Source organism: Candidatus Avoscillospira sp. LCP25S3_F1, assembly GCF_052117125.1.
In the GTDB taxonomy this organism is placed as follows: domain Bacteria; phylum Bacillota; class Clostridia; order Oscillospirales; family Oscillospiraceae; genus Avoscillospira_A.
In genome coordinates this window covers 1-45,105 of record NZ_JBQKJT010000020.1, presented here as the reverse complement: position 1 = coordinate 45,105, position 45,105 = coordinate 1, and the positions used below count along the sequence as shown (strand labels likewise).

At 50.0% G+C, this 45,105-nt stretch carries 39 protein-coding genes and 8 pseudogenes; 12 read left to right on the top strand and 35 right to left on the bottom strand.

Annotated features, from left to right (window positions below; all coding sequences use genetic code 11):
- Window positions 1-108: 108 nt before the first annotated feature.
- Window positions 109-423 (bottom strand): annotated as a pseudogene (locus ACTQ33_RS14550) (recombinase family protein); the annotation flags it as partial.
- Between the two features lie 172 nt (window positions 424-595).
- Here ACTQ33_RS14550 and ACTQ33_RS14545 point away from each other — a divergent pair.
- From ACTQ33_RS14545 to ACTQ33_RS14530, 4 genes are all read left to right on the top strand, one after another.
- Window positions 596-1,798, top strand: a complete 1,203-nt coding sequence (locus ACTQ33_RS14545) for a LuxR C-terminal-related transcriptional regulator (RefSeq protein WP_346786312.1) — start codon at window positions 596-598, stop codon at window positions 1,796-1,798.
- 587 nt (window positions 1,799-2,385) lie between these two features.
- Window positions 2,386-2,577, top strand: a complete 192-nt coding sequence (locus ACTQ33_RS14540) for a hypothetical protein (protein WP_441465260.1) — start codon at window positions 2,386-2,388, stop codon at window positions 2,575-2,577.
- Complete coding sequence (locus ACTQ33_RS14535; protein WP_441465259.1) at window positions 2,564-2,719, top strand: hypothetical protein; 156 nt, start codon at window positions 2,564-2,566, stop codon at window positions 2,717-2,719. Before ACTQ33_RS14540 ends, ACTQ33_RS14535 begins: the two co-directional genes overlap by 14 nt.
- On the top strand, window positions 2,716-5,502 hold the full coding sequence (locus ACTQ33_RS14530; RefSeq protein WP_441465258.1) for a hypothetical protein: 2,787 nt from the start codon (window positions 2,716-2,718) through the stop codon (window positions 5,500-5,502). The genes ACTQ33_RS14535 and ACTQ33_RS14530 overlap by 4 nt, the downstream gene beginning before the upstream one ends.
- A 136-nt stretch (window positions 5,503-5,638) precedes the next feature.
- On the opposite strand, the gene mobQ (ACTQ33_RS14525) is transcribed toward ACTQ33_RS14530, so the two are convergent.
- The 7 genes from mobQ (ACTQ33_RS14525) to ACTQ33_RS14495 all read right to left on the bottom strand — a co-directional run bounded on the left by mobQ (ACTQ33_RS14525) (window position 5,639) and on the right by ACTQ33_RS14495 (window position 12,560).
- Entirely contained in the window at window positions 5,639-7,330 is a 1,692-nt protein-coding gene (gene mobQ, locus ACTQ33_RS14525) for a MobQ family relaxase (protein ID WP_441465257.1), read from the bottom strand.
- 423 nt (window positions 7,331-7,753) lie between these two features.
- Window positions 7,754-7,957, bottom strand: coding sequence for a DUF3847 domain-containing protein (locus ACTQ33_RS14520; RefSeq protein WP_216402202.1), 204 nt, complete (start codon window positions 7,955-7,957; stop codon window positions 7,754-7,756).
- A gap of 158 nt (window positions 7,958-8,115) precedes the next feature.
- Window positions 8,116-8,472, bottom strand: coding sequence for a hypothetical protein (locus ACTQ33_RS14515; protein WP_441465256.1), 357 nt, complete (start codon window positions 8,470-8,472; stop codon window positions 8,116-8,118).
- A complete protein-coding gene (locus tag ACTQ33_RS14510) occupies window positions 8,469-9,401 on the bottom strand; it encodes a ParM/StbA family protein (protein ID WP_441465255.1) in 933 nt (310 codons plus the stop codon). The genes ACTQ33_RS14515 and ACTQ33_RS14510 overlap by 4 nt, the downstream gene beginning before the upstream one ends.
- A 320-nt stretch (window positions 9,402-9,721) precedes the next feature.
- A complete protein-coding gene (locus ACTQ33_RS14505) occupies window positions 9,722-11,794 on the bottom strand; it encodes a recombinase family protein (RefSeq protein ID WP_441465254.1) in 2,073 nt (690 codons plus the stop codon).
- Window positions 11,791-12,006, bottom strand: a complete 216-nt coding sequence (locus ACTQ33_RS14500) for a transposon-encoded TnpW family protein (RefSeq protein WP_441465253.1) — start codon at window positions 12,004-12,006, stop codon at window positions 11,791-11,793. The genes ACTQ33_RS14505 and ACTQ33_RS14500 overlap by 4 nt, the downstream gene beginning before the upstream one ends.
- Window positions 12,007-12,194: 188 nt before the next feature.
- Window positions 12,195-12,560, bottom strand: coding sequence for a cysteine-rich VLP protein (locus tag ACTQ33_RS14495; protein ID WP_441465252.1), 366 nt, complete (start codon window positions 12,558-12,560; stop codon window positions 12,195-12,197).
- Window positions 12,561-12,720: 160 nt separating this feature from the next.
- Here ACTQ33_RS14495 and ACTQ33_RS14490 point away from each other — a divergent pair, with 160 nt between their 5' ends.
- From ACTQ33_RS14490 to ACTQ33_RS14480, 3 genes are read left to right on the top strand one after another with little or no spacing between them, the layout of a single operon-like run.
- Window positions 12,721-13,695 (top strand): sigma-70 family RNA polymerase sigma factor, encoded by a 975-nt coding sequence (locus ACTQ33_RS14490; RefSeq protein ID WP_441465251.1) that lies wholly within the window; start codon window positions 12,721-12,723, stop codon window positions 13,693-13,695.
- Between the two features lie 60 nt (window positions 13,696-13,755).
- A complete protein-coding gene (locus ACTQ33_RS14485; protein WP_441465250.1) occupies window positions 13,756-14,658 on the top strand; it encodes a hypothetical protein in 903 nt (300 codons plus the stop codon).
- A 19-nt stretch (window positions 14,659-14,677) separates the two neighbouring features.
- Window positions 14,678-16,147, top strand: coding sequence for an ATP-binding protein (locus ACTQ33_RS14480; RefSeq protein ID WP_441465249.1), 1,470 nt, complete (start codon window positions 14,678-14,680; stop codon window positions 16,145-16,147).
- A 99-nt stretch (window positions 16,148-16,246) separates the two neighbouring features.
- Here ACTQ33_RS14480 and ACTQ33_RS14475 read toward each other — a convergent pair whose 3' ends face one another.
- The 23 genes and pseudogenes from ACTQ33_RS14475 to ACTQ33_RS14365 form a co-directional block, all read right to left on the bottom strand.
- Window positions 16,247-16,618, bottom strand: a complete 372-nt coding sequence (locus ACTQ33_RS14475; protein WP_441465248.1) for a TnpV protein — start codon at window positions 16,616-16,618, stop codon at window positions 16,247-16,249.
- A 307-nt stretch (window positions 16,619-16,925) separates the two neighbouring features.
- Window positions 16,926-17,453: pseudogene (locus tag ACTQ33_RS14470) on the bottom strand (type IV secretory system conjugative DNA transfer family protein); the annotation flags it as partial.
- 46 nt (window positions 17,454-17,499) lie between these two features.
- On the bottom strand, window positions 17,500-17,679 hold the full coding sequence (locus ACTQ33_RS14465; protein WP_161275391.1) for a transposon-encoded TnpW family protein: 180 nt from the start codon (window positions 17,677-17,679) through the stop codon (window positions 17,500-17,502).
- A 252-nt stretch (window positions 17,680-17,931) separates the two neighbouring features.
- Window positions 17,932-18,861: pseudogene (locus tag ACTQ33_RS14460) on the bottom strand (VapE domain-containing protein); the annotation flags it as partial.
- Window positions 18,862-18,960: 99 nt separating this feature from the next.
- Window positions 18,961-20,559, bottom strand: coding sequence for a MobQ family relaxase (mobQ, locus tag ACTQ33_RS14455; protein WP_441465247.1), 1,599 nt, complete (start codon window positions 20,557-20,559; stop codon window positions 18,961-18,963).
- Between the two features lie 282 nt (window positions 20,560-20,841).
- Complete coding sequence (locus tag ACTQ33_RS14450) at window positions 20,842-21,159, bottom strand: DUF3847 domain-containing protein (RefSeq protein ID WP_441465246.1); 318 nt, start codon at window positions 21,157-21,159, stop codon at window positions 20,842-20,844.
- An 86-nt stretch (window positions 21,160-21,245) separates the two neighbouring features.
- Entirely contained in the window at window positions 21,246-21,488 is a 243-nt protein-coding gene (locus ACTQ33_RS14445) for a hypothetical protein (protein ID WP_441465245.1), read from the bottom strand.
- A 68-nt stretch (window positions 21,489-21,556) separates the two neighbouring features.
- Window positions 21,557-21,694 (bottom strand): hypothetical protein, encoded by a 138-nt coding sequence (locus ACTQ33_RS14440; protein WP_262563226.1) that lies wholly within the window; start codon window positions 21,692-21,694, stop codon window positions 21,557-21,559.
- A 197-nt stretch (window positions 21,695-21,891) separates the two neighbouring features.
- A complete protein-coding gene (locus ACTQ33_RS14435; protein WP_441465244.1) occupies window positions 21,892-22,275 on the bottom strand; it encodes a hypothetical protein in 384 nt (127 codons plus the stop codon).
- A 230-nt stretch (window positions 22,276-22,505) separates the two neighbouring features.
- Entirely contained in the window at window positions 22,506-22,958 is a 453-nt protein-coding gene (locus tag ACTQ33_RS14430) for a very short patch repair endonuclease (RefSeq protein ID WP_441465243.1), read from the bottom strand.
- Window positions 22,958-24,136, bottom strand: a complete 1,179-nt coding sequence (locus tag ACTQ33_RS14425; RefSeq protein ID WP_441465242.1) for a type II restriction endonuclease — start codon at window positions 24,134-24,136, stop codon at window positions 22,958-22,960. Before ACTQ33_RS14425 ends, ACTQ33_RS14430 begins: the two co-directional genes overlap by 1 nt.
- Window positions 24,133-25,281 (bottom strand): DNA (cytosine-5-)-methyltransferase, encoded by a 1,149-nt coding sequence (gene dcm / locus ACTQ33_RS14420; RefSeq protein ID WP_441465241.1) that lies wholly within the window; start codon window positions 25,279-25,281, stop codon window positions 24,133-24,135. Before dcm ends, ACTQ33_RS14425 begins: the two co-directional genes overlap by 4 nt.
- A gap of 238 nt (window positions 25,282-25,519) precedes the next feature.
- Window positions 25,520-25,810: a molecular chaperone gene (locus ACTQ33_RS14415; RefSeq protein WP_441465240.1), complete on the bottom strand. Its 291-nt coding sequence runs from the start codon at window positions 25,808-25,810 to the stop codon at window positions 25,520-25,522.
- Entirely contained in the window at window positions 25,803-26,069 is a 267-nt protein-coding gene (locus ACTQ33_RS14410) for a ferredoxin (protein WP_441465239.1), read from the bottom strand. The genes ACTQ33_RS14415 and ACTQ33_RS14410 overlap by 8 nt, the downstream gene beginning before the upstream one ends.
- 107 nt (window positions 26,070-26,176) lie before the next feature.
- Complete coding sequence (locus tag ACTQ33_RS14405) at window positions 26,177-26,476, bottom strand: hypothetical protein (RefSeq protein ID WP_441465238.1); 300 nt, start codon at window positions 26,474-26,476, stop codon at window positions 26,177-26,179.
- A 10-nt stretch (window positions 26,477-26,486) separates the two neighbouring features.
- Entirely contained in the window at window positions 26,487-26,768 is a 282-nt protein-coding gene (locus tag ACTQ33_RS14400; RefSeq protein WP_418470158.1) for a DUF6809 family protein, read from the bottom strand.
- Between the two features lie 17 nt (window positions 26,769-26,785).
- Entirely contained in the window at window positions 26,786-27,133 is a 348-nt protein-coding gene (locus ACTQ33_RS14395; protein WP_441465237.1) for a TnpV protein, read from the bottom strand.
- Window positions 27,134-27,143: 10 nt separating this feature from the next.
- Window positions 27,144-27,308, bottom strand: a complete 165-nt coding sequence (locus tag ACTQ33_RS14390; RefSeq protein WP_441465236.1) for a hypothetical protein — start codon at window positions 27,306-27,308, stop codon at window positions 27,144-27,146.
- Window positions 27,305-29,710, bottom strand: a complete 2,406-nt coding sequence (locus ACTQ33_RS14385) for a recombinase family protein (protein ID WP_441465235.1) — start codon at window positions 29,708-29,710, stop codon at window positions 27,305-27,307. Before ACTQ33_RS14385 ends, ACTQ33_RS14390 begins: the two co-directional genes overlap by 4 nt.
- Before the next feature lie 72 nt (window positions 29,711-29,782).
- Window positions 29,783-30,313 (bottom strand): annotated as a pseudogene (locus tag ACTQ33_RS14380) (type IV secretory system conjugative DNA transfer family protein); the annotation flags it as partial.
- Window positions 30,310-30,810 carry a PcfB family protein gene (locus ACTQ33_RS14375; RefSeq protein WP_087242901.1) on the bottom strand — a complete coding sequence of 167 codons (501 nt, stop codon included), beginning with the start codon at window positions 30,808-30,810 and terminating at the stop codon, window positions 30,310-30,312. The gene ACTQ33_RS14375 and the pseudogene ACTQ33_RS14380, both read right to left, overlap by 4 nt.
- An 87-nt stretch (window positions 30,811-30,897) precedes the next feature.
- A complete protein-coding gene (locus ACTQ33_RS14370; RefSeq protein WP_441364276.1) occupies window positions 30,898-31,644 on the bottom strand; it encodes a BRO family protein in 747 nt (248 codons plus the stop codon).
- 53 nt (window positions 31,645-31,697) lie between these two features.
- Entirely contained in the window at window positions 31,698-32,576 is an 879-nt protein-coding gene (locus ACTQ33_RS14365) for a DUF6017 domain-containing protein (RefSeq protein ID WP_204862993.1), read from the bottom strand.
- 227 nt (window positions 32,577-32,803) lie between these two features.
- Here ACTQ33_RS14365 and ACTQ33_RS14360 point away from each other — a divergent pair.
- The 4 genes and pseudogenes from ACTQ33_RS14360 to ACTQ33_RS14345 form a co-directional block, all read left to right on the top strand.
- Window positions 32,804-32,899 (top strand): annotated as a pseudogene (locus ACTQ33_RS14360) (helix-turn-helix domain-containing protein); the annotation flags it as partial.
- Window positions 32,859-33,236 (top strand): TnpV protein, encoded by a 378-nt coding sequence (locus ACTQ33_RS14355; protein ID WP_441364274.1) that lies wholly within the window; start codon window positions 32,859-32,861, stop codon window positions 33,234-33,236. The pseudogene ACTQ33_RS14360 and the gene ACTQ33_RS14355, both read left to right, overlap by 41 nt.
- Before the next feature lie 51 nt (window positions 33,237-33,287).
- Window positions 33,288-33,458 carry a hypothetical protein gene (locus tag ACTQ33_RS14350; protein WP_154557410.1) on the top strand — a complete coding sequence of 57 codons (171 nt, stop codon included), beginning with the start codon at window positions 33,288-33,290 and terminating at the stop codon, window positions 33,456-33,458.
- A gap of 159 nt (window positions 33,459-33,617) precedes the next feature.
- A complete protein-coding gene (locus ACTQ33_RS14345) occupies window positions 33,618-34,475 on the top strand; it encodes a PrsW family glutamic-type intramembrane protease (protein ID WP_441364273.1) in 858 nt (285 codons plus the stop codon).
- Between the two features lie 216 nt (window positions 34,476-34,691).
- On the opposite strand, the pseudogene ACTQ33_RS14340 reads toward ACTQ33_RS14345, so the two are convergent.
- The 4 genes and pseudogenes from ACTQ33_RS14340 to ACTQ33_RS14325 form a co-directional block, all read right to left on the bottom strand.
- Window positions 34,692-35,195 (bottom strand): annotated as a pseudogene (locus tag ACTQ33_RS14340) (helix-turn-helix domain-containing protein); the annotation flags it as partial.
- A 186-nt stretch (window positions 35,196-35,381) separates the two neighbouring features.
- A pseudogene (locus ACTQ33_RS14335) lies at window positions 35,382-35,684 on the bottom strand (transposase); the annotation flags it as partial.
- Window positions 35,685-36,976: 1,292 nt separating this feature from the next.
- The gene (locus ACTQ33_RS14330; RefSeq protein WP_441465234.1) at window positions 36,977-42,889 is read right to left on the bottom strand and encodes a YDG domain-containing protein; all 5,913 of its coding nucleotides are present in this window, start codon (window positions 42,887-42,889) and stop codon (window positions 36,977-36,979) included.
- 92 nt (window positions 42,890-42,981) lie between these two features.
- Window positions 42,982-43,638: a TetR/AcrR family transcriptional regulator gene (locus ACTQ33_RS14325; protein ID WP_441364192.1), complete on the bottom strand. Its 657-nt coding sequence runs from the start codon at window positions 43,636-43,638 to the stop codon at window positions 42,982-42,984.
- Between the two features lie 811 nt (window positions 43,639-44,449).
- On the opposite strand from ACTQ33_RS14325, the pseudogene ACTQ33_RS14320 reads away from it, so the two are divergent.
- Window positions 44,450-44,620 (top strand): annotated as a pseudogene (locus ACTQ33_RS14320) (recombinase family protein); the annotation flags it as partial.
- Between the last annotated feature and the right edge of the window lie 485 nt (window positions 44,621-45,105).

Below are 45,105 nucleotides of genomic sequence, written 5' to 3'. Positions count from 1 at the left end.
GGCATATACCTGACAACATTCTATAAAAACGGTTTGCGATTGAACCGCATCGCTTTGTCGAAAAAGAGTGATTCAGCAGAACACCCTTCCCAAACAGCTTATGTTCTTCATGATGTTGCGGAAAGGGGTAAAATCATCGTCCCCTCTGGCACTGTCCACGCCGTCATTGATGGCGATAAGGCGAACGCCACGCTGACGCAGGATTTCCATAATCTGACCGACTTTCAGATAGTCACGACCCATGCGGCTCATGTCCTTGATACACAGGTACTCCACATTCCCGGCTTCAACCTCTTTCATCATTGCCAAAAATCCGGGACGGTCAAAGCAAGTGCCGCTAATGCCATCGTCCGTGAAATGGACAATGTTTGTAAAGCCCTGTCGTGCGGCGAACTCCTCCAACATAGCTTTTTGGAAAGCGATTTGTCAAGGGTGTTTTTTCTTTGCCATGTTTGAATCTGTCTTGCAGCAATATTTGTGCCTACATATAGGATGCCAGAGTATCGAAAACATTGAAACTCTACGAGTAATCGTATATAATAAAAATGGTCATACATTTACCAAACACAAACGATTTCCATACAGGAGGTGTGAGATGGAAGGTTATATATCTATCCGGGTGGCGGCTGAAAAATGGGGTGTGTCCGAGCGCCGGATCAACCAATACTGCTCCGAGGGGCGCATCCCCGGTGCGGAACGGTTTGGCACTTCGTGGGCTATCCCGGAAAGTGCGGAGAAACCCGGCGATCCCCGCAAGCAGAAAAAACAGGCGGCTCCCCCAAAGCCGAAAAAAGCGCCGGAGCTGTTCCCCGGCTTTATGCCCCTGATTAACACGCCCTTTGAGCCGGGGCGCTGTATGCAGACGATTCAAAAAATGAAAGCCGGACCGAAAAGGGACATCGCTCTGGCGGAGTATCACTATTTCAGCGGACAGGCGGAAAAAGCCATGCAGGAAACCGAGGTTTATCTTACGGCGGCTGACAGCGGCATCCGTCTTTCTGCCTGCTGGATTTTTGCATATTCCTGCCTGACCATGGGACGGATTGACCATGCCCGATATGCACTGGACGAGATTAAAAGCACATTGGCTGCGGATGGGCAAACCGCCTCGCCGGTTCGTGCTATGGAAGCCTTTGTTGCGTTTGGGGCGGCGGTGCTGCTGCACCTGCCGCTGCCGGAGGAAATGCCTCCCGCAGAAGATTTTCTGCCGCTGCTGCCGCCTGGTGTGCGAGCCTTTGCGCTGTATGTGCAGGCGCACTATCTCTACTTGAAAGAGGAATACAGCCACAGCGCCGGGATCGTCGAGGCTGCCCTTGCCATGGGCGCATCCGCTTATCCCATTTCCGCCATCTACCTGCATCTGGTGGCGGTGATGGACTACATGAGCATGAAGCAGACCGACCGCGCTCAGGCGCATCTTCTGACGGCATGGGAGGTTGCACGCCCGGACGATCTGATCGAGGGCTTTGGGGAACACCACGGACTTTTGGGGGCCATGCTGGAGGCGGCCATCAAACCAAAATGGCCGGAAGATTTCAAAAGAATTATCGACATTACCTATCGTTTCTCTTCCGGCTGGCGTAGAGTTCATAACCCGGTCACCGGGCATGATGTGGCGGACGATTTGACCACCACCGAGTTTGCGATTGCGATGCTGGCAGCCCGTAACTGGACGACCCAGGAAATCGCGGAACACCTTGATATTTCGGCAAATACGGTCAAAAAGCACATCTTTGAAGCCATGCGGAAATTGGGTATCAAGAACCGGAAAGACCTCAAAAAATATATGCTGCAATGATGCCCCGGAGGGAAAAAACCACGGCTTTTTCCCTCCGGGGGGCACCCGTTTTGGGGGGCCAAACGGGTAATAGGCAAACCTGTTTTTTTGTAGTATAAATGAAGCTGTGTTAATTTCCGAACACAATAACATGAAGGCGGCGATGCTTACAGGCAAAGGGCGGGGAGAAAAATGAAAGTTTACAGAAAAGGTCTTGACAAATGGGATTTAACCCCCATAATTAGACAGACAGACAGACAGACAGACAGACAGACAGACAGACAGACAGACAGACAGACAGACAGACAGACAGACAGACAGACAGACAAGGTAAGTCTGTCCGTTTTTCCTGCCCTGAATTTCATATTGCCATACAAAAGGACGTGCTGCGTCCACAGGTTTTCTGTGGGCGTGGTGCGTCCTTTTTTTGTTTGGAAATCCCCGCGATTACCGGGAAGGGGGTGTCCGTAGTTGTGCAGCCATCGGACTTTGTATGGCGGTTATAAAAAACAGATAAAGGCGCAAATGCGCCGCACCCTCACCGGCGTTTTCATTCCAGAGGCTTGATGATACCAAAACACCGAAACCAATGGGAAGGAGGCTGTGTGATGGAGCAGTACAATCGGTATGAATTTGAGGGCGAAGTGGTGGAAGTCCCCGTATTTTGGGACGACCATCTCCAAAGAGAGGTGGAGGACTACGAGGACTACTGCAAACAGCCCGGTCATACCCCGTCAGGCCGTCCTGTTCTTTTGACTTTTGAGGACGCCTGCCCCCTATGCGGACATGGTGGACGATGACCCCGCAAGCGTGGACTGCGGCTCCTGCCGCCATTACCACCAGTTCCCCGGCTCTCTGCTGGGTGTCTGCCACAATGAGAAAATGCGCTCCGGTGCGGCAAAAGCGGAACAGCCCGGAGCCAATGAGGAGGAAATAAGATGAAAAAACGATTTTTAGCCGCGCTGCTCTGCCTGTGCCTGCTGGTGGGGCTGGTGCCGGGCATGGGCACGACGGCTTTTGCCGCAGGCAGCTACAATATCGGCGACACCGTGACCTTTGCCGGGTATGACTGGTACATCATCGGCACCGAAAGCGATGGCGTAAAAGCCCCCTCTGGCTGCTACACCCTATTTGCGAAAAATAATGGCTTTGGCGATACAGCTTTTGGAAATAGTATAGATTACAAGGACAGCACCCTGCAACAAAAGATGGAGGAAATCGCAAACGACACTCTGTCAGCGTACAAAAATAGCATTGTTGCCCGCACCACGCTGGACGGTATTTCGGGCGAATCACCAACTGATCAGCTTTTGTGGCCGCTTAGTAAAGGTGAGGTGGAAATTTTAGATTTTTCCATGCGAAAATTTGGAAGCAATTACCTTACCCGCACTGGTAAAGTCGCTACATATACGACTGGTGTCACAAATTATGTAGTATATTACGTTAATGTGAATCAGACAGTACCTTTCGTAAATAGCGTTGAATTCGATACTGCCAATGGTTCCATCCGCCCTGCCCTGTATGTGAAAGCCGAGGCGCTGCCGGAAAAGGTTGAGGGAATCCAGGTGGCCTTCGGCGGCCAGTGGTGGTATGTGGTGGGCCAGGGGGAAAAGGGCTCTGTGCCCGGCCCGGAGAACACCGTCACCCTGTTTGAAAATCCGCGGGAAGCCATGGGCGCCCAAGTCATCCTGGCGCAAACTAGCTCGTCAAACTATCTTGGCAGCGATTTGCAACAAAAAATGGCAGATTTTAGCTCCAATCTTAATTTGGCCGGCAAAGAAAGTTCCCTCATCGTTCCCCGCACTCTCACTTCTGCGGACGGGATCAGCGGTGAAACGGCGCATGATCAGCCGTTTTGGCCTCTTTCCAAAGACGAAGCGGACAGAACCGACGCCGAGATTCTTAAGAGTGAACTTTATGATGATGTGACATTTGCAAGATTTTATTGGCTGCGTACGACATATGATACTACGAGTTGGACTACTGTCTATGCTGTGCAGGGAGATACTGGCGATGTGACGAGTGATTTCGCCTCGTATTATAATGGTGTGCGCCCAGCCTTCTATCTGGACATTTCCGATGCGTTCTACCTTGCAAAAGATGCCAAAAGGGTAACGATTGGCGGCAACCCCTACCCGTTGGTGCTGGAAGGCTTTGAGGAATATAAATATACCGTTTTTGACGACAGCCTGAAACTGTCCGTGACCGCCGATCCCACACAGGCGGCCCAGACCGGCGAAACCCTCTCCTTTGGCTATGTTGCCAACACCGGCGAAAATCAGTACCTTTCCTGCGTGCTGACCCCGGACGGCAGCACGGACGTTCTCTATTACAACAAGCTGGTCGAACTGAGCGATACCGCCGCCGCCAGCGGCACGGTCAATATTCCTCTGACCGGCGTTTCGGATGGGAACTACACTCTGCGGCTCTATACGGAGCAGGAAAACAATAGAAGCACCGACTTTGCCAGCCGCACGGTGGACGTTAAGATTACTGCGAAAGACGGCACAGCGTCCATCCGTGATCTGGGTAACATTCAGCTGGTGGGCGATTCCGGCGGTCAGGACGGGCGCGAGGTAGAACTGCGGAACAACGGCACACAAATTCAATGGAAATACACAGACGAGCCGGACACCGCCTGGCGTGACCTTGTGGCGCTGGATGCTATCACCGGCGGCGACGGCGCAGACGGTGCCGACGGCAGAGAAGTGGAACTGCAAGTAGCCAATGGCTATATCCAGTGGCGATACACCACCGGCGCAGACACCGATTGGAAAAACCTGATGCCCCTTTCCGACCTGAAAGGCGAGGACGGTGAAGATGGCCGCGAGGTAGAACTGAAAAACGACGGTAGCAGCATCCTTTGGCGCTATGTGGGCGAGGGCGATGACGCATGGCGGCCTTTGGTTGACCTCTCCGATATTACCGGCTCCGACGGTGCCGACGGCAAACAGGTGGAGCTTCGCGTGGAGGGCGGCTACATCCAATGGAAATATGACGCCGACAGCGACTGGCAAAACCTGATTGCCCTGTCTGCCCTGCAAGGTATCAAAGGCGACAAGGGTGACAAGGGCGACCCCGGCGAGGATGGCGATACCCCCTACATAGGCGACAACGGCAACTGGTGGATCGGCGGCGTTGACACCGGCATCAAGGCCGAGGGAAGCGACGGCTCGGACGGTTCCGATGGCTCCGATGGTAAAGACGGTCAGGACGGAAAGGATGGCCTGACCCCGTATATCGGCAGCAACGGCAACTGGTGGATTGGAACCACCGATACCGGCATTAAAGCCGCAGGCGTCAATGGCGCAGACGGCAAAGACGGTAAAGATGGTATCAACGGTAAAGACGGAGCCAACGGCAAGAATGGTGCGAACGGTAAAGACGGCGCGGACGGCGTTGGAATTGCCGACATCAAGCTGAACGAAAATGGTGAGCTGATCGTCACCCTCACCGATGGCACCGAGAAAAATCTCGGCAAGGTAAAGGGCGAGGACGGCGTTGGTATCTCCGGCGTTTCCATCAATGAAAACGGCGAGCTGATCGTTACCCTCACCGACGGGACAGAACTCAACGCCGGTGCTGTTCCCACCGCCGCAGCCGGGGATTCCAACCTAAAAACCATTGTCTATGTTTCGATGGGAACCGCCGGTATTTCTCTGGCTGGATTGATTGGCCTGCTGGCTTTCCTGCTGACAAAGCGCAAAAGCCTGATTGGGAAGTAAGACAACTCCGTTCTTAAATCCAAAAGGCACTTCCAAAAGCTGCATAAATTTACGAAACAGCAAGTTCAGCAGAAGTCACGGCACATTTACCGTTTTACTCCCATGAGGGGCGCAGGTTTTTCCTGCGCCCCTCATTTTATCTTTCCGGCTCATTTTTCTTTCGAGAGGTCTGCTGCCCTTTCTGTGCCTGCTGCATCATTCTCCGTACTGCCTGCCGCTCTATATCTTCATTCAACATCCGGAAAACCACCTTTTTGCTGTCAAACATCAAAAGCGGGCTGTACTTCTCGCCGTAAACCTCCTGCGCCCGGTGCTCCGCTTCCTGCTCCTTGCCGGGGCGGATGGACTGTTTTGTTTCGTAGAGCTGCACCAGGTCAAAGCCCTGGGCCTGCTCCCGAAGCCCAGCATACTCGTTCAGGGCAGCGTCCAGCTCGGCAGAATATTTCTGTTCCTGTTCTTCCAACCGTTTTAGGCTCTGTTCCATAGCTACAATGTCTTTGGGAAATTTATCGGCGGCATCTTCCTCGGTATATGCCAGCGAGGCCAGAAGCAGATTCTTTTCAGAACGCAGTTCCTCCAAATCCTCTGTCAGTGCCGTTATCTTAGTCGCAAGTTCACGGTGCCGGAACACATGGACAGCAGAGAGCGCCTTTTTCTCGGAAAGCAGACTGCGGCGCTCTTTCGCCTTATTCCGGATGTCTTTTGCAAGCTGATTGTACTGTGTGAGGGCAGGACGCAGCGTATTCAGCGAAGCGTTCAGGCGTTCTTTGCCTTTGCGGAGATACCCCATCTGATAGCAGAATAGCAGCAGATTTTTACGCAGGTTCTCCATGGCCTCGGCAAGCGCCGGGATGGTATTTTTAACTGCCTGCGCCAGCTTTTTGACCTGTCCTCTCAGCTCCCGGAGCAGGGCATTGTCTGCCTTGATCTGCCGGTTCAGTTCACATCGGTCAGAGATAATACCCTTTTTCTCCATGGCTCTGGCAACCACACCCTCATGGACCGTGGGCCGCTCCAGCAGGCCACGCTCAGCATGGCTGCGGTGGTCGATGCGTTCTTCGTGCCCGGTGCGCTCCAGATGGCGGTTTGCCACATCTGCCCATGCAGCCCGCCACAGAACAAGCTGCTCGTCGCTGTTCCAGCGTTCCGTGATGGGATTCTGTCTGCCGAATTTGGTGCTTTTGGGGTATTTGGATACCCGTTCATAGCCCTGTGCCTGCGCTGCGGATGGGGCCATATACACCTTCTTTTTGCCCACTTTGTACTGGTACTGTTTCTCCCAACCGTCGGCCTGCGCCTGTTTGAACTCGGCGGCGGTAAAGCCCCGTTCCTCGCCGTCTTTGACGCAGAGATATTCTTTCTCAGTTTTGTACTGCCATTTTCCCTTTTCATCCAGTGGGCGCACCGTCAACAGGATATGGGCATGGGGATTGTGTCCGGGAGGATACGGGTCGTGGATGGCAGCATCGGCGCACATTCCGTCTGCCACGAACTGCTCCTTGATGAAATCTTGCAGGAGCTGGATTTGTTCCTCCCGGCTCAGTTCTATGGGCAGCGCCGCCACAAATTCACGGGCAAGGCGGCTGTCCTTTGCGGTTTCGGTTTCCTCCACGGCGTTCCACAGGGTTTCCCGATTCTGCCACTCTGCGGGGGCGGTGGCTGGCAGAAAAACCTGCCGCCACCCAAGGCCCTGTTTACGGGTGTAGTCGTGCTGCACCCCGTCATACTCATTGAGCATCCGGGAACAGCTCAGATAGGCCGCAGCAGCCACGGCAGAGCGCCCGGCTCCACGGCTGACTATCTTAGCCTCCAAATGATAAATTGCCATAAATTACCTTGTCCTTTCTGAAAGGGGTGCCCCGAAACAGGGCACCCTTGTTTTCGCTCAGTGCGTCGTGAAATACGACGCACCACCAGCAGGGGCGGAACGATTCGTTCCACCCCTGTATCTGTGTCAAGCTGCCGGTGGCAGGTTGACGCAGGCAGGCGGCGGGATGGGGTGGCAATATACCACCCCATGAACAGGGGCTTCCAAAACGGAAACCCCTGCGTCGACTGCATGGGCAAGGCTGGCAGTTTGGCAGAAATGCAGCCTTGTCCAGCGGCTCCCGCAGGAGTCGCAATCCCCCTCGGAGAGCGCACGTGCCCGACCAGCGGGAGGGCTACCACCGCCTGCTTTAGCAGGTGGTGAGTAAGTGCGCCCTTCGGGATAAAAGAAACGGGACGCTCGGTTGCCCGAACGCCCCTCGTCTTAGTTCTGCCGTGCCAAACTGCATAAATAATCCTCCAACTGTTCCAAAGTCATCTGTGTTGTATGAGGTAATGCCTTCTCCAAAATCGCTCCCTCCTGGATCAGCCGTCGTGTCCTCGCTTTTCGCTCCTTATTACGGTCACGCATCTCGGCTTCCTCCAATCTGTGCTTGGCTTGCAGTAATTTCTTCTCGTCTGTGGTCATAAAAAATCCTCCTGTGGTAGTAAAAATAGGGTTGTTTGGTATCAGACAGATACTAAATACCCGTCCGTTTGGTATCACGCTTTTTCTGTAAATCTTCGTAGTAGCAAAAATGCCCCCGTTTGGTATCGCAGTAATACCAAACGAGGGCAATAGTAGTATCAGAAGCTATCCGCAAAGTCCAATGCCGCAGAAATGTTCTCGTCATCCTCAACAGAGGGAGCTTCAACGGCAGCAGGCGGTGTGAACATCGGCATACCGACGGGCGCAAACCGCAAGCCCTGTTCGATGGCTTCCGTTATTCGTCTGAGAAAAGCATCCTCTTTTTCACGAGTTTCCAAGTAGGGATCAGAAGCAAGCCGTGCCTGTCGTTCAAAGTAGTCGTTGATGGCGGCAACAATCGCCTTACTGTAAGAGCGATATTGCTTTTTGTTCATCCTCTGCAAATGCTCGTAGGCTCGGCGGTCATCCTCATCCGCAAGGTTTAGGCGCAGAGTGGTCGTGTAGATCTGCTTCATACGATGCCGCCTTTTCTGTTCTGCTTCTGCTCGGCAAGCAGCTCATATCCCTTTGCGGTAGCGCAAATATCGTCATTGATAATCACACGGTCTTTGTCGTAGCTGCCGAAGTTTTTGAGAATACAGCTCCCACCGCCTACCACATACAGGCGCATCAGTTCGGGATCGTATTCATGCTCACGCAGTCTGCGGAAGATGCCCTCAGCGTACTCCGTTGCGGTATCACGGATGGCGGTCAGATAACGCTGGCTGATGTCTGCCGTGCCGTGACGGATGACACGTTCAAGGACGGTTTCATCCACCGACACGCCAAACTGTTTCATCAGATTTTCACGCACCGCAAGCATACACTGATTGGTGCCGTACTTCTCGGTGAAGCACTTTTTCGCAAGAGGGCGGCACTCATTGATATACATGACGTTCATCGTGCCGTTGCCAATATCGCAGAGCATATTGATACCCTTGAACTCACGGAGCTTGTCTGCAACCGCAGAAAAACCCTGCGGGAAAATATCTGCGCCGACAAAATCAACGTGGTAGTCAACGCCCTTAAAAGTGAAGTCGGCGCTGTCGTTCTGCAGGAGATATGCCTTGAAGCTGTCCTTCTGTTCGCTCACCCAAGTCAGCGGAAGTCCCGCCGCAAGATGGACACGGGCAGAGGTCAGCTTGCGGATGTTCAACTCACGGGCAACGGCGGCAAGGGTGAGAATATAGTAGTCGCTGTCTGTCATTTTGTCGGAGATAAATTCCTTGTGTTCCTCTCCGATGAGATAATATCTGCCCTCATAGACGAGCAGATTGCTTTTGAAGGTCGGCTCTTTGTCGTAGGCGGCAACGCCCGTCTTGAAGCAGCAGTGGGCGGTCTTGATGTTGCCGTAGCCGTGGTCGATACCGATGATGATGGGGTTGGTGTTGTTCATAAAATTCATAGAGATTCCTTTCTGCCGCTTTGCGGCGATACAAAAATATGGTTCTGAGTGAAAGTTGCCAATTTGGCGACTTTCAGTTTAAGCTCGGAGTGAAAAGTGCCAAGCTGGCACTTTTCACTTTTTGAAAACAAATGAAAAGTCCGATTTTGAGACTTTTCACGTTGCGGTGATCGTCTTGGTAAGAGGTCAAAATGACCACTTACCACAAGTGGACGATTTGTCCACTTGCGGTGAAAAGGGCATAAAAAATCAAGTGGACATTTTGCCCACTTGAAAACAGAAGAAGCGGATCGACCTACATCAATCCGCTTCAAATATCGTTATGCTGTTTTTTGTTCGTTTTCCGGCGGTGCCTGTTCGTGCTTTGCTTCTCGCAGAGCTTTCTTTCGTTCGCCCTGCCGCTTGATCTGCGCCGCATACCGGCAATTATCAGAGCAGTATTTAACGCTGTTTCGTGTCGTGGTAAAAACCTTGCCGCAGTGCTCACAGGTAAGCTCACGGCTGCGTTCTTTTGCTGCTTCCTGCCGGTAATACCTCGCTCTGCAATTCGCATCGCAGAACAGCTTTGCCGTTGACCTTGCTTCAAAGGTCTTACCACAGCACTTACAGGTCTGCGTGATGGGAACGCCTACGGTACGTTCGCCGGTTTTCAGCTTTTGGTAGCGTTCACGGCTGCGGGCACGTTCTTTCTTCAAGAACTCCTGCCGCTTGATTTCTTCCTCGGTCAGCTCCGGTGCGGGAAGCTCAAAATGCCCGATGAATTTCAGATAAATCTCAATCTCCTGCACTCTGTCGCCGTCCACCTTTTCGGGAGCATGGACAATGATCTTGTCGATGAACTCGTTAATCATCATCGTGGTCAGCTCGGAAAAGTCGGTGTATTTCCTCGCCAACTCCATAAACTGCTCCACACGGACGGTATCTTCCTCAAAAGAGGATACCCGCTGTTCGGCCTCCATCACGGATGCCTGCAAGGATTTCTGCTCGGTTTCGTACTCGGCAAGCAGGGTATCGAAGCGTTCATCGGTAATTCGTCCGATGGCAAAGGACTCATAGAGCTTTTTTATGATGTTGTCAAGTTCGGCAATCCGCTTCTTGTCCTTGTTCAGCTTACGCTTGGTTTCCTTTGCCGCTTCCTTTTGCTTGATCTGGGAAGCAGCCCGCACCTTTTCGGCAAATTCCTCTTGGTTGGAAATCGCAAAGGTACTGACGGTGCGGATGGTGTTCAGAACAAGCTCCCGAACCGCTTTCGTGCGGATATAGTGACCGCAGCAGGCGTGGGTGCGCTTTTGGTGTGCCAGCGTATAGGTGGAGCAATCGTAGAAGTCAGAGGGATAGGGGCTGCTCTCCGTGCCGCCTTTGGAACGGTGGTTGGTCATCTTCGCTCCGCAGTCGGCGCAGAACAGAAGTCCCGTCAAGGGATTGGCTTCGCCAAGCGTATCGTGGCGTCTCGGTGTCTTGCGGAGCTTCTGTGCAAGCTCCCACGTTTCTTTATCCACGATGGCTTCGTGGGTGTTCTCAAAGATCAGCCAGTCCTCTTTGGGATTCATCACGGGATTTTTATCCTTGTAGGACTGCTTGTGAGAACGGAAGTTGACCGTATGCCCCATATATTCGGGCTTGGAAAGAATGCTTCCGACGATATATCCACTCCAGTTATACGGGTTGGGAAATTCCTCTTTGCTTTTCCAAACGCCTTTCTTCTGCTTACCGAGGTAAACGGCAGGTGTTTCTACCTTATCATCATAGAGGATACGGGCAATGTCATACGGGCCTTTGCCCTCGATGGTCAGACGGAATATCCTGCGGACAACCTCGGCGGCTTCCTCGTCGATATACCAACTGTACTTGTCACCGGGCATTTTCTTGTAGCCATAGATGGCACAGTTGGTGGTAGGCTTGCCCGATTCGCCTTTTACACGGATAGCGGTGCGCTGTTTGCGGCTCAAGTCTCGTAAATACCATTCGTTCATGATATTCAAAAAAGGCGCAAACTCATTGCTGTTCTGGTCATCGCTGTCCACGCTGTTGGCAATCGCAACAAAGTGAACGCCGTGCTGACGGAAGAACACTTCCGTGTAAAAACCCGTTTGCAGGTAGTCACGACCCGCCCTGCTCATATCTTTTACAATGACATGAGCGACCTTGCCCGCTTCAATATCAGCGATCAGCCGCTTCCACGCAGGACGTTCAAAATTACCGCCACTCCAACCGTCATCCGTATAGTGGACGATGTTGGTGTAACCTTTCTGCTCGGCATAGCTTTCGAGGTATTTTTTCTGATTGACAATGCTGTTGCTATCGCCAACCTGGTCATCGTCACGGGAAAGTCTCTCATACAATGCCGTAATTTTATTGGGATCTTGTCCCACAGTCTGTTTCACGCTCATCATGATGCGCTCCTTTCAGACTGTCGGCTCATTTGTGGTGCTTTTATTATATCATACTTTTCGCAATTTGTGTGGACTTCATTGCGAATAATTCGTAAAATTTTATCTTCCATCGTTTCTGTGCTGCTATCATTGAACACGACCTTGACCTTGTAGGTAGTGCTGCCGATGCGGTGGGTGGTATAAGCAAAGTTCTTGTTTTCTTTTTTTACCATAGGCAAATTTCCTCCATAGATTGAAAAATTCATAATTTTGGTGTATAATGATAATAGTTCCGATGACGTGTAACCATTTTGCCGACAAAAACGGCATAGGGCATACAAACACATTACCGGCACAAAAATAGCCCCCGAAAAGCCTTGCAGATCAAGGCTTTTCAGAGGCTAATTCGTTACATAGCGTCTTACTGTCGCTTCTTTTCTCTGTGCTTACGCACTCTTGCCGCCGTTTGCTTGCGTCTTGCTTCTGCGGCGCACTTGTTGGAACAGTAGGCTCGTTTACTGTTCTTCTGAAAATGCTTGCCGCATTCCTTGCAGACGGCAAGAGGCATCGGCTCGAATACGGCTTGCAGTTCTTTATCTTCCGGCAGTACAGCCTTGCGAAAATAACTGCACAGCCCACTGCATGAGTAGCATACCCCGAACATATAGCACTCACAGTCCAGCGGCAGGCAGCCGTATTCCTTGTCGTAGTTGGCGCACTTGGAGACAACCAACTTCTTGATCTGTCTTTTCTCCTTTCCCGTCAGCTCACGATAGGTTTTGGTCATAGGCAGTTTTCTCCTTTCTTTTAGTGTCGGTTGTAATATAAATGCAGATAAATTATATTACTCCCTCACTAATAGGAGAAATACAGGGTGTTTAGCGGAACTGTTTTTTCGGAAAATCAAAGAAAATTTGAAAAATATTTTTGAAGGGAGGTTTCTTACGGTGTACGACAATCCCAAACGATATGAAAATGACAGTCTTTATGAAGATGAAGATACTGATTACGAAGATGAATATGAAGCGGACGATTCCGATTACATAGTGGATGACGAGGACGAAGAAGATGAAAACGCCCTTTGGGATGATGCGGAAGAAGATTCCGCCGATAAGGACGATACCGATGAACCTCCCGAAAAGAAGCGAAGGAAGCGAAAGAAGTCCGTCTTTGCCGACAGCGATACCGATGCAGACGAAGCGGAAGCCGAGGAATACGAAAAGACACGGCGCAGACTTGCAAAGGAACAGCGTATCATTGATGAAATAGAAGCCGATGCCGCAGAAAATCCCATAGAGGATGATAGTGACGATTCCGGGGACGAGCAGCCTGAACGAAAGCTCTTGAAGCGTGAACTTCGGGCGCAGGCTCTAAAGCGGTTAGAAGATTCTGCCCGAACGCTCAAAGATTACGAAAATCTTGTGGCGTGGTATGACCGGCTCGATGCTAACCGCCAACGCAGGGAGCGTTATCACGAACTATTCCGCAGCGGCGACGATGTTCCACTTGATTACGGTGCATCCGAGGATGCTCTGTGTTTCCCCGACACACTGAACGATGTATTAAAGCGGCAGGAGCGCAAGGGCGATTTCATAGATACGATCTTTTACTGTCCTTACGATATACACGAGCTTGTGACGGATGCGGATATGTCCGTCATTCTGCGGGAGCTGAACGAGGATCACAAGTTCCTCTTGTTCCTGTCTGCGCTGCGGCAGTACAGTTCTGTCAAGATCGCCGCTATCCGTGGGCAGTCAGACCGCAACATCCGCAAGGTGCGGAATACGATGCTCAAAAAGATACGAAAAAAGCTGCTTGCCGCACTAACCGAAAAAGTGCAGGCACAGCAGCCGTTGACCTTGCTTGAAAAAGAATTTCTGAAAGAAAATGGTGTGGATATTGAAAAAACCACGAAAAAGTAGTATAATAGTAATATAATTGTGAATTATACGGGTTACAATATATAGTGGAGGGTTTTGACGATGAAAAGCCTTTTTGAACGCACCAGTTCCAACTGGGTGCGATATAGTGAATATGAATGGAAAGCGGCGGAGGATGGCACCCTGTTCCTCACGCCTACAAAAACGGCACATCCGAGCATTTATGACCCACTGAGCGAGTATCAGCGGATTGTCCTGGATGCTGTTAATATCGGGCGGATGGGTATGAGCAAGAAGCCGGATGCCGAGATACAGAAGGCAATTCAGCAGTTTGCGGTGAAATACGGTCTGTTTGGCTTGATGACCGCTTTGCCGACCACACCGAACTTTATGGAATATGAGGCGGTATATCTGCCGAAAAACCATTTCATCCGTGAGGAAACCATGTCCACCGAGGACTATCTGGATTTATTTTTCCCTTTTGAGAAGCCCGATGTGGTCAAGCGTGGCATTGAATCCATGTGGAACATACAGAATGACCGTGTGATGATGGCGCTTGCTATGACGATGAGCGATAAGCCGATGGCGGTCAATATGAGCTTTCAGCGTGAGTATGCTGAACGCTATGAGTGGATGAAACAACAGTTTACCGATTGGGCATTTAACTTTACCACAAGTATGCTGTACTATGAGGATTACGACCATCTGAACGATGAAACACGGATGATGATGCAGCAGAGTATGGCATCCTTCGGCGGCATTGCGCCCACATATCATATCGCTTTGCTTGATAAGCCTACGATTGTATGGGATTTCCACTCCATGCTGCTTGGCGTACAGATGATGTTCAGCTTTATGCTGACCGACAGCGAAAAGCCGATGCGCCTTTGCAGACATTGTACGCAGGCGTTTGTGGCAAGCAGACCGAGTGCTATCTTCTGCAGCCCGCAGTGCAAGAATAAGTATAACGTGTATAAGAGCAGAACGAAGGAAAAGAAGGAATGATGGGAAAGGAAACGATTTTATGATAGACAGATGGATTGCAGAAGCAACGGAATGTGATTTCAAGGTTGCTTTGGAAGTAAAGAAGCCGAAAAGCTGGCTCAAAAGTGTCAGCGCCTTTGCCAACGGTATCGGCGGCACTCTCTTTTTCGGCATAGATAATGACAGAAACGTAATCGGTTTGGATGATGCGCAGACCGATGCGGAGACGATCAGTCGCTTAATCAAGGAGCGCATCACGCCGTACCCGAACTTTATCCTCGCTCCCGAACGGGAGAACGGCAAGGACATTCTTGTGCTGTCCGTTTCCGCAGGACGCTCCACGCCTTATTATTACAAAGCCGATGGTGTGATGGAAGCATATATCCGTATTGGCAACGAAAGTGTGATTGCTCCGTCGTATGTATTGAATCAGCTTCTTCTCAAGGGTATGAACCGCACCTATGATGCGCTGCTCTCAGAGTACGATTTCAAAGACTTTGCTTACTCAAAGATGCGTGAACGCTACAAGGCTTGGACGGGCAATAGTATGGAGGAAAAGCTGTTTGATTCCTTTGAAATGCGGGATGACCACGGCAAGCTGACCAATGCAGGCGCATTGCTTGCGGACGATGCCCCGATCAAGCACTCCCGTCTGTTCTGTACCCGATGGAACGGACTTGATAAAAGCGGTGGTATGGTGGATGCACTCGACAGCGCAGAGTATTCCGGCAGCTTGATTATTCTGCTCAACGAGGGTGTAGGCTTTGTAAAGCGGAATATGAAAACACGTTGGAAGAAAACTGCTAATTCCCGTATTGAAATGCCCGATTACTGTGAGCGAAGCGTTTTTGAAGCCCTTGTCAATGCGCTGATCCATCGTGACTATCTGATTTTGGGCAGCGAAGTCCATATCGACATTTACGATGACCGTCTTACCATTACTTCTCCCGGCGGCATGGCAGACGGCACACGGATACAGGAAAGAGATATATCCAACATTTCCTCCACCCGCCGCAACCCCGTCCTTGCTGACATTTTCGGCAGATTGGGCTATATGGAGCGTCAAGGCAGCGGATTTAAGAAGATCACGGAATCTTACCGTGCAGCCCATAACTACCGTGACGAATTGGAGCCGAAATTTTATTCCGATGCGAGCTCGTTCCAAGTTACGCTGTATAACTTGAATTATGGAACTGATGAAATAGGAGCTGTCGGAGAAGAAAAAGTGGCGCTCGAACAGGAAAAAGTAGCGTTTGAGGCTAAAAAGGTAGCGTTTGAACACTCCATTTCTGAATTAAAGCTCAATAAGCCCACCAAAGATAATATTCTGTCCTTGTTTGAGAATTTTGGATATGATGTTCCTTTCTCCCGCGCAGATGTAATTGAATTATGTGGTTTAGCCCCGTCCTCCGCAGGCAAGATGTTGAGCAAAATAAAAGAATTTGATTTAATTGCGCCTGCAACCGAACAAGGCAGAGGTAAGTACATTTTCATCGAAGTAAAAAAATAATGCTGTTATCAGTCGCCCAAGGTGACTGTAAAGGTGACTGATCGCCCCAGAAAAAGATAATGCCCGTTATCAGCCATAAAGCCGATAACGGGCATTCGATTAAGCATATACAAGTTCGGTCAAGATGATTTCCTCCGCACGGTTGCGGATGCTGTTCATGCGGCGTACCCATTCCATTTGGTCTGCCGCTTTGAGTGCTTCGGTCACGCCCTCCTGTTTCGCCATAGCGGGAACGATGGTTTCCATACGCTCGTTGCAGGCTTGGTCGATCTCGGACAGATGCTTGAACAGCGTACCCTCCATCACATAATTGGTGTAGAGGATTTTTCGGTGTTCTTTCAGATAACAGCGGCGCATACGCCCGTATTTGCCGATCTGATAATCGCCGTCATCCGGCAAAACGATGTTGGGGATGAAATAATCACCCACTTGACGATATGTACCGCCCATTTCCTCAAATAGAGATTTCATAGCAATTCAGCTCCTTTTGTGTTGATTTTCAGCGGTTATAAGGCTTTTTCTGCTCCTTTCTTACAACTGCTTTTCAATTCTCCACAAATGAGCCGCAGTCATATGTATTAGGGTGGAGAAACCACCCTTTACATATTACCACTTGATTGGAAATGGAATTGCTCTCACGCTGCTGGTCATCATCTTTGCCAAAGTCATCACGGCTCAATCGTTCGTACAGAGCTGTGATTTTCTCGTTTTTTCTCATAACTTGCGCTCCTTTCTTCGGTTTTAGGTTGTGTGTTCTAAGAGACTTCCCAACCGCTTGATTAAGAAGTCTTTTAGAGCATACAACACCGGCGGCCAGCTTGTACTTCTTGTACTGCCGGACTGCAAAATGGTTGGGTTTTTCGGCCTCCAGCGCATCAAACATCAGGTCAACGGGGTTTTTGAACTCCTCGTCATCCTCCCGGACCTCCATGGCGTTGATGAACTCGATGAGAGTGGCGAAATTCTGTTCCTCCACCGGGGCCTCGTAGTGGATATACCCGATAAGGGCGCAGTACAAAAGCGTCTCTGCCTTGACCCAAAAATCGTCCCCGGCCTTGCCCTCTCCCTTGGTGTTGGCAATTAAGGTCGTGACCAGCTTCAAAATGTCTTTCTCGCTGTGAATATACGAAAAAGGGTTGTAGTGCATACTTTTTTTGAAGTTGATGGTATTGAGGACTTTTATCTGGTATGGCTCATAGATGACCTTGCCGTGCTTATCCTTCATGGGCTTTCCGTCTTTGCCCAGCTTGGGGGTGCCGCGCTGGAGCATTTTTCCGCACTCCACCAGGATGGTGCCTTTCGGATCGATTTTGTCAAGATAGAAGAAGGAAATGTCACAAACAATTTTCAATTTAGAAATTGTCCGTTTTCACATCATCACGCATCAATCGCTTCATCTTGTCCTCCAAGGTGTCCTTGCTCTCTTTGCTGAAATGAACGCCGATAACATAGGTGGTGTTGCCCATTCTCATATAGAACGAGCCTGTCGGATTGGGTCTTTTGTTTTTTACAGTTGCGGTGTTCTGTGTCATGCGATACCTCCTTGAAATGGAAAAAGCCAGACAGGGTGTGAGGGTCGGCAACGAAGTCCGGCAACGGGCTTCAAAAAACCTCGAACATAGTCCTATCTGGCTCTTATATTATTTTTACTTTTTTCTTTGATTTCTCCGTTGCTTTCGTTGCCGGAGAAGAAAACTCCTTGTAAATAAAGGGGTTTTAAGGGATTAGCCCTGCAACGGGGTCGGCAACGGGATTGCAACTGGCTCGGCAACACGGTCAGTTTTTCAGAATGGAAGTTCCATCTGTCGGGCTTCTTCCTCGGTCAGTTCACGAAAACCGTCCGGCAGATTTGAGCCTGTTGCCGTTAGCTCGTTGCCGGACAGAGGGATGCGTTCCCATCCTCGCTGTCTGCCGTACTTGGCAAAGATACGAGGATTGGAAAACGGTGTCCATCCCTCAATGCTGTTGTTCATGATCTCGTTGATTTCTCGGATTTCCCATTGCTTCGGCTCGTCAAAGGGATGGTTCAGAGCTTCTGCATAAATCAGCTTGGAGCAGACCTGTGTGCCGCCAAAGTTATCAAGGAAAGACTGGATAAGTCCTGCCTTGGTGTCCTCCGGCATGAATTGCTTTTGCAGTTCTCGCAGTTCCTTGTCCATATCCTTTGATAAGGTCAGCTTGACAGGGAAATTATGATAGATGAACATGGCTTCTGCCCACATAAGGTCAATGAAAGCTCTGGATGCAGCTTCATCTTCCAGAATGTGAATAGCAGCCCTTTCGGGGTATACCATGATGGGCAGGAACCTACGGTTGCCGCTTCGGTCAAGAGGCAGAAAGTCCATTGTGTTGGAGCTGCCGCCGAACACACATTGTCGCAGTCTGTCTGCCGGATGGGTTTCATACGGCACTTTATAGGTTTCTTTCGCCCTGCTGATAAAGGACTTGATTTCCTCGATACTCTTGGCATTGGCTGTGGCAATCATTTCCGACATTTCGATTATCCAATGTCCCTGCATTTTGCGGTAAACATTGTCATCGTCAATCTTTTTCAGGTCATCGGAAAACCATTCGTCTTTGACAGCAAGCAGTCGGAAGAAAGTGGACTTTCCTGCACCTTGCCCACCAACAAGGCAGAGCATGACTTCAAATTTACATCCGGGCTTGAACACTCTGCTGATAGCTCCCAACATGAACAGTCGCAAGCATTGATAACGGTCTGCTTAACTGCTTCAAATACATTCATTGCATCATCCTTTCGGGAAACAAAAAAGGCACTCGACATTTTCACAAGAGAAAACGGCAAGTGCCTGTTAGAGTTCCATATTCTGTTTTTTGTGCTGCGGTGCTTTCTGCTCCTGTTTTTGCTTTTCCTGTTCCTGATAGAACTTGATTTGCTCGGTGGGCGAGTGCTTCGGTTCGGACTTTTTCTCAACCTCTGTCTGTTCCGGCGTGAGGACTTTTCCGACCCAGTAGCGAATATCTTTCATCGGCTGTAATTCCTCTTTGACGATAGCAAGCTGTCCGGCAAGCTCGGTGTGGGATGCTTTCAGCGTATCGTATTCAGCTTGCAGGGCATCCAGATTGACATTCAAATCAACACCCTGCTTTTTAAGATAGCGGAACGCCTTATTGAAGCTGTCCAGTTCATCCTTGTGGCTTTCTGCAAAAGCAGCTTGTCTGATTTTCCAACCGATTTTCAGATATTTGTCATGGACAGCCTTGTGGGTCTGGCAATCTGCCACGGCATTTTGTATGCCGGTAATGACTTTCATTCGGGCAGATGCTTTCTTCATATCGGCGTTGATGGCTCCGGCTTTTTCATTCATACCTTGCAAGGTTGTGTCCAAATCTTCCAGAGTGAAAAGCTCATGCTCTTTCAGATAGATCATTGCTCTGGAAACAGCCTTCAAATCATCGCTCGTGCCTTTCTGCTTTCCGTACCTCGACCAGTCGCTGCGCTCCGCTTTTCGCAGATTCAGATAATCACTGAGAAGTACGGAAAGAGCAGGAGAAGCGTTTTTCTTTTCAGCTTCCATTTCCGCAAAGGCTTCTTTTGTGGCAGACACAATATCTGCAATCCAGTCTCGCAGACTTTTGATGGTGCTGCGGATAGCGTTCATCATGCGGTTAGCGGCTTTAATATCTCGGTTGAGATTGCCGATGTTGGTTTCGATGCCCTTACGCTCCAGCGCACAGACAGCAGCTCCCATGTGAACGGTCGGGATAATATCAAGTCCCTGTCTTTCATAGGAGCGCATATCTACTCGTTCTGGACTTCCGGCAAGCTCCAGATATTTATTCTGGATAACTTCCCATCCGTGTCTCCATTCCTCGGCGTGATACTGTTCGTTCCAGTCAACAGTATCTTCCTTGTGGCTTTTCCATCTGCCGGACGGGAGTTTGATACGCTCACCGTTCTCGTCAAGGTCATAAACTTTTCGGGTCTTGGGCATCCACTTTCCGTTTTCGTCAATAGCTCGCATCGTCAGCATGATGTGGCAATGAGGATTGTGCCCCGGAGGATCTGGGTCGTGGATTGCAAAATCACAACACATTCCCTTGGACACAAAATGCTCATTGCAGTATTCCTTCAACATCTGAGGACACATTTCAAGCGGCACTTCTCTGGGCAGGGCAACAACAAATCGCCTTGCAAGCTGTGAGTTCCATTGCTTCTCCACTTCCTCAGCAGAGTTCCAGAGCGTTGCTCGGTCTGCATATTCCGGCGGTGCATGGGATGGGAGCATGATTTCTGTGTAAACAACCTCATGCTGTTTTCGTCGGTGGTCTTTCGATTTCTGGTCATACTCGGAAAACAGTTTTTCTCCGGCTTGGTAGGCTGCTCCGGCAACGGCAGAACTGCCTTTGCTTCGCTGAACAATTCGTATTTCCAGATGGGGTACGGGCATTTTGTTTGAACCTCCTTTCTCGCTGCAATAAAAAATGACCGATACTTTTCAGCAGCGGTCAGACGGGAAAAGTATAAAACTTGCTGACGGTGAATGATTGCTTGCAATCGTTCATCGGCGGCAAGTCCACAAAGGGGTAGCTGGCAAAGCCAGCGCAGGGGAAGTGTAGCTTCCTCTGAGAGATTTACGCAAAGAACCTTTGCGAAAATCATCAAGCTCCCTGCAAGGTGCTTTCGGCAGAACGCAATCACCATCTTTAGGTGGTGTATAATTGCGCCCTTGTTAAAACAAGGGGTTCTCGCTACCGTCCGTTGTCAGCATTTTTCTCCGCTTCTCAATTAGCGTGTCCAGCTTTCTTTGTGCGGCTTCATCGTGAAAGAGGAAGGTCAGCAACTCCATCACATCGTCATCGGCCAGCAGAGTAGGCTCACGCAAAAACTTCTCCAGCATCCCTGCACGAGTGCAAAGCCGGTGGGTTCTCTCGCTCCGTGTCAGGCGTTTCCGCTCATGTTCCAGCTGCTTCTCTCTGTGCTGGGCGGCAGTCAGCTTTTTCTCAGCTGCGGTTTTCTGGTGGTTCAGCCTTTCCAGTTTTTTATTCATGGGATCAGGCTCCTTTCTGAATAATGGGCAAAACAAAAGCGACCAACTTTTTACGGTTGATCGCCTTTGGCTTATACACTATTCAATTATCTTTTTTTATCGGATTGAGACAAAACACTTGCTGCCAAACTCTTTGTAGTATCGGAGTATTTGTCACTGTTGAGAACCTTGGAAGCTTTTGTTTCCATATCTTTTCCAGTAACTTTACCCGGAGTGCTTTGTGACAGGACACTTGCAGCAAGGGACTTTTGAATTTTAGAGCTTCCATTTGAACTCAATATCGCTGATGCATTAGAAGACATTTTAGGACTGCTGGTTTTCTTATTCATGACTATACCTCTCTTTCAAAAGAGAGGATGTGGTCACCTGACATCCTCTGAATTATTGGACTTACAGATTACTTTTTTGTGCTTTCAGTTCGCTTTTTAGGGAAGCAAAACACCTTCTTACCATACTGACGAGCATAGATGCGATGCCCATTTTTCAGTGTAATATAAGGCGTGAATACAAGCTCTACTTCATTGCTTTTTGTCATACAGCAAAACTCCTTTCCAAAAGATTTTTCACAGACGAATCTGCGAAAGTATGGAAAAGAGCAGAGACAAATGCTAAACTTAATTAGTGAACAAGAGATTTAGTAGGTGACCATTTGTCTCTGCTTCTTCTCGAAGAGCTTATATGAGATTGAGCCCTCATATAAGCTCTTTTTTTGGAAACAGGGGTTCAGCGAGCTTAAGCCATCGTAACAGCATCGGAAAAATTAAACAGCATCAATGATGCTTCTGGAACGAGGATGCCGTTAACACGATACGATGCTTTCTTTAGATCCCACTCACAAATCCTTTCAATCGTACTGATTAAGTCTTTGGAGTTTAATCTGACAGACAATACTCCGTTGGCTTTTTCTCTAAAGAATTGCACTGATCTTTCGTCTTTTTCATCACAGACTTGAATCGCCATTTGTTTGCCGTTTTCGTTTATCAGCAATCTGACGTATGCAGGATAGCTCATCTTCATAATAACCGACTTGTTAAATGTAAGTCCATTGTTTGTGATAGACACATAAGGCAATCCTTCGTTGAAATCAAACGCCTTGAAATTCGTCAAATCAATCACTTTGCTCGCCTCCTTTCTGTTCCTTTTTCATTATACCACTACCTTGCGTGTTTTTCAATACTTCTGTCGTACCAAATTCTTTTATTTGCTGATACCTTCTCAAAAATTCATCCCCTATTCATCTCTGGTGCGTCATGATTTATTCATATTATTATGAAAAGGTTTGTTGCTTTGAAAGGCGACCACTCGTTGGAGTTGGTCGCCTTCTTTGCTAAAATGATTTTGCTATGTTATAACTCCAAATATTCCATATCCGAAAGCAAAAAATCTTTCGTTCTTGATAAAATATCGGTCTCAAACTCATCAGATTTCATCATCTGTTTAATGGTACATTCCCAAACAATCAGGCATTTAACTTTTTTCTGCATGAGTTCCTGCCTGACGGTCTGGTCACGAAGAACATTACTGGCAAATTTCTTCTCCCAAAACTCCACCCGACTTTTCGGTGTGTACGCATATTTGCAGCCTTTGTGCCGATGCCAGAAGCAACCATTCACAAAAATCGCAGTATTATATTTTGCAAGGAATATGTCTGGATGCCCAACAACATGAGCCGTATTTTTTCTGTATCGAAAACCAAGAGCAAATAACTTTTTTCTGAAATAAATTTCTGGTTTTGTGTCCTTGCTTTTTATCGCAGACATATTTCTGCTTCGTTCCTGTGTAGAAAGTCTGTCAGCCATTATAACCGTTCCGTTTCTCTTACAAATTGAACGAATTTTCCCACCGTCCAGATACGGTCTTGTCGGTCTTTAGGGTAAGTCTGAATGTACGGCTTTGGTACAACCAAAATAACTCTTTCGGAATCCATCTCGTCCATTTGTGCGGCAGAAATGCCCTGCTGTAATGTGCAAAGGAATTTATTTCTTCCACGCAGACGGTCAGCTTCGTTTATAACCTGCCTCCAACGATCCTTGCAGGTCGTTTTTGCTGCTAAAGATATCAATTTGTCGGTTGGGAAAGCTGCGTCATGGTATGCCGCCTGTGATGGGAATAGAAAATCTGGCTTTTTATTTCCTTCTGTAACCGCCTGCGATTGATATGTGATATTATTTCCGTCAAAAATAGCAGCCAAGTGATGCTCCAGACTTTTTCCGGCTCTACTTTTACGCCGGTTAAGCACCTGGTTAGCAGTAGCAATAAAATCTTCAACGGTTGAAAAGCCACGGGTAATCATTTCCCCGTATCGTGCATATTCCAATGCCCGGAACAGTCTGTATTCGACCTCAGTCCAATCTAACAATTTGCGGTCAGGGTTTGTACAGATAAATTCGTGATGATCAAAAACTGTATCTTGAATACGCCTTGCAGCTGCTGACATAATTTCAGAACTTGGAAAGTCCACATCAAGTTCTGATATGAATTTATCCATTTCTATCTTTTCGTGAATTTCAGGTGCAACAAGCCGGGTCTCTATAAGTCTGTTTGTTTCTGTAGGACTAATACCGAATGTATCAAGAAACTGATTGATTTCGTCTTCTGTATTCAAAACGAACCCTTGGTAATCTTCGGCTGTATTTTGAACAAGAACAAACAGCGCACCAGTGTATTCTGGGCGCAGGAAAGGAAATCCTCTTCCAAAATTTGTTATACGGTATTCATTCCGAGTGCCCTGACCGTAATAAATGAATCGTGTATCAGTCTCAAAATCATCCTGCCATTTGACCTTAACCCATTTTTCCTTGTTCTGTCCCTTTTCGCCCGGTTCATCAAATAAAATCGGGATAGATGGTTTTGAGATATAGATGCCTGCCTGGTGTCCGCCTGTAAGTCCTGTATCATTTGCAGACAAAAACTTGCAAAATACTTTTTGCCCATGCAATGCTGCCTGAATAGCCGACATTGAATAATTCTCCATCATATCACCTCCGCTATTTTATTTGTTGTGGCCGATTTTTCCATTTCGTCTATTTTCTGTGCTATCAGCTTTGCTACATTGGCCATCAATGGAACAACAACCGAATTTCCAAATTGCTTATATGCCTGCGTGTCCGAAACAGGTATTTTAAAAGAATCAGGAAAGCCCTGCAATCTTGCACATTCTCTCGGCGTTAATTTTCGTGGGTTTTTCCCATCCTGCTCGATAAGAATTTCGGAACCATCCTTGTAATAACGGGCGCTCAGAGTTCTTGAAACTCCATCAAGCGGTGCAATGCCATATCCAAACCCATTGCCTGCTGCTTTGTGTTTTGCCGCATAGTTCTGAAGGTACTGCCATAGCTTATCAGATAAAGTATATTTTTCATCAACTTCCGACTCAAGAATATCTCTGATAACAGGTTTCGGATAGACCGGCGTAATATCAAAATCGAAATGAATATCTGAACCAAAATGTTTTCTGTCGAAGCCTACTATCAGAATACGCTCACGATGCTGCGGGACAAAATCCTGACCGTCAATAACCTGATAAAAAACCTCATAATCAAGCTCGTCAAGCGATTCTAATATTACCTTAAAGGTACGCCCCCGATCATGACTGCATAGATTTTTTACATTCTCAAGCATAAATGCCTTAGGGCGTTTTTCTTTTAGTATTCTGCACACATCAAAGAACAGCGTTCCCTGTGTCTTATCTTCAAATCCAGTCGCTCTTCCCAAGCTTTGCTTTTTGGACACACCTGCAATCGAAAACGGCTGGCAGGGAAATCCTGCAACAAGAATATCATGGTCTGGAATGCTGCCTGCATCAACTTTGGTAATATCGCCATCCGGCTGTTCCCCAAAATTTGCAAAATATGTCTGCTGACTGTACTTATTCCATTCATTTGAGTAGACGCAATGACCGCCGGCTTTTTCAAACGCAATTCGCATACCGCCAATCCCTGCGAACAAGTCTATGAATGTAAAAGGAGCATCTGGAGCTACAGTTAGACTGTTCTGTTTATTTAGCATTTGCATGACCGCCCCAGAAACACAATCCTGTACCGTCTGTCCTGATGTTTCCGTATATGCGGAAAGGGCTTCATATAGTGTATCCTCTAATCGGATGTGTATCTGTTTTGCCATTTCATTACCTCCGGGAAAAATCTTATACCCATACTAACCCATTATATCATGTAGATGTGAATTTTTCAATTACTCTGGGTAAATAAAGGTATAAAATTATTCCCCAGTACAGCATATGTTCTGAACTGTAATTCAAAATAGTGAGCAGAATGATACTTTGTATTCCCATATGTCATTGCGGTCTAAACATCGGATGCAGACCCGACATTTTGACTGCATATCAACCCTAAACGCTACATTATTGCGTCTGGCTGTTGAAACCATTTTGTCTGGCATTCTCGCTTGCTTTTCGTCTGCGTTCCTCGCTGTACGGCGGTTGCAGACGGATGGACAATCGGGACTTGTTCAGAACATAGGATACACCGCCCTGCTCATAGGTTTTTTCCAGTCGGCAGAGATCGGGGTACTTCTTGGAGAACATCGCCAGTCTGTTCCTCAATCCGGCATTGTAGGTCTGGATGTGGGCAGTATCCTCGCCCTCGTTGAACAGAACGATGGTTTCCTTTTCGTACTTCGTCAGCTTACTCATAAAGGAACTCCTTAATCGGAACAGGGCAACTGTCCGGCAGATACTTGTGATGGGAGAAGTGTTCCACTTCCAATCTCATGTTATAGAAGAAACAGCGATACCACTTGTCGCAGTCCTCGTCACTCAGCTTGACGGACAGCGAATAGAACAGCTTCTTTACCGCAGGATCGGGAGCAAGTGCAGCCGCAAAACGCAAGCGTTCCACGGTAGCTTCACGGTTCGCACAGCCAAAGGCATAAAGAGCTTTCTTCTCGTTCATAGACATTCTCATAGATTTTTTCCTCCTTGAATATTGGTAAAAATAAAAGCGGCAGAGACTTCACAAGGAAATACCTGTCGCTTTGTTGTCGATATAAATTTGTAGGGTCAGGACTTGATAAATTCACGCAGTCCGTAATTGATGGCGGCTATTCTGATAATCAACCATTCAGCGATATGTGGGATGATAAAGACCACAAAGGCAACCGTCAGCATTTGGAGCGTTTCTGCTCCTGTGGCGATGCCAAACATCCATCCGGCAACCGCTATCAGGAACATCAGCCCTGCAAGCATATTAAATATGACGGTCGAGAATTGCGTGAGGAAGATACCGACCCATTGTATCAGGGTGACTGCCGCAATCAGCGGCAGTACCAGCAGCTTTAAAAACATCTTTATCAGAGCCATGTTTTTCTCCTTACTCGGTATGTGGGAAGAATGGACTGTGGAAGATTTCGCACATCAGCAAAACGCCCATTGTGAACCCATACTTGAACTGACACTCATTTGTCATGTTGCCCTCGTCTGCGTAACTGTCGCAGAGCTTTTCAAGCATGGCATAATCCTCCGGGGACAACTTGCCCTCAAAATAGGTCATGGTCTCGGAAATGAGTGTGGCAGTCTGTCGGAACTTGTCAGACTTCGGCACGATATCCTCGCTTGCGTAAATCCCACCATTGAACAATGCTTCTAAAATCATATATCTTCGCTCCTTTCTCAGAAGTAAATTAATTCAGCTTTGATGGTTTCTTCTGCCTGTGCCACACAAGCGTTCATCTGGCGAATCCATTCAAGCTGATTTTCAGCTTTGAGCTGCTCTGTCACGCCGTAGTATTCCATCAGCATGGGAAGAATGATGTTCATGCGGCTTTTGGCAGCGGCTTCAATCTCCGCACAATGCTCGTAGAGTGTTTCAGACAGCACCATATCGGAGAAAATGACAGGGTGTGCCAGCCGCAAATACTCTCTGCGCATCCGTCCCCACTTTCCGAGACGGATATTCGGTTTTTCCAACTTAATGTCAGGGATGTAGTAATCTCCGCATTTGATAAAATTCATTTCCATAGCAACCTCCTTATAAGTCTGCATCATTGATAATTTCGATTCTTTCATACAGTCCAGAATCATCGTTCTGGAACAGATCACGATGGTACTCAGCTTCGCTCTGCGAATGGTAAAAGTATTCTTCATCGGGTTTGCCGTCCTTGCGGACAAATCTGACAATCCATAAGTCGTTCATGCTGGAATATCCTCTTTTTCTGTTTTTTTCTTATGATAATTCTCCCTGCGTTTGGCAAGGGTGGCTTCATATCTGGCAATTGCTTCGGGGTCTCCGGCTTCCGCATCAGCCACCATCTTCTGGCGGCTTCTGAGCGTGGCTTCGCTCTGATACTTCCTCATTTCAGCCAGCTTCCTGGCAGCTTCTTCATCGGTCTTGGCAAGCTCAATGAGAGCTTCACGCTCTGCTTTTCTTCTTGCCGTCCTTGCTCTGGTATATTCAGCCTTGCGTCCTGCCATCATTGCGGCATATTCGGGGTCAGCCGCCATTCTTGCTTCCTCACGCTCCTTTTTGCGCTGTCTGGCTTCGGCTTCCTTGGTTTTCAGAGCTTCCCATTCCTTTGCGGCGACTGGGTCAGTCTTTGCCTTTTCTTTCAGCTCGGCTCGTGTCAGTTTCTTTTTCCGGCTGGCTCGTTCCATTCGCTTGCGCTCGGTTTCAAGCATTTTTTCACGCTTGATGCGTTCCTTTTCTTCCAACTGGCTGAGATATTCCGGGTCGGCTTCTCTGGCTTCTTTAAGTTTCTGGCGGCGTTTCTGGTTTCTCTCACGCTGATTTGCCAGATGCTCCTCATACTTTGAAATAGCTTCGGGATCTCCGGCTTCCGCAGCCATTCGCAGAGCTTCAAGTTTCTGCTTTTTGCGTTCGGCGGCTCGCTTACCTTTTTCCTGCTTCTTTCGCAGCTGATCGGCTTCGATGGCGGCAATGCGTTCTTCCTCGGAAATGGTTTCCTCCGGCGGGTAGTAGTTGCCGATGAAATTGAAATGAATATCAATCTTCTGCTGACGGTAGACAGTTCGCCCGCCTGTGGCTTCGTGAACCTCAATTCTGTCAATGAACGCATAGAGCATGGTATCAGTCAGTTCCTCGCAGTCTCGGTATTTCTTGACCAGAGCGATAAATCGGGAAGTGTCCACTTCCTTGATTTCGTCCTGCTGAACCAGACTTTCCAATTCCTCAATACGCTTTTCAAGCAAAATCTGCTCTTCATCGTATTGCTGAATCATTCGCTGTGCCTGTCGCTCCGGCAGTAAACCGTTTAGGGCACTTTCATAGAGCTTCTGGATTTTGCCGTCCAAATCAGACATTCGCTTCCTGGCTTCGGCAAGCTCCTGCTGTCCGCTGTTCGTTGCCCTCGTCTGATGCTCGTTCCACACGGCTCTGAGCTGGTCGATAAATTCCGCTTCGTTTTCAAGAACATATTTGCTCACGGTCTGGATTGCCTGTAAGACTGCCGCTTCCAGAACCGATGTTTTCACATAATGGGAAACACATTCGGCTGCGGTGCTTCGGTAGTTGCCGCATTGAAAAGCAGAATCTGAATCATAGTGTTTATCGCCATGCCTTGCATCAGGACTGATGAAGCCCATCCTTGCTCCGCAGTCGGCACAATACACTAAGCCCGACAGACGGTGGGAATATGTTCCGTTCGCCACTCTGGGCTTTTTCTTCATACGGATTTTTCTTGCAATATCCCAAGTGTCTTGGTCAATGATGGCTTCGTGTGTGTCGGGGAATATCATCAGCTCGTCTGGCGTTGCGGCTCTACGTTGCTTCGTCTTGAAGTTTTCGCAGATAGATTTGCCCAACACGGTATGACCGAGATATTCCTGCCTGTCAAGGATATAGCCAACTGTGGTTGCGTTCCATCGGTAGGGGTCTGTCACATTTTTGTGTCTGCAATTCTTCGGATTGTGCAGGGCGGCATACGCTGCCGGTATCAACACTTGTTCCGCTGTCAGAACATCCGCAATGGCTGTGGTACTGTTACCTTGGCAAGCCAAACGGAATATTTTACTGACAACCTCTGCGGCAGGCTCGTCCACGATAAGGGTCTGCTTATCGTCCGGCTTCCTCTTATAGCCATAGGGAATAGAGCCGCTGCACCTCATTCCGTCTTTCATTCTGGACTTGAATATCGCCTTGATTTTGTTACTCGTGTCCTTGGCGTACCACTCGTTCATAATATTCAAAAACGGAGTGAAGTCATTGTCCTGCGGAGTAGCACTATCCACATTGTTGTTGATGGCTATGAAACGAACGCCCTTTTTCGGAAAGAGGATTTCCGTGTAATAGCCAACTTGCAAATAATTACGCCCGAAGCGACTGAGGTCTTTAACCACAAGTGTCTCAACTCGTCCGGCTTCAATTTCTTCAAGCAGGGCGGCAAAACCGGGACGGTTAAAATTCGTACCAGAATAGCCGTCGTCATAAAAGTGCCGGATATTTCTCAGCCCTTTCTGTCGGGCATATTCTTCGAGATATTTTTTCTGATTCTGGATGGAATTCGATTCTCCGGCCTGTTCATCGTCTCTCGACAGACGCTCATACAGAGCAGTTATTTTGATTTCTTCTTTCTTTGCCACGGTTTTAACCTCCCTTCTGTATGTAATCTGCGTTTTGTAAAACGCTACCTTTTTCTATCCTCTTATAGTTTAGCCGTTCGGGTCTGTGACCACATAGGAGCTGTGCATCTGCATCAGGTTCGGTTTCAGCCAGAACCGGGTCTTACCGGAGCCGGAGCCGCCGATCACCAACACATTTTTGTTTCTGGCGGTCTTGGGGTCCTTGGGGCGGCTGTTCATGGTCAGGCTCTCGGTTTTGGTCAGAATCACATTGTTCTGGAATACCGGGTCGATGTAGGGCGCGATGTCCTCATGGGTCCCCCAACGGGCGGAACCATATTCTATATTTTTGCGAAATTTCTTGGCATTTTTGCTTTTCATATAAACCGCCAGCCGCAGGCCAGCGCCGCAGCACAGGCCCACCAGCAGGTCCAACGGGTGCAGGCTGGGCCACCAGCTGGCCAGCGCCACCGGCAGCATGGAGAAAAACGAGAGCATTTTGGCCGAAGTGTCCGCACCCACGGCTGTCCGCCACGCTTCTCCGAAGTTGGTGGCGAACAACCCCATCAGGATATAGGGCAGGTTCAGCAAAACGAGCTTTTTGATGTCCAGCTGTTTTTTCATCGCTCCAGCTCCTTTCGCTTGGTACGGTCCACCACGGCGTTTTTGACCAGTTCTTTGAACTGGTTCAGCTTTGCCAGCACGGACGGGCGCTCTGTTTTTTCTGCTTTTTTGACCTTTTTGCCGGTGTACTCGGTAAAGGCGGCGGTCAGGGCATCGGCGTCCCGGCCCTTGAAGAAGATTAGGTACTTGGGCGGGGAGCTGCTGCGGTCCTTCTTCACCGCATAGTCCACGCCGTATTTCCGGGCGATCTTCTCAAACTCCTTGATGGAGGGGTCTGTGATCTCGATGTTGGAAACGCCCTGATTCTGGCCGACCAGCTGCTTTACCGTCTGCTTGCCGTGGGGAATCACGGGAGCATCCCGGCTTCTCTGCTTTTGCAGCTTCTTTTCCTTGCGGTGAGCAAGGTACTTGGTGATGGCGGCTTTCAGCAGCCGCCCGGTGAACTTGGAGCCATTGACAACCAGCGTCAAAGTCCTGTTTTCCACTTCTTCCTGCATTTTTCTCGCCTCCTTCCGTGGAATTTAGCAGGGGTGGCACTTAAAACTAAGGCGGGACCATCAACCGCCGCAGAAGATAGTTGGTCATCAGATCATCAGCAGGATACTGTCCCGCAGTTCAGCAAAATACAGTTTTCCCTGGGGCGTCACCAGCGTGTAGGAGCCGATATGCCCGTGGTTGCAGTAGTCTTTGACGCAAAACAGGCCGTCGTTGGAGGGCTTTGCGTAGGGCAGTACATTCCCGGATGCCGTGCGGTATACAAACCGCTGTTTCAGCAGAAACCGGACAAAGCGACGCTCCGGCACAACCAGCTCCTTGGCGGTGGTACGGAGGTTGGTGCTGTGCTTGAGGTCGATGAACAGGTCGTAAAAGGCGGCCTTGCCCTCCAACATGGCATTTTCCTCCCGCAGCGCCGCATTTTTCTCGCGCTCGGCCAGCAGGTCGGAACAGAGCTTCATCATGGCCTCCGGGGAAGTCGCCATCTCCCACAGCTTTTCCCTGGTGATGTAGACCCCATGCTTTCGGATGGTGGGCAGCACCTCATCGAATACCCAGCGTTCAAACCGTTCCGCAGAGGGCAGCTTGCTGTGAGCAATCAGGCGGTACAGATTTCCCTCCGAGATAAACCGGGTTTGCTGGGTTCTGCCCACATTGTCGATGAGTGGGTAAAACGCCCACCCATCGGATGTGCAGTGCGTTTTCAATGCTTTGGCGGAATCTTTGTAGCCGAGTGCAGCTGTAACATCCAAACCGCAGAACAGATACTTGCCGTTCTCCTCGATGACGCGGATGTTGCCAAACTCCGGGTTTTTGAAAATTTCCATCTGGCTCATGTCGTAACCTCCTGTAAAAGTCGTTATAGGGCCTTGGAATAAAAAAAGCGGCCTTACCAGCCGCCTGCGTTCATATCGTGATTGACTTGTGACGTGTAGTGATTGCTCATGGTGGTGGGCGCATTGAACAGCACCGTCAGCAAATACTGCTTCATGTTGCGGACCTGGGTGGTGTTTTTCTGCAAACAATCCATGACAAACTCGATGTGTGAGCTGTCCAGCTTCAAAAACCGGGAGCGCACCACCTCATGGGGGAAATCTGCCCCAGCAATCCGGGTGGTTTTGCGCTTGGCACAGACGGTTTCCACCATCAGCTCTACGATCTCGTCCAGGTCCTCCCGGTAGTTCTCAAACTCCCGGCACAGGTGGTCGTACTCAACGTTCTCCAAAATCAATTCCCGATAGCTCTCTACCTCTGCCATCGGCATCGCATCCCTTCCTTTCCGTTCCGGCGGGTCTCCCGCCGCTGCCTCCCGGAAGGGAATAGAATCGGTACTTGATCCATGAGTAATTGATTTTTGGGTATTTGATTTCTCTATATTTAATTCCGCGGGCTTTTCCGTATCCGGTTTATCCAGATACGGGTTTTCCGTATCTGGTGCAGCCGTATCCGGCTGGGGCGTATCCGGGTTTTTCGGCTGTGGCTGCTCGTAGATGACATACTCGGTGTCGCTGATCCGGCCCTGCCGGTCACGCATCTGGTGACGCACGATGTAACCGGCACGTTCCAGCTCCCGCAGCGCCCCGCCGATGGCATCCACGCCCTCCTTGCAGATTTTCGCAAGGCCACGGGTGGTATAGTTCCAGTCATCCGGCAGGGACAACATCATGGAAAGCAGCCCCTTGGCTTTCAGGGACAATTTTTCATTTCGCAGGTGGTGATTGCTCATCACAGTATAATCACGGGTTCTTTCAATCCGAAAGACCGCCATTGACTTCACTCCTCTCTGATTTTTGACATAAAATAAGCCACAATCTTTCGTGAAAAAGACTGTGGCGTTCAGCTATCCTTATGAAAGCGGGTGAGACGCTTGGGCGGCGGCAGCCGGTCAAACGGGTCCTCGTCCTGATAAAACGGCAGAGACTGCAAAAGCCGGTCAATGTCAGCGGATTCCATGTCATACTGGGACTGGTAGTTCTCCCGGATGGCGTCCTTGATACCGATGTGATTGAGTTAGTACCAGACGAGCCTGCTTCCACAGGAGGTAAGGAACATGAGCGAATTGAAACCAAGAATAATGGGAAACGGAATTGATTATATCCTTGTTGGGGATTACTACATCCCGGACTTGAAATTGCCGGAGGAACACCGCCCCATCGGAAAGTACGGACGGATGCACCGGGAATATTTAAGAGAAGTCCACCCAGCCAGATTGAACACATTGATACTGACTGGAGAATTGTGGACATATCTTGCAGACCTGAACGAACAGGCACAGGAACGGTTAGACATCATCATGGAGCAGATGAAAGCTGCCGAGGGTGTGACTGAGGAATTAAAGCGTACCTGTCAAATGGAATGGGTGCAGCGTTGCAATAACATTCACAACCGGGCAGAAGAAATTGTTTTGCATGAGATGATTTATTCATAACGATATGGTAGAATAATTATGATAAATCGAAATTTGGGGAGGAAAATTATCATGAATGATTTGAAGGTATCAGATATCATGTGTAAATGGTATATATGGGCTGTAGTTGGATATGTTATTGGAAAAATTTTAAGTGACACATTAGGGGGACTTATTGGTTTGGTAATTGGGGGTCTTATAGGCTGTTACATACAAAAAAATCATAGTAAAAAAGATGATTGATATGAAAAATTGACTTTTCCAACTTTTTATGATATACTATACTAAATTTTCAAAAAAAATATATATGTTAACTATATAGTAAATTTATCAGATATATTATATTTGGATAGTATTGATATAATCGTATATCTATATTCTTAAAAAATTGGAGGGGTTTATATGAGGAAATTTTTTGACAATTATGGATACAAATTGCTGGTTATCATAACTGTAGCGTTGGTATTTGTAGGTTTTCGTGACTTTTTTAGTCAGTTTGCGGAGAAGGATAAATCCGTAGCGCTGTTTCCAGCGTTTTTGACTGCTTCGAGTCTGGTACTATTGTATGCTGTGCCGACTGCATTCTTTGTACGCCATTTGGTTAACAGATTAAATGTTTCACGTAAGGTTGTTTTGCTAAGCTTTATACTAGGATTTACAATACCGCTGTATCTAGGTGGTGAGGGGAACGCTCTAATTTCACAGGTTTTATTTTCGACAAGTGTTCCAAGAGCTGTGATTGATAGTTGGGGAGCTGCTTTAACAGCACCATTTACAGAAGAGATTGCAAAAGGTTTAGTTGTACTTTTAGTATATTTACTATGCAGAGGAATTTCATTAAAGGAAGCATTTGTGTCAGGCATGATTTCTGGATTCGGTTTTCAGGTTTTGGAGGATTGGGCGTATATTTCTCAAGCTACTTTTGGAGAAACAAACAGTGGATTTTCAATAGCTTTCGAGAGAGTGTCAAATGCTCTTGGCAGTCATATGGCTTTTGGAATAGTATTCGGTGTTGGACTTATAGCCGTTATTAAAAATGTGCCTGCAGTACCAAGGCTTAAAGCACTTTGCTTAATTTTGGCACCGGTTATCCTGCATTTTATATGGAATTCTCCACTTGAAGGAGATTGGGTGAATCCTTTGTTTGGAAGTATTAACTTAAATCTTGCTTATTATGTATTCACCATTGTGAATCGCTTGGATGACAATGACAATATACTAGCGACGAGAGAATTTGATAAAGCTGCAGAATTAAATTGACATTGTGTTCAAAAAATATAAAAATTGTTTAATAATAAGCTAATTAAAAGATATAATTAATAAAAATATGTTTAATAAAAAAGCTAAAATAGGAGGGGGTTTCCCTCCTATTTTTTAGATAACTTCCAGCTTGTCTTTCAGAAATTCTAACTGAATAATCACAGCACGAACCGCTGCTACATGGAAGCTAACAAACCATGCAACAGCGGTTTTTCTTTACCGTTTTTTCCTCTGGCTGATAGGCGTTCCCATTTTCTTTGACTTTTTGAGAATACGAATGAGCCAGCGAAATTCTTCGTCTGACAGATTTTCATAGTTGATACCGAGCTGCTTGCAGTAAAGTACAACGAGCTTTTCATCCCGGCTGCCCTTGAAATTTTCGACCGCTTCCAGATTTTCTTTCAGTTCATCAGCAACGGTAGTTTGGGGCGCACTCTCACTGTCCTTTTTGTGGGCTTCCCGAATATCCCGGATAATCAGGTTGAGGTCATCCAGAACCATGTGACTGAAATACTCATCATCACTGATATGGGTAGCTTGCAGCACCTTCAAATGCGGGTCGTCTTCGCCAGGGCGATACCGTTCAATGATTTCATGCCGGACAGTATCGACAATGGCGTTGAGGTTTTGAATCTGCATGGTGGCAATCCCATCCACATAAATCTCAATGTCCGCAAGAAACTTGATAAAGTCCTTATGGGTGGCAAGTTCGCAGAGCAGAGGGTCAATCCCAAATTCCGTGTAAACACCATTTAAGGTGCGAATAGAGCAAAATTTATTCAGGGCGGTAGCCGGGGAAATCCGGCTGCCGCCGTTTCGCCTTTTCAACAACATAACGCCGGTGGTGGCGGATGTCAAGGGTGGCGGAGCCGTTCAGCTTGTCACTGACATCCGGCCCCGGCGGTGTTACTCGGGCATACGCTCGGCAAAATAGATGGCCATCTGAGCGTGGATCAGGCTCCAGTCCTGCCGCCGCCCAGTCCACTTTTTTGTAATGTCCATCATGGCCAGATACAGCATTTTCAGCAGGCTGTCATCGGTGGGAAAGACGGACTTGGCCTTGGTCACCTTGCGCAGCTGGCGGTTGAAACCCTCGATGGCATTGGTGGTGTAGATCAGTCTGCGAACCTCCTGGGGATACTTGAAATAGGTGCTGAGATTATGGTCAAGCGCGTCAAGGCAGTCAAGCCAGAGCTTGAACGCTATGGGGGATTGGTACAGCAGATCAAGGACAAATCCAAGGAACGGAAAGCTCTGCTTGCGGAGAAAAAGGAAACGCCTTTCTATCAGATACCCAAACTACACGACCTTACCCGACGCATTACCGAGTTGACCGAGGAGTTGGAGGAGCTGAAAACCGACAAGGAAATGCTGCTTTACTCTTTGGACTGCACCGATGATGCGGGTATTTCTGCCATGAAGAAAGAAATCGCCGTATTGGAGGGTGCGTTGCAGAAGCTGTCCGAGCAGGAAGCAAAGTATTCTGCCGAGCTTGATGAAGCCTTGAAGCACTATGCCGAACTAAAAGAGAAAGCTGCCGGTATGGATGCCGCCGAGCTGATGGATGCCCGGCTTGATATTCGCAAGGAACAGGAACGCTCTGCCATTGACCGTGTGAAAGCCGCCTATGGCGAAAAATATGATTTTGCGACGATGGCTGGCTGCAAGCAGGATGTGGCGAGCCTGCTCCGTGAGGAAACGGAAATTCGCTCCGTGCGTGAGCAATTGTTGCAAAGACGGTATCAGCAGGCGCAACAGAAACAGCGCAAAAAGAAGATCAAGGAATTGGAAAGATAACTACTTTTTTGCTCATCTTACACAGAACATTGTATCAACCCGCAGCCTATTGAATAGTTTTTGATTCAACAGGCCGCTTTTTACGGAGGATTTATCATGTCAAAAAGAATGTACGGATATATCCGTGTTTCGTCTAAGGATCAGAACGAAGCAAGGCAAGTCATCGCACTTAATGAGGCCGGAGTAACTTCTGAGAATATTTTTCTTGCATTGATTGAATCAATGCGATAGTCGAAGCGGACTATAAGTATAAAAAATAGCATTCTATTAGGCTGTGGAGGTAGAAAAAATCTTCCATTCTTTATTCTGATGAAGTATAATATTAAAAACAAACCGAAGTTGTAATCACAATGTTGGGAGGAATCTTACTGTGAAAGAAAGTAGAGGACAGCCAATAAATGGCATACTTTAACAAGCTGTCTTATGCTGTAGTCCTGTATAGTACCCCAACGCAGTCAGCAGCGGTGTTTCCGAATTCTTTTCGGAAAAACTGCTGCTGAGGCCATAGAATATGTACAAATTTGACGCCAGATTAAAATTCTGCGTGAAATGCTAGATCTTCAGGAGAGAGAAATGGGTTACTTCATAGTCGGCTTTCTTTTGGTCGATAACAGCAAAGCAAAGGCGGCGGCAAGGAATCGGTCTATTCCTTGCCGCCGCCTTCATCTGTTTAATTTTTAGCCTTACTGTTGCTCAAGCCCTTTTTACTTGACCATGAAGCGGTACAGGAAGGTCACGATCTGAGCCCGAGAGCACTCATTGGCAGGTCCAAAGAGTCCGCTGCCAATGCCGCCGGTGATGCCGTTCTGCGCGGCCCAAGCCACGGCATCGGCATAGTAGCTCTCAGCGGTAACATCGCCGAACGCGATGCCATCAGAAGCCGTGGGAGACCCGGCCGCGCGATAGAGGAAGGTCACGCTCTGACTGCGGGTGCAGGTGGCATCGGGGCTGAACATACCATTGCCGGTCCCTCCCGTGATGCCGTTCTCCAGTGCCCACGCCACCGCCTTGGCATAGTAGGCATCCGCGGGAACATCGGAAAAGTCGCTCAGGTTTTCCGGCTCGGGGCTGCCAGCCGCCCGCCACAGGAAGGTAACAATCTGCGCACGGGTGCAGGAAGCGTTGGGAGAGAAGCTAGAGTCGGAAGTGCCGCCGGTGATGCCCCGGGCAGAGGCGAAGTCCACGGCGTCCTTTGCCCAGTGGTTGACGGGATGAATGTCCACGAACACCTTGGCGTTGTCCACGATTTTCACAGTGGCGGAGCCAGCCAGTGTCAGCGCCACGCCATTTTCAGTGGGAATGGATGTCTTGACGATCTCCTCGGTGCCGTCGGCATTGACGATGACGGCCACAGTGCCGGGAGTAACGGTCTCGACGGGGATCTCGACCTTGACGGAGCCGGCGCTCTTGGGCACAGTGACATCCACAGCGGGGGCGTCCCCGGTGTTCTTGGCAGTGGGGACTTCCACAGGCAGAGTCACGGCATCGCCGCTCTTGGCGGCTTCCGTGGCGGCCTTGTCGGACACGCTGGACTTGACCTCGGTAACGTCGCCGTTCTTATCCGTAACGACGGTTCCGGTGGTGCCGTCGGCAGCCTTATTTGTCTCGGTGACGGTGCCGTCCTTCTTGGTTTCCACAACAGTGGTGCTGCCGTCGGTGTTCTTAGTGGTCTCAGTCACGGTGCCGGTGGTCTTGTCGGTCACGGTCGTGGTGGTGGAGCCGTCTTCATTCTTCTCCGTTTTGGTGGTGGTGTTGGAGGAAGAACCGCCGCCGGAGTAGGACACCACATAGGGCGTAATGCTTCCGGTCAGATTGTTGTAGTTGTCCCCGTCAGTGGGGGTATAAGTCCAGTTGTAGGCGGTGTTGGCTGTCACAGCGGTGTCGGCGGCAACGTCCCACACGATGGAGCCGCCGGTCGGCGTGATGGTGCCGATAGCCAGCGCCGCGTCCGCCAGGGTCTTGCCGTCGGAGGTGATGGCGGTGTAGGCGGGCGTACCGGTGGGGGTGGCCTTGTTGATGGTCACCTTGATGATATCCTCAACCGTTTCATAGGTGTTCGTGTCCGCGGGGGTGAACACCACGGTCACGCTGTCGCTGCTGTCCGCAACATTCACGGGAACCGCGTTCTTGAAGCTCCAACTGCCTTCCACGCTGGCGGTGCCGGTAATGGCGCTGTCCGGAACAGCGGAGCCGGTATAGGTCACGGTGATGTCATTGGCAGTTGCTGTGGGAGTTTCCTTATCCGTCAGGGTGATCACCACATTGACGGTGGAATCCGCGTAGTTGGTGGAGGTGATCTTGATGGGCAGGGTCACAGTGTCGTTAACGGTGCCGCCGGACAGCGTGTAGGTCACCTTGCCGGTGGAGTCCACATCCCAACTGGTTACAGTAACGGTGCCGGTTGTGGTCTCGGTGCCCTTGGCATAGGTCAGGACTCCGGCTTTATCAGGCATACCCGCAGCTCCGATGTCTTTCTCACCGCTGGTCGTGGTGTACTTCTGTTTGACAGAAATATCGGCCAGCATCGGCGCGTCGGCCTTGTCAACGGTGAGACCGCTGATGGTGCAGGTCTTGCCCTGATAGGCCAGCTCGATGGAGGTATCACCCACGGCCAGAGCGCCGAAAGTCACCTCAGCGGTGACATCTCTGGTGGTGCCGCTGACATAGGTGGCGGTGACGGTCAGGCCGTCGGTCTCGAAAGACTCGCCGTACTGGTAGCTGGTTTTGGCAGGTGTGCCAGAAGCGGAGATGCTGCTCAGCGTATCGCCCTCCACGGTCAGGCTGATGGTGCCGATAACGGTTTTGTAGTTGGTGCTGTCGGTGGGGGTAAAGGTCCAGCCGTAGTCAGCCGTACCAGCCGTCAGGGTCTGGTTATCCGTCAGCTTCAGCGTACCGTCAGTGGCACCGGTCTTGCTCAGAGTGATGCTGTTCAGCGGGGTACTGGTGTAGATGGTGTCGCCCGAATAGCTGACCTCACCCACGTTGGGATCAGCCTTGGAGATGTTCACGGTGACCTCGGGCCGGCGCAGGGCATAGTTTTCCGACTTGTCACCGGTCAGGTCAATAGTGGCATAGGTAACGAGCTTGCCATTGCCTGCATCGGCGTTCGCGATGGTGCCGGTGGTGGGCATGGCGGCCGTGACCCGTCCTTCGTCACCGGCCACAATGCCGGACAGTTCACCGCCGGTCAGGGTAACATTCGTTGTGCCGTCATAGACCCGATCGGTGGCCGTCAGGCCGGTGACGGTCAGAACCTTGGGTACAATGGTAAAATCGTCGTAAACCACATCTTGCTGATAGTTGGCGGTGGCGGCGATGGTGGCCTTCACGGAGTATTTGCCAGCCTCGGTGGGGACGGTTGGCGAATAGGTTTCATCGGAAGCACTCCAGACCTTATACAGGTAGGTGACTTCGCCGTTCTCTGTGTTGCCGGTCACCACAGGGCCTTTGGGTGTATCGCCGTAGGTCCAGCCGTCCAGGGTGACGGAGGGAGACAGGGACGCCGCGGTGATGGTGTAAGCACCGTCGCTGCCGGTAAAGGTGAGGTCATAGTTCGTGGAATTAGATGTGCCGGTGATGTCATAGGTGCCCACAGGGCTGGCAGAAGTGGCGGTAGTGGACAGGGTGTAAACGCCGGTGTCGCCGGGTACGATGCCATTGTCGGTAGCCGTCAGCTCCGCGATGGCCGCGCCGTAGGCGCTGCTCTTGGGCTGGATGGTCACAGTGACTTGCTTGGGGCTGATGCTGGCAGTGGTTGTGGACTGCTGCCCTTCCGCCGCCAGAGTGTAGTTGTCCTTGCTGGCGCCGCCCAGAGTCAGATTAGTGATGTTGACCGTCTTGCCATCAGCGGCGTTCTTATCCGTAAAGGTACCGGTGGCGGTGACGGTCAGGGTATCGCCGTCCAGCTTGCCGGCCAGCGTCACGCCCGAATAGATCAAGGTAGCCTCAGTGTTGCCGTCATAGGTCTTGCCGTTGGCGGTAATACCGGATACGGTGACCGGTCTGGGGCTGATGGTGAAGTCCTTCGTGGAGGAGGCTTCGGCATAGTTGGTGCCGACCGCCTGGGTGACCTTGACGGTGTAGTCGCCCGCGTTTGTGGGGGCGGCGGTGGAGTAACTGTTTTCGCCCTGCTTCGTATACTCCACGGTGACGGCTCCGTCGCCGGTAACTGTATAGCCGCTCTCTGTCAGGACAGCGGGCTGTCCGTCATAGGTCTTGCCGGGGTTACCGGTGATAGTCACGCTGCCGGCAGCCTTATTCACCGTGACGGTGGCCGAACCACTATTGATAGTGATTCCATCATAGGTGACCGCGCAATGGTATTGGTATGTACCCGCGTTGGGCTTGGTCAGGGTCAGCGTGTTCGAGGTTTCTCCCGGCAGTGCGGAGCTATCCTTGTACCACTGGTAGGTAATTCCTGTCGCATTGCCGCTGGGATTCTGCGCGGCAATGCTGAGGGTGACGTCTGCGCCATAGGTGACGGTCTGAGCAGTGGGCTGGGTCGTAATCTGCACCGCCTGGATGTACGCCGCAGAGATATCCACCGCCTTACTGGGCATGGTGAATTTGTTGTCCGCGTTGATGGTCAGACCGGCGGGCGCGTTCCAATGGTCGAAGCGCTGACCGTCGGGCGGGGTGTTGGGGGTCAGGGTGACAGCCGTCCCCTGTTTTGCGTAGGAATTGCTTTTATATTCGGTCGTACCCGCCGCCGTGCAGTTTGTGAGGAACAGGCGGTAATACACATTGCCGCCCACCGCGCCGGTCAGGGTGCCGTCCACATAGACATTGCCGTTGTTGGTGAGGTTGCTGCCAGCATTCAAGGTGGCGTTCTTGTCGATCAGCAGGTTTTCCCCGCTTTTCACGGTAAAGGTGCTGCTCAGGCTCTGGCTGCCGTAAACGCCGCCGTTGCTGCCCTCAAAGATGATGCCGCTCCAGCTTGCCTTGCCGCTCTGGTCGCTGATGCTGTTGGCATAAATGACGGCTTTTCCGCTGCCGTCGGTTGCAAAGCTGCCGCCACTGCCGCCGATGCCCGCGCCGGTCCGGTGGCTGGAAGTGCCGCCATTGGCGGTGACGGTGCCGCCGGTGATGGTGATTTCGCCGCCGGAGGCGTTGCTGCCGCCGCCGATACCCGCGCTGTTTTCGCCGCCGTTGGCGGTGACGGTGCCGCCGGTGATGGTGATTTCGCCGCCGGAGGCGTTGCTGCCGCCGCCAATGCCTGCGCCGCCGTTGGCGGTGCCGCTGCCGTTGGCAGTGACTTTGCCGCCGTTGATGGTGATGGTGCCGCCGTCGCCGCCCCAGCCGCCGCCGATACCGGCGGCGCTGTCGCCGCCGGTGGCGGTGACAGCGCCGCTGCCGGAGATGGTAATGCTTTCGCCGGAGCCTTGCTGGCCGCCGCCGATGCCTGCGCCGAATTGGCCGCCGCCGGTGGCTGTGACTTTGCCGCCGCTGATGTCGATGGTGCCGCTGCTGCCGCTCTTGCCGCCGCCGATGCCCGCGGCATATATGCCGCCCGTGGCAGTAACGGTGCCGCCGCTGATGGTGATCTTGCCGCCGGAGCCGACATTGCCGCCGCCGATGCCCGCGCCTCTGCCTCCACCGGTGGCTTCGACGGTGCCGCCGCTGATGGTGATCTCGCCGCCGGAGCCTTCCTGGCCGCCGCCGATGCCCGCGCCGTTTTCGCCGCCGGTGGCTTCGACCTCGGTGCTGCCGCTGATGCTGATTTCACCGCCGCTGATGCCTGCGCCGCCGCTGGCTCCGGCTTTGGCAGTGACCTTGGCGCTGTCTTCTATGTTGACGCTGCCTTTGGAATTGCTGGCGGAGATGGCATCGATGCCCGCGCCGCTGCCGGCGCCGTTGGCGGTGACCTCGGTGCTGCCGCTGATCGTGATGGTGCCGCCGCTGATGCCCGCGCCGCTGGCGGCGGTGGCGGTAACATTGCCGCCGGTGATGGTGATGCTGCTGGCCGCGGAGCCTTTGATGCCCACGCCGCTGCCAGTGCCGGTGGCGGTGACGGTGCCGCCGTTGATGTTGAGGGTCTTGACGTAAATGCCCGCGCCGTCGTTCGCGCTGCCGGCGGTGACGGAGCCGCCGTTGATGGTGACGGTGCCGTAGGTAGCCTTGATGCCTGCTGCGTCTTTGGAGTTGGCGGCGCTGGCCTCGATCACGCCACCGTTGATGGTAAGGGAGCCGCCATTGTCGATGCGTATTCCATAAGGGTAGTTTACCTCGCCGCCGCCCGTGGCGATCAGCTTGCCGGTACCAGCATTCTGCCCGTAGATGGTCAGGTTGCAATTATTTTGGCCGAATAAAAAAAATTTGACAGCAAGTGTACATCCGTCGGTCAGGATCAGGTGCACATTGCCCTTGAGATTGAGGACGCCGTATATGGTGACCGCTCCATTCACCACATACCATGTATCGGCGCCGTCTGTGCCCCAAGTGGCGTCTTTGGAGTTGGGTCTGTCCTCGCTGCTCTTTGCCTCGGTGTAGCTGTCGCAGGTCTGCGCATTGCCGTTTGCGTCCAGATATGAGACGCTTCCCGCCGCCAGCGCCGTCGCGGGCAGCAGACTCAGGCACAGGGCCAGCGTCAGCAGAATACTGATTGCTTTTTTCTTCATTTCTGTTTCCTCTTTCATAATTGGCGTGTGGACAAAGTTTTGATGGGATGGAACATCCCATCATGAAGGGGGTACCCCCTTCATGAGCTTTTTCAGTTCGATGTGTCCCTGACCCATGCCAGCAGCATTTCCTTCAGGTGGGACAGCTCCTTCCAATAGTCGCCGGTACGGTTGTTTGCCCATACGAGCCCCTGCGCGTACCGTTCCGCCATGCCCAGCATGGTCAGGGTGATGGTGGTGAACAATTCATCTTCCGGGAGATCGGTGCGGATGCTGCCGTCCGCCTTGGCCGCTTCATATTTCCGGTGAAAAAGCATGCCTATGGGCTTTAGTACATCAAGCTGCACCGCAAGCTGCTCCTCCGACGCCCCTTCCCGGCAGATGTAGCTTTTGTAATTCGCGCTAAAGCGCAGAACCTCCGGCCGCTCCCGGTAGAGGCGGAGCATGGAATCACAATAGAGCTCGACCAGCTGATAAGCATTCCGGCTTTCCAGGTCTTCCGGGTCGACGGCCTGTAAGACCTCCTTCCACACCGTTTCCCACATGTCGGCGCTGATGGCGATCACCAAATTCAGCTTGTTCTGATAATACTTGTACAGGGTGGCGATGCCCACATCCGCTGTCTCGGCCACCATCTGCAAACTGACCGCTTCAATTCCATGCCTGGAGAATAAATCAAGCCCTGCTTCCAGCAGTTGCTTTTTCCTGCGTTCTGCCTCTCTCTCGTCCCGGGCGATATTTCTTGCCATAACCTGCCCCCTTTTGGAGTGATAAGATATAAATATAGTAACACTATTATAATAGAAATACTTATAATATGCAAGAGAAATTTTTCTTTGCGCAAAAGCGAAGATAAAAATCGTAAACCTTGCAGGGCATCTGGACAAGGTGTCTGGAAAGGCCGTAGCAGATGGCGTAGCGGAGGAAGCCGGTTTGAAAGTGTACTACCGCCGGCGCTCGGGGTATACGCTTTAATCAGAAACACTACATTTATATTCTCTCAGGGAAATGTTCGCGCCGAACAGAATTAGCCGCAGACAGAAGTATGCTATGATATAGATATTACAAAGGCCGAAGAGTATCACTATTCCTTCGATATCCAATATTTACTTCGTGCTGTATTCAACATTGCTTGAAAATAAAAGCAAGATGAATGAAATCTTGCAGATTCAGGGTATCTCTGCTGTAAAGCGAGTTTCTGAAAAAGCTATATACGCCGGAATAATTTCTTCTGTGCTGTGTGCAACAAGCATTTTGTCAGGCATTTCGCTCTATATGTGCCATCTTGCGATTCTTCTACCAACGATTATGAATTGCTTTATTTCGGCAATCCTGTCTGGATTTTATTCTTGTAAAGTAAATTCGCTCAAAGCGGAAAACATCCATAAGGCGGTTATCTCGATGCTCTCTATTGTGATGCAAAGTATCCTTCTACTATTTGTGTAAACCGGCAGGTGTCTCCCATGAGACACCTGCCGGTTAATAGGTATATTCTCTTGGTTGTGTACTTCTGTGGCAAAGATGCCGGATCAAATAAATTGCAGAAAACCACCTTGATAAATCTCATCTCAGCGTGATATGCTGGAAAAATACTGCGAAAAGCAGGGATGGGAGGTTGTTGCAGTCTATCAGGACGATGGTTTCACAGGTCTTAATATGGAGCGTCCTGATTTACAGAGAATGTTGAGATCCATTGAGCGCAGGCAGATCAACCTTGTCATCACGAAAGATGACTGTGTTAATATAGAACTAAACTCAGAGGGCCTTGAAAACACAGGGTTTTGTGAAGTTAGTTCTGTTTTTTGACCCAAAACAGAGAACAAAACAGGCGCATGGGCAGCGCAAGGAGGATAGAGCCAGCCCTCACCGGTGGGAATATAGGTAATATCGCCCACCCAAGCTTGATTCAGGCGCTCAAAGGAGAAGTTTCGTTTGAGGAGATTCGATGAAACGGGGTGGCTGTGCTGGGAGTTGGTTGTGACTTTATAGGCCTGATGTCTGACCGAACAGATACCGGCAAGGCGCATCTGACAGTGTACCCGCTTGCGAGAGCAGCCGAAATCCGGTTTGAGCAAATGATAGAGGCTGTCCAATCCCAGGGCAGTATATTTTTGGTGTAGTTCCACTAATTTCCGTTTCAGTGCTTGATTCCGCTGCTCACGGATACAGGGCTTGTGATGCAGCCAATCATAGTAGCCGCTGCGCGAGATCTCCAG

Coding starts and splice junctions, on each gene's coding strand:
- ACTQ33_RS14545 (WP_346786312.1), top strand. CDS start 596: ATGGAAGGTTATATATCTATCCGGGTGGCGGCTGAAAAATGGGGTGTG.
- ACTQ33_RS14540 (WP_441465260.1), top strand. CDS start 2,386: ATGGAGCAGTACAATCGGTATGAATTTGAGGGCGAAGTGGTGGAAGTC.
- ACTQ33_RS14535 (WP_441465259.1), top strand. CDS start 2,564: ATGGTGGACGATGACCCCGCAAGCGTGGACTGCGGCTCCTGCCGCCAT.
- ACTQ33_RS14530 (WP_441465258.1), top strand. CDS start 2,716: ATGAAAAAACGATTTTTAGCCGCGCTGCTCTGCCTGTGCCTGCTGGTG.
- mobQ (WP_441465257.1), bottom strand. CDS start 7,330: ATGGCAATTTATCATTTGGAGGCTAAGATAGTCAGCCGTGGAGCCGGG.
- ACTQ33_RS14520 (WP_216402202.1), bottom strand. CDS start 7,957: ATGACCACAGACGAGAAGAAATTACTGCAAGCCAAGCACAGATTGGAG.
- ACTQ33_RS14515 (WP_441465256.1), bottom strand. CDS start 8,472: ATGAAGCAGATCTACACGACCACTCTGCGCCTAAACCTTGCGGATGAG.
- ACTQ33_RS14510 (WP_441465255.1), bottom strand. CDS start 9,401: ATGAATTTTATGAACAACACCAACCCCATCATCATCGGTATCGACCAC.
- ACTQ33_RS14505 (WP_441465254.1), bottom strand. CDS start 11,794: ATGATGAGCGTGAAACAGACTGTGGGACAAGATCCCAATAAAATTACG.
- ACTQ33_RS14500 (WP_441465253.1), bottom strand. CDS start 12,006: ATGGTAAAAAAAGAAAACAAGAACTTTGCTTATACCACCCACCGCATC.
- ACTQ33_RS14495 (WP_441465252.1), bottom strand. CDS start 12,560: ATGACCAAAACCTATCGTGAGCTGACGGGAAAGGAGAAAAGACAGATC.
- ACTQ33_RS14485 (WP_441465250.1), top strand. CDS start 13,756: ATGAAAAGCCTTTTTGAACGCACCAGTTCCAACTGGGTGCGATATAGT.
- ACTQ33_RS14480 (WP_441465249.1), top strand. CDS start 14,678: ATGATAGACAGATGGATTGCAGAAGCAACGGAATGTGATTTCAAGGTT.
- ACTQ33_RS14475 (WP_441465248.1), bottom strand. CDS start 16,618: ATGAAATCTCTATTTGAGGAAATGGGCGGTACATATCGTCAAGTGGGT.
- ACTQ33_RS14465 (WP_161275391.1), bottom strand. CDS start 17,679: ATGACACAGAACACCGCAACTGTAAAAAACAAAAGACCCAATCCGACA.
- mobQ (WP_441465247.1), bottom strand. CDS start 20,559: ATGCCCGTACCCCATCTGGAAATACGAATTGTTCAGCGAAGCAAAGGC.
- ACTQ33_RS14450 (WP_441465246.1), bottom strand. CDS start 21,159: ATGAATAAAAAACTGGAAAGGCTGAACCACCAGAAAACCGCAGCTGAG.
- ACTQ33_RS14445 (WP_441465245.1), bottom strand. CDS start 21,488: ATGAATAAGAAAACCAGCAGTCCTAAAATGTCTTCTAATGCATCAGCG.
- ACTQ33_RS14440 (WP_262563226.1), bottom strand. CDS start 21,694: ATGACAAAAAGCAATGAAGTAGAGCTTGTATTCACGCCTTATATTACA.
- ACTQ33_RS14430 (WP_441465243.1), bottom strand. CDS start 22,958: ATGGCTGACAGACTTTCTACACAGGAACGAAGCAGAAATATGTCTGCG.
- ACTQ33_RS14425 (WP_441465242.1), bottom strand. CDS start 24,136: ATGATGGAGAATTATTCAATGTCGGCTATTCAGGCAGCATTGCATGGG.
- dcm (WP_441465241.1), bottom strand. CDS start 25,281: ATGGCAAAACAGATACACATCCGATTAGAGGATACACTATATGAAGCC.
- ACTQ33_RS14415 (WP_441465240.1), bottom strand. CDS start 25,810: ATGAGTAAGCTGACGAAGTACGAAAAGGAAACCATCGTTCTGTTCAAC.
- ACTQ33_RS14410 (WP_441465239.1), bottom strand. CDS start 26,069: ATGAACGAGAAGAAAGCTCTTTATGCCTTTGGCTGTGCGAACCGTGAA.
- ACTQ33_RS14405 (WP_441465238.1), bottom strand. CDS start 26,476: ATGGCTCTGATAAAGATGTTTTTAAAGCTGCTGGTACTGCCGCTGATT.
- ACTQ33_RS14400 (WP_418470158.1), bottom strand. CDS start 26,768: ATGATTTTAGAAGCATTGTTCAATGGTGGGATTTACGCAAGCGAGGAT.
- ACTQ33_RS14395 (WP_441465237.1), bottom strand. CDS start 27,133: ATGGAAATGAATTTTATCAAATGCGGAGATTACTACATCCCTGACATT.
- ACTQ33_RS14390 (WP_441465236.1), bottom strand. CDS start 27,308: ATGAACGACTTATGGATTGTCAGATTTGTCCGCAAGGACGGCAAACCC.
- ACTQ33_RS14375 (WP_087242901.1), bottom strand. CDS start 30,810: ATGCAGGAAGAAGTGGAAAACAGGACTTTGACGCTGGTTGTCAATGGC.
- ACTQ33_RS14370 (WP_441364276.1), bottom strand. CDS start 31,644: ATGAGCCAGATGGAAATTTTCAAAAACCCGGAGTTTGGCAACATCCGC.
- ACTQ33_RS14365 (WP_204862993.1), bottom strand. CDS start 32,576: ATGGCGGTCTTTCGGATTGAAAGAACCCGTGATTATACTGTGATGAGC.
- ACTQ33_RS14355 (WP_441364274.1), top strand. CDS start 32,859: ATGAGCGAATTGAAACCAAGAATAATGGGAAACGGAATTGATTATATC.
- ACTQ33_RS14350 (WP_154557410.1), top strand. CDS start 33,288: ATGAATGATTTGAAGGTATCAGATATCATGTGTAAATGGTATATATGG.
- ACTQ33_RS14345 (WP_441364273.1), top strand. CDS start 33,618: ATGAGGAAATTTTTTGACAATTATGGATACAAATTGCTGGTTATCATA.
- ACTQ33_RS14330 (WP_441465234.1), bottom strand. CDS start 42,889: ATGAAGAAAAAAGCAATCAGTATTCTGCTGACGCTGGCCCTGTGCCTG.
- ACTQ33_RS14325 (WP_441364192.1), bottom strand. CDS start 43,638: ATGGCAAGAAATATCGCCCGGGACGAGAGAGAGGCAGAACGCAGGAAA.